The sequence below is a fragment of the Pseudomonas sp. CF161 genome (genome assembly GCF_000416215.1).
Lineage (GTDB): Bacteria > Pseudomonadota > Gammaproteobacteria > Pseudomonadales > Pseudomonadaceae > Aquipseudomonas.
In genome coordinates this window covers 57,672-112,210 of sequence record NZ_ATLP01000097.1, presented here as the reverse complement: position 1 = coordinate 112,210, position 54,539 = coordinate 57,672, and the positions used below count along the sequence as shown (strand labels likewise).

The following is a 54,539-nucleotide window of genomic DNA, read 5'->3' as shown; positions in this document are numbered from 1 at the left end:
TCGTGTGCCTGCTGTTCCACCGTGGCCGCGCGCTTGTTGAAGCGTGCGATGCCCTCGGGCAGGCGGCTGGCCAGGGCGTCGAGAAAGTCGGCGCGGTGCACCGAGGACTGGCCGACCCCCGGCGCCACACTCGCGCCGAAGTAGTGGGCGTCGTGGCTGCGGCGCCATTCGAACCACACGTCCTGCCAGGGTGCGGGGGTGCGGTCGGCGATCTGCCGATAGGGTTCGCCCAGGCCCAGGTTGGCGATGGCCCGCACCGCGTTGGCGCCGAACGACACGCCGGCACCGACTTCGCCAAAGGCCGGTGCGGACTCGAACAACTGCACCTCGAGCTGAGGGTGGCGGCAAAGATCCAGGGCCAGGGCGACCCCGGAAATACCGCCGCCGATGATTCCGATACGCAAGGTCGGGCTGTTGCTGTGGTTCATGCTGATACCTGTGGTTGCTTTGTTTTTATGCCACCGATCATCAGTGCTCGAGTACTATTAATAAATGCGCCGAAAGCCATACACTCTATTACCACTGTGAATAATGCTCGGTGCCCCTTTACCGTCCCTGCGTCTGGCCAAGCCGCCTGTGGAGGCCCATGGAACTGCGTGACCTGGATCTGAATCTGCTGGTGGTGTTCAATCAGTTGCTGCGCGACCGCAAGGTGTCCACCGCGGCCCACAGCCTGGGCCTGACCCAGCCTGCGGTGAGCAACGCCTTGAAACGCCTGCGCCTGGCGTTGCAGGACGAGTTGTTCGTGCGCACCTATCAGGGCATGGCGCCGACTCCCTATGCCGAGCAGTTGGCCGAGCCGGTGGCCCTGGCCCTGCACACCCTGCGCGATGCCCTGAATCGCCAGGACGGATTCGACCCCGCCACCTGCGAACGCACCTTCACCCTGGCCATGACCGACATTGGCGAGATCTACTTCATGCCGCGGCTGATGGATGCCCTGGCCCGGCTGGCACCCAGGTGCTCGATCAGCACCGTGCGCGAAAACCCCATGAGCCTGAGTGAGGACCTGCAGAGCGGCACCGTCGACCTGGCCGTGGGCCTGTTGCCGCACTTGCAGGCCGGGTTCTTCCAGCGCCGGCTGTTCCACCATCGCTATGTGTGCATGTGCCGCGCGGGCCACCCGGCAACCCTCGAACCCCTGACCCTGGAGCGTTTTTGCGAGTACGGGCATGTGCGGGTGGTGTCGGCCAACACCGGCCATGGCGAAGTGGACGCGTTGATGGCGCGCGAGGGCATCCAGCGCTCGGTGCGCCTGGAGGTGCCGCATTTTGTGGCGGTGGGGCACATTCTGCAGCGTACCGACTTGTTGGCCACCGTCCCCGAGCGGTTTGCCGCCTGCTGCGAAGTTCCGTTTGGCCTGACCTCGCTGCCGCACCCGGTGGCGCTGCCGGAAATCGCCATCAATCTGTTCTGGCACGCCAAGTACCACAAGGACCCGGCCAATCGCTGGCTGCGGCAATTGATGTTCGAGGTGTTTTCGGACTGAGGGCGAGGTGTGCTGGAACACAAGGCGATTGACGGCAATTTGGTTGCGCGATACAACTATATTTCCGTGTATTGCGAGGGCCTGGCCATGAGCTCATCTTCCGTTGCGCTGATTCAGCAGATTCGTTCGGCCTCGCGCCTGATGGTGCGTGAGCTTGGCTTTATGAATGCGACCCTGGCGGCCACCGACTATCCGCCCTCGGCGGTGCACAGCCTGGTGGAACTGGGCCAGCACGGAGCCCTGACCGGTGCGGAGCTGGCGCAATTGCTGGGGCTGGAAAAATCCAGCGTCAGCCGCATGGTGCGCAAGCTGATCGACGCCGGAGAGATCGAGGAATTGACCAGCACCCAGGATGGGCGCGCCAAGCCCTTGCAGCTCACCGCGCAAGGGCGCAAGACCGTGCGTGCCATCGATCGCTTTGCCGCCGGGCAGGTGGGCAACGCCATTGCTCACCTGGACCCGGAGCAGCAACAGACCGTCGGAGCAGGGCTGGCCCACTATGCCGGCGCCCTGCAAACCCAGCGCCTCGGCGCCTCGGCCGCGGTGCTGGCGCCCCTGAGGATTGTTGCGGGCTATCAGCCCGGCATCATCGGTCGCATCGTTGAAATGCACGCCCGCTATTACGCCGACCATGCTCAGTTCGGTCAGCCATTTGAAAGCCTGGTGGCCACCGATATGGCCGAGTTGATGGGGCGTCTGCACAACCCGCGCAACCAGGTCTGGGCGGCAATGGACGGCGATAGGATTGTCGGCTCGATCGCCATCGACGGTGAAGGCGAAGACAACCAGGCGACGTTGCGCTGTTTTATTCTCGATGAGGCGGCGCGAGGGCGGGGCGCCGGCAAACGCCTGCTGGCAGAGGCCGTGGATTTTTGTGACGGCTGGGGGTTCGCCCGGACTCGGCTGTGGACCTTCAAGGGCCTGGATGTGGCACGCAAACTCTATGAAGACTGCGGGTTTACCCTGGCCCGTGAAGAGGCGGGCCAGCAGTGGGGCGGGCCGGTGATCGAGCAGTATTTTGTTCGCGAAGCGCGGGCTGGCGCAGAAGGGTGAACCTGGCGGGGCGAGTCGGCCAGGGGCCAATAACGCCCCGGCCGATTGGGCCCTGGTGGTTACATGGCGACCCGGGTCAGCCGTTGCAACGCGTCGATGACGCTGGGATTCCTGGCTTCGAGTACGTCGGCCTGGATCTGCGAGATCACCGATTTGAGCAACTCGGTCTGGCTCATGCGGGTGGCCTGCAACAGCCGGGTAAAGTCCTCGGCCACATGGGGATTGACCTTCATCGACAAGCGCTTCATCGACGCCGAAGGCGGTAGTTGGCGTGCGCCGAGCTGTTCGGCGAGGGCTTGGCTGAAGGCTTCGTGCACCCGCTTCAGGTTCGCGGCAGCGGTGGCCACGTGCCCTGCCAGTTCGTGGAAGTAGTAGCTGAAGAACAGCTTGCGAAGATGCACGCCGGCCTCTGCGGTGACCGAATGCATCGCGGCATCCAGGGCGTCTAGGTAGACCGCCGGCAGGCGCGCCTCGATCGAGGTCTGCGGCAGTTTGCGTGACTCCTTGATCGCCGGCGTGGACTGAGCAGGGATGGCCACCACCGTGTCACACACCTGGCACACCCCGACCAGAATATCCTTGGCCTCGCCGTGGCCGTCACTGAATGGCACGTCACGACGGACATAGGTCGTGGCGACCAGTTGTTGGCATGGTTCGCACAGCGCCTGGCCGTGATCGCCTTCGAAGAGAAGTTTCATGGGCTGCCCTCACTGGTGGACGCTGATAAACCAGGCATCCGGTTCGATGAAATAGAACTTGATGTACCACGGCCTTCTGGCCAGCACATGGACCTCGATCTGCGGCGCTGCATGGTGCGGGCTGCTGCTGTGATGCCGGCCCGTGCATTGCTCGATGATCTCGATCAGCTCCGGCACCGAGACTTCGGCGGTGGCCAGCAGGTTCTTGACCTCGATCGAACCACGCACCGCGTGCAGATAGTTGCCGGTTTGCAATGCCGCGATCAGGTCGCGCTTTGCTTGTCTGAAGCCTCTTTCCATGTTGGCCTCCAGTTGTACGAAAGTAATCGTACGTTGTCAAGGCGACGTTCAGTCGCGGTTTTTAACCAGGTACTTGACCCGGACCGCAGATGATCGCCGATCTGTCCTTGCAGGCCTTCAAGGCATAGGTTTCAGGGTTTTTCGGTTCGTGATCGGCGAAGATTTTTCACTGCTTACGCGGCCTTCAGGCGCAAAAAAGCCGCCCGGCGCGCAAGCGACGGGCGGCTTGAGGCCAGCGACTCAGGCTTCGGCAGGGGCCGCCAGGGACGCCATGTCGATCACGAAGCGGTAGCGCACATCGGCGCGCTCCATACGTTCGAAGGCGTGGTTGATGTCCTGCATGGCGATCATCTCGCAGTCCGGCAGGATGTTTTTGCGGGCGCAGAAATCGAGCATTTCCTGGGTCTGGGCGATCCCGCCGATGGGCGACCCGGCCAGCCGCCGCCGACCCAGCAGCATGGGCAGGGTCAGTTGTTCATCGATCGGGCCGACCTGGCCGACGATTACCAGGGTGCAGTCCACGTCCAGCAGCGGCATGTACGGCGACACGTCGTGGCGTACCGGGATGGTGTCGATGATCAGGTCGAAGCTCGACTGGGCTTTGGCCATGGCCGCCGGGTCGCTGGACACGATCAACCGGTCGGCGCCCAGGGCCAGGGCGTCGGCGGTCTTGTCGGCACTGCGGCTGAGCACGCTGACAATCGCCCCCAGGCCCACGGCCAGCTTGACCGCCATATGCCCCAGGCCGCCGAGGCCGATGACCCCAACCCGGCTGCCGGGGCCGACATTCCAGGTGCGCAGCGGCGAGTAGGTGGTGATCCCGGCGCACAACAGCGGCGCGGCCTTGGCCAGATCCAGGCCATCCGGCACCCGCAGCACAAACTCTTCGCGGACCACCAGGTGCTTGGAGTAGCCGCCCTGGGTCGCTTCCTTGCTGATGCGGTCAACGCCGTTGTAGGTCTGGGTGTTGTGCTCGCGGCACATTTGCTCTTCGCCCTTGCGGCATTGGTCGCACTCCCGGCACGAGTCGACCATGCAGCCTACGGCGACCGCATCGCCGACCTTGTAGCGCGTGACTTCGGCCCCGACCGCCGTCACCCGACCGACAATCTCGTGCCCCGGGACCATGGGGTAGCGGCTGGCGCCCCAATCGTTGCGGGCCTGGTGCAGGTCGGAGTGGCAGACGCCGCAATACAGGATCTGCATCGCCACATCGTTGGGCCGCAGTGCGCGGCGCTGGAAGTTGAAGGGCGCAAGCGGCGCCCCGGCGTTTTGTGCGGCATAACCCAAGGTTTTCATCGGTGGCGATCCTGTAGGGAGGGAGACAGCGATCCATAAGTTCGAGCACACAGCATAGAAGGCCTTCGCACGCCATGACGGCGGATGTGGGCATCGCGCCCAGCCTTCGATCGACCGGGCCGGAGGGGTGAGTACCCGGCCCAGCCCCTTGAGGGGGCGTGGAAAAAGCTGCTGGGTCATTGGGTTAATTCGCATAAGATCGCCCGCCACAGGTTTGGATTTGGGGCATGTAGAACAGTGAACTGGGATGATCTGAAGTGTTTCATTGCCGTTGCACACTCCGGCAGCCTCACCGACGCGGGAGCGACGCTCAAGCTCTCGGCCTCGACCGTTGCGCGCAGGATTGCCGCCCTCGAACAGGCCCTGGGCCGCACCCTGTTCGTGAAGAAAACCAATGGTTACTTCCTCAGCGAAGCCGGGGCCGCGCTGGTGCCCCTGGCCCTGGAGACCGAGGAGCGTTTTCGCCTGATCGAACGCCAGCTGGCGCAGCCCGGCGCGGGCCTGGCCGGGCAGGTGCGTATCGATTGCCCGGAGTTGATGGGCACCCACCTGATCATTCCGGGGCTCGATGCGTTTCGTCAGCAATACCCGCAGATCAGTTTCGACTTCAGCAACAGCGCGTCCTCGGCAAAACTCACGCAAAGCCACAGCGATGTCATCGTGCGCCTGCACCGGCCGGAGCAGGGCAACTTCACCCTGCGCCGGGTGGGGTGGCTGGCCCAGGGGCTGTTCTGTTCCCCGGCCTATGCCGCGCGGCACGGGGTGCCGGGTTCGGCGGCCGAGTTGGCGCAGCACCCGCTGATCGGCTGGAGCACGACCATGGCCCATATGCCGCTGGCGCAATGGCTGGAGCAGCTCAGCGGCGGGCAGACACCGTGGATGCGCACCGCCAACCTCACGGCCCAGCTCAAGGCGGTGCAGGCCAACCTCGGCATCGCGGCGTTGCCGGCCTATGTCGGGCAGGGCGAGGGCTTGCACCCGGTATTGGATGACCTGCCGCCCCAGGGCGCCGATATCTGGTTGCTGCGCAACCTGGCAACCCAGGGCCTGGAGCGTGTGGATCGGGTGGTGGAGCACCTGGTGGCGCAGTTCCAGCGCAGCCTGGCGCCGCGGCCTTGACCGCGGCCCTCAGTGGGCCCCGCTGCGCATAAAGATCCAGACCGCCACGGCCATCAGCATCAGGCCGAATAGCCTGTTCTGGGCCACCAGCAATCTCGGCCGGGTGCGCAGCAGGCGTTGCACGCTCGAACCCATGGAGACCCAAATCAGGTGCGCGCAGAAGTTGAGGCTGATCAGCGCCGCGCTGAGGGCCAGCACCAGGGCGATGCTGCGGCTGTCACCGCTGGGCATGAAGGTCGAGAACATCACCAGCAGCATGACCATGCCCTGCACATTGCCCAACTGCACCATGACCCCGTCGCGCCAGCGCAGTTGCCGGGGTTCGGCCCCTGGCGCGGGCAGTGCACGCCACAACAGGCGCAGCCCGAGCCAGAGGATGTACAGGCTGCCCGCGACCCGCAGCAGCCACAGCAGCTGCGGCTGGTTCATCAGGCTATGGGACAGCCCCAGCCCCACCAGCAGCGCCAGCAGGAAATAACACAGGTCGAGCCCGGCGATAAAACCCAGGGAACGGCGTGCGCCACTCTGCGCGCCGGAGGTCGCGACCATCAGGTTGCCGGGGCCGGCGCTGAGGGTCAGTGGGGCCATGGTCGAAAGCCAAAGGGCCCAGTTGATGTCGAAAATGTGCTGCACCTGTCGCTCCCGGGAGACGGTGCGAATTGCACCGGCGGCCAGTCTAAGACGCCGTCGCGGCCGAGGTTATCGCCAGGAATGCAAAGCGCTTTTGCACAAATGCCTGCAAGCGGCGAACCGATTGCCGCGGCATGCCTTGGGCCTTGCTCGGGTTATGATGGGCCGGCCCGGCGCCGCCCCTTGTGGCGGCGGGCACGCCTCAACCCCCGGAGTCAGACGTTCGATGTGCACTATCAGCCTTTTCCAAGCCCCGCCTCCCGAGTCGGTCAACAGCCAGATCCTGCAAATGGTGGTGGATTACCTGAGCGATATCAGCCTGCTCGCCATCACCCCCAGCAACCCCCTGTACAACCTGTATCAATACGGCGTCGGCTACGAGGTGCACCTGTACCTGGCGGCCATGGACGGCTCGCGCGGCATGGCCGTCGAGCTGATCGTGGCCCTGGACCCGGAACAGCCGGAGACGGTGCTGGGCTTCCTCCTGTGCCTGCCGGTCAAGGACGATCCCCAGGCTTGTGCAGTGCCCTACATGGCCGTGCACGCCCGCCATCGGCGCCAGGGCATTGCTCGGGCCATGCTGGCGCAGATGCTCGCGCGCTACCCCCACGCGGAGCTGGCCTGCAGCGTCGCCAAGGTTCCCTATTTCGAGGCGCTGGGGTTTCAGGTGCTGGGCGCCCGCGGCCCGCAGGTGTTGATGAATACCCGCGACCACAGCACTCAAGGCTTGCTGCCGGTGCTGGACGTGGCGCCGATCTACACCTCGCTGGAGGTGCGGCAGATTCACAGTTACCTGCTGGCGCAGCACGGCAGGAAGGCCATGCTCGAGGCCGAGAAAAAACGCGACCGGCAACTGGATCAGATGACCCGCCAGGCTGCCCGTTTTGTCCAGGAGCACCTGGGCCTCGCCGCCGAGCCAAACCCGGGGCAGGGGCCGCGCCTGCAGTAGGGCAGGGCCGGTGACCCGGTTCGCCAGCCCTCGGGTCGCGCTTGCAACAGCCTGCAAAACACTTTCACGTTTTTTTCACGCCTGGCTGGTATTCTCCGCAACCTCTTTGGGGAGTAGCCGGCCGTCACGTGAGTGATGGCGCTGTTGGTCAACATTCTCGGCAACCTGCCGTGGCCACAGCATCCGTCGGGATTGGCGAGACCAACGACATACCTGTGCTGAAGTCGGGCGCGCAGGGCTATGTCGTTGACTCAGGCCCGACTGGTACGTAACCGTGAATGCAGTAGCCCTTATCTTCCTGGCGTTTGCCATGTCCACCGACGCGTTTGCGGCGGCCATCGGCAAAGGCTCCAGCCTCAACAAACCCCGTTTCAGCGAAGCCCTGCGCACCGGCCTGATCTTCGGTGTGATCGAAGCCATCACCCCCGTGATCGGCTGGGCCATCGGCCAGGCCGCCAGCAGCTATGTCACCGAGTGGGATCACTGGATCGCCTTCGTCCTGCTGCTGGGCCTGGGCCTGCACATGATCTATGCCGGCCTCAAACCCGACGACGAACAGGAAGGCGAGAAGTCGACCCAGCACTCGTTCTGGGTACTGGCCGTCACCGCCGTGGCCACCAGCATCGACGCATTGGCGGTAGGCGTGGGCCTGGCCTTTGTCGAGGTCAATATCCTGGTCGCGGCTGCCGCCATCGGCCTGGCAACCATGGTCATGGTGACCCTGGGCACCATGCTCGGGCGTGTGCTGGGCAGCCTGGTGGGCAAGCGCGCCGAGATCCTCGGCGGGGTTGTGTTGATGATCGTCGGCGGCACCATTCTCTATGAGCACTTGAGCGCGGTCTGACCCACCGGCTCAGGGTTGATGCCCCGGCGCTGTCAAAGGCGCCGGGGCTCGACTCGAACACGGGCCTTCAAACGATATACAGCGGCTGGCCTTGCGCCTTCCAGGCCGCGAAGCGCGCATCCATCAGCTGTGCCAGGCGCTCATAGTTTTCCCAACTGTCTTCGACGCCATAGAGCGACGCCTCGTTGACCTCGAACACCTGGAAGTAGTCATCGATGTAGCGGCTGTCGTTATCCAGGCCCTTGTAATAGGCCAGGGTAAAGGCGTTGCCTTGCTCGCTGAATTCCTGATCGGTGAGCTTCTCGTCCAATACCCGCCGCACAAAGGTCGGCCCGCTGATGCGCCGCGCCTGCACGTCATCGATTTCACTGTCGGCATCCTCCAGCAATTCCTCGCTGGCCAAACCGTTGAGCAGCATCCAGGCCAGGAACATACCGATATGGGTTGCCGCTGCGGCGTCCGGCAGGCCCTTGGGATAATCGCCTTCGTAGTGCCAGGCGGCGTCGTCATATTTCATGCTTCAGGTCCTGAGGTGAGAGCGGGGCGCGCAGGGCGCTACAGAATGCTCGATTGCCATTTCTCGGTGCCGGCCAGGCGGCGTTTCACGCTGTCGATGCGCCATTGCCCGGCCGCGCGCTTGAGCAGGAAGCGGTGCTCGTAGCACAGGCTGCGTTCGGCCGGATCGCGGATGATGACCGCGGTCTGGTTGGCCGACAGTGGGTCACACGCTAGCAACTGATCTTCGGGCGCGTAGGTGGTGGGCCAGCCGTGGGAATGATGCTTGTAGACACGCTGGCGCTGGGTGCAAAAACGCTCGACGATCTGCTCCTGTTCGGCCCAGAAACTGTCATCGCGGCCGTGCCCGGGGTCGGCTGCGCTCAGGGCGTTGCCCCGTTGTTCCCAGGCGTGCATGGCCAGGGTGTAGCCGCGCACGACACTGATTGGGTCGCTGCTGTCATCGACCGGGTCCGGCCACGGCAGGACCGGGGTGGGCGCAGGTGCAGGCGGTGCGCCAAGCCCGGCTTGCTCCAGGCGTTGCAGCACCGCCTGGTGGCCTTTGTCCTGGGCCAGGGACCAGGCGCTTTGCTGCTTGAAATCCAGCAACTGCGGGTTGGCGCCGGCCTCCAGCAGCAGCGCGACCAGTGCGGGGTGACCGGCCTGTGCGGCGCACATCAGCGCCGTGCGTTTGAGTTCCGGGGACGCCAGGTCGAGGGCGGCGCCGCGTTCGATCAGCAGCGTGGCCAGGGAGGCGTTGCCGGCGTGGCTGGCCCAGGCCAGGGCGCTGTAGCCCAGGACTTTACATTGATGGTCGATACGGGCGCCGCGATCGAGCAGGGCCACGGTGGCTTCCCATTGCTCGGCGATGACGGCGCTGAGCAAGGCCGTGCGGCCGGTGCCCTTGTGGGTCCATTCAAGGTCCGCGCCGCCCTCGAGCAGGCGCAGCAGGGCAGGAAGGTTGCCGCTCTCGGCGGCTTTTGCCAATAGGTGGGACAAGGTCGGGGCGCTCGTGCAGTTCAATCAATAAATCGCCTGCCGCACAAGCTGCATCCGTGCGTGGCGCTGTCAGGGCGCCCATGGTAACTGCGCAGCACCTTGATTCGCCACGCCGGGTTTTCAACGGTCCTTGTGTGCGCCATTGACCACCAAGTACAGCAACGGGCCGATGGACACGAACAGCGCCGTCAGCGCCAGGTAGGGCAGCACGCTGGTCATTGAGCGGCCCCGGGCCTTCGCATCGCGCAGCATCCAGATGCCGGCCAGCAGCGCCATCAGGTACAGGTCGATCACCACCTGGGCGGTGTCGGGGCGTGACATCAGTTGCAGGCCGAATTGCAGCAGCGACTGCTCGGCGGTTGCCAGGGTGAAGAGGGTGTAGGCGCTGAAGGCCAGCAGGGCGACGAGGGCGAGGGTGGGGCGGCGCATATCACTTTCCTTGTGCGGTCAGGGGTGGGCGGTGGGGCGAGTGGCGGTCCATGAGGGTCAGCAGCAGGTACAGCGCTGCCAGGGCCGCGCAGCCGAAAATCAGCAGTTGCGACAGCACTGAATCGAAGCTGTAGAGCGGGTCCAGGCGCAGGTTGAAGTGCAGCCCGGCGTGCACCACGGCAAAACCGGCCAGCAGCCTGCGGCTGGGTTCGCGCCAGCGCCTTGCCGGGTGCCAGCCCAGCCACAGCAGCAGGCCCAGCAAGGGCACATGCAGCGCCACGAACAGGGCCCGGGCGCTGTCTGCCTGCAGCTCGCGCAAGCCATACAACAGTCGCCATTCGGCCTGGCTGACAGCGTCCAGTTCATGGCCGAAGAACAGGCTCAGGCAGGCGATGAATACGAGGTTCTTCATGGTTCAAGGCTGGCATGGCGAAGGGTGAGCACAGGCTAGCCGGGGTGTGCGTCGCTACTCAATGACCTCCCAGGTCATAGACACGTCCGCAGTCAGCTGCCAGAGTCGCGCCATGCTAAAACTCCTTGATCCTCAGCAACCGGTCGGTGCGCAACTGCGCCGCCTGCGTCAGCGGGCGCGGCTCAGCCAGTTGGACCTGGCCCTGCAATCGGGAATTTCCCAGCGGCATTTGAGCTGCGTCGAGACCGGCCGCGCCAAGCCCAGCCCGGCGATGCTGCATGCCCTGCTGACCGCCCTCGACACGCCCCTGGAGGAATGCAATGCGGCCTTTCTCGCCGCCGGCTACGCGCCACGCTACGAGGCGCTACCCCTGGCCGATCCGAGTATGCAGGCGGTGCACAGCGCGCTGATGCACTTGCTGCACGCCAACAACCCGGCCCCGGCCATTGTGCTCGACAGCGCCTGGCAGGTGCTGGCGGCGAATGCCGCGACCGGGGTGCTGTTCGGGTTGGTGGGGTTGCCCGCGAGTGCGGCCCCGGGTGAGTTCAATCTGCTGCGCACGTTGCTTGAGCCCGGTGGCCTGGGTGATCACTTGCTCAATGCCGATGAAATCCGTCAGGTCGCCTGGCAGCGCGCATCCCGCGAGGCGCTCAATTGTCCGGCCCTGGCCGCGCTGTTGACCAGCCTGCCTTCGGCTGCCGAGGTCGATCCGGCTTCGAGCGCCAGCCCGTCGGCCCCGCTGTTGCTGACCCGAGTGGCGTCGACAGTGGGCGAGTTGCGCTTTCTGTCGACCTTCACCACCTTCGGCATGCCGCTGGATATTACCGTGGCCTCTTTACGTATCGAGCACCTGATTCCTGCCGACCCGGCGACCTGGCGCATCATGGGCGAAGCCTACGAGCGTGCCGGTGCCGGCCAGGTCGCTGCCGAGGCCTAAGCTGCTCTGTGCAGCTGCCATTGGCGGGCCAGGCGCAGGTAGACCAGCAGGTTGATCAGCAGCACCACGCTGCCCATCACCAACTGCATGCCATTGGTCAGCCCGGACGGGTAAATCAGCGGGATCAGGTAGTGCTCGATAAACCCATCGGCATACCCTTCCTGCCCGGCGTAATGGCGCAGCAGGTTTTCCCAGCGGGTCAGGGGGCAGGTCAGGTGAAACACCTCCACCGCCACCCCCCAGGCCGCCGCCGGCAGATGCAGCCACATCACGCCGCGCCACTTGAGCACCAGCAGCCCGCCGAACAGCACGAACAGAATGAACAGCAGGTGAAACAGCACCAGCCCATCGGCGGCAAATCGGAAGAACATCGTGACTCCTTTTTTTCTGATCCGGGTCCCTGGCGTCAGCGCCGCGGCGAATATACAGGTTGGGCCGGCGCATGCGAGGGGTTGCAGGTGAAAGAGGGGTAGTCTGGCGCGGTGACCGGATCAGCACTGCCCCTCGCCACAAGGTAAAAAACGCCATGCCCCGCTTAAGGGGCATGGCGTCTCTGGTGATTCGCTGGCCCGGTCAGGGGCAGCGCGCAGTCAGTCTCAGCTCACCACTCGATAGCACGGCACATACGCCGCGCCGCCCGGCAGTTTCATCCGGTGCTGCTCGACGAAGGCTTTAAGCAGCTTGTCCAGCGGCTGCATGATCGCAGGGTCGCCGTGGATGCTGTACGGGCCTTGTTCTTCGATCAGGCGGATGCCTTTGTCCTTGACGTTGCCGGCGACAATCCCGGAGAACGCGCGGCGCAGGTTGGCTGCCAGTTCATGGGGTGGCAGGTCGAGGCTCAGTTGCAGTTCGGCCATGTTGGCGTGGGTCGGGTCGAAGGGACGTTGCAGGCTTTCGTCGATCTTCAGCAGCCAGTTGAAGTGGAACGCATCGTTGCGCTCGCGACGGAACTGTTTGACCTGCTTGAGCCCCTCGGTCATCTGCCGGGCCACTTCGGCCGGGTTGTCGATGATGATTTCATAGTGGCGCTGGGCGGCATCGCCCAGGGTCGCGCCGACGAAGGCGTGCAGTTGTTCGAGGTAGGCCGCGGCGCTTTTCGGGCCGGTGAGGATCACCGGGAATGGCAGGTCGCGGTTGTCCGGGTGCATCAGGATGCCCAGCAGGTACAGGAATTCTTCAGCGGTGCCGGCGCCACCGGGGAAGATGATGATGCCGTGGCCGACGCGGACGAAGGCTTCCAGGCGCTTCTCGATATCCGGCAGGATCACCAATTCATTGACGATCGGGTTCGGGGCCTCGGCGGCGATGATGCCCGGCTCGGTCAGGCCCAGGTAGCGGCCGCCGCTCATGCGCTGCTTGGCGTGGGCGATGGTGGCGCCCTTCATCGGGCCCTTCATCACCCCCGGGCCGCAGCCGGTGCAGATGTCCAGTTTGCGCAGGCCCAGTTCGTGGCCGACCTTCTTGGTGTACTTGTATTCGTCGGTATTGATCGAGTGCCCGCCCCAGCACACCACCATCTTCGGCTCGACGCCGGGACGCAGGGTGCGCGCGTTGCGCAGCAGGTGGAACACGTAGTCGGTGATGCCCTGGGAGTCGCTCAGGTCGATGCGCTGGCTGTCCAGTTCGTTCTCGGTGTAGACGATGTCGCGCAGGGCGCTGAACAGCATTTCCCGGGTGCTGGCAATCATTTCGCCGTCGACGAATGCGTCGGCTGGCGCGTTCAGCAGCTCCAGGCGCACGCCGCGATCCTGCTGGTGAATACGCACTTCAAAGTCGTGGTAGGCGTCGAGGATGGTCTTGGCGTTGTCGACGTGGGCGCCGGTATTGAGGATGGCCAGGGCGCACTGGCGAAAGAGGGTGTAGATACTGCCTGAACCCGCTGCGCTCAATTGCTGGACTTCGCGTTGGGAGAGTGTTTCCAGGCTGCCTTTGGGGCTGACCGAGGCGTTGATGACTTGTCTTGGGGGCATTCTAAAATTCCCTGAAAGCGGAGCCACCGGGCCGGCTGGGGCCGATGGCGAAAAAAGTTGCACATCCAATCTGACCGCGTGCGCCGGTGATTTTCTCCGGTGGCGGTGCGCGAAAGCAAACTTCGGCGCGGGATCTGTCGCGCGGTGGATCTCTCTTCGGTATAGCGTTTTTCGCCGGGAAGGGAAATGTGCCGCGGCACGCAGTGTGCCAGAAGAGAGGGCGGCGAAGGGCGGGTGCTGAAGCCTTTGCTGGCTAAATGGCACAATGGCATCATTGGGCGCTGCTCAGTGCCGTATCATTCCAGGCAATCAAGAATGAATTTCTGCGCCGGTCGTGGCTCATAAGAGCAGATAGCGTCGTTCATCCGCTCAGTCGTCCATGCAGTCAGGGAGCAACAACCTCATGAATCCAGCCTCGTCCACCCGCGCCGATACCGCCCGCCGATTGATCCTGATCGTGGAGGATGAGCCGACGGTGCTGGAGTTCCTGTGCGAGATTCTGCAGGACGAAGGGTTTGCAACCCAGGCGTGCGCCAGTGCCGACCTGGCGTGGGAGTTTCTTCAAGAGCACGCCGCTGAGGTGTGCCTGCTGCTGACGGATATCACCATGCCCGGCCGGCTCAACGGTGCGAGCCTGGCCAACCTGGTGGGGGAGCATTGGCCGGCGATGCCGGTGGTGGTGATGTCCGGCTACGAAACGCCGGAGAGTTCCGGGGTTCGTCAGCCGGTGACGTTTATCCGCAAGCCCTGGACCATTGGCCAGATTGTCGATTGTGTCGAGGGCGCACTCGCCAAGGCCATGGCCCGCTGATCACTCCTTGACGCTCATGTACTCCTTGGCCCAGACGATGTAGTCCTCGGGCTGGGTGTAGGTGTGCGCCAGTTCGGTGGCGCTCAGGTCCGAGGCCTGGGTGAAGATCTGGCGCTGTTCGCGCAGGCAATCGTAGGTGGCCTTGATCGCGGCGAAGTAGGCGGCGTGGCCGTCGACCGCGATGCGCACACCGAGTTCGGCCAGGCGTGCGTCGTCGCGCAGGGCCGGATTGCCGTAGGTCACCAGCATCAGGGGCACAGTCAGGTGTTCGCTGATCTGCTCCAGTTGTTCGAAGTCACGCACGCCGACCATGCAGATGGCATCCGCGCCTGCACGCTGGTAGTGCTGGGTGCGGCTGATGATTTCCTGGATCGGCAGGATCGCCGCGTTGGTCCGGGCGATGATCGACAGCTCCGGGTCGACCCGGGCTTCCAGTGCCGCCCGGATCTTGCCCACGCCCTCGGCGACCGAGATCAGGTCGGTGGACTTGCGGCCGAATTGGGCCGGCAGCAGGGTGTCTTCGATGGTCAGGGCGGCGATGCCGGCACGCTCCAGTTCCACCACGGTGCGCATCACGTTGAGGGCGTTGCCATAGCCGTGGTCGGCGTCGGCGAGTACCGGCAGTTGGGCGACGCGGCCGATGCGGGTGGCCTGTTCGGCAAATTCGCTGAGGGTGATCAGGGCAAAGTCGGGTGCCGCCAGGACCTGCAGCGAGGCGACCGAACCACCGAGAATCCCCACTTCAAAACCCAGGTCGGCGGCGATTCGCGCGGACATCGGGTCGAAGACGGAAGCGGTGTGGTAGCAGGCGTTGGAGGCCATGAGTTCACGGAAGGCGCGGCGCAGATCTTGATGGGAAAGCCTGGACATAACAGCTCCGAATTTGAAACGAAAAGGTGCCGACACTAGGGCCGAGTCAATATTTGCTGTCGGTTTTCCTGAAGGTCTGTAGTGGATAGACCCAGAGTGAAACGCTGAGCTGGGCAGAGAAGATCGAAGCAAGCATGTACAAGGCTTCTTTATCCTGCGCGGGTGTTCGAAGCGAACAGGCAGGTTTGTTGTACGAAGCCACAGAGGAGCGGAAGGCTATCACGCTCTTAAAGTCGGGATGATGACGAGTTTGCATAGCATTATGCCGCAGCGGCATTGGATTTTTTTCTCAGACTGTAGGTCAGTCGGATTTATCCGGGGTGAAAGCGGGCACTTTCCGGCCCGAGAGGGCGACTGTGCTTGCCCCTGCCGGATAAATCGGGGAAGCTCCCGCGCGCCGGCGCCCCAGCCAGAAAAGGGCCCGTCTGAGCCACTGATGCAAGGAAGTCATAGATGACGTTGAAGGTAATGGTGATCGGTGGTTACGGAAATTTCGGCAGCATCGTCTGCCGTCATCTGGGCCAGATGCCGGGCGTGAGCCTGGTGAGTGCGGGGCGCAACCGGCAAAAGCTTGCGCAACAGCTCGACGAGCTGCGCCAGCAAGGTGCCCAGGATTGCAGCAGTTGGTGCGGCGATGCGATGGGGCCCCAGTTCACGGCGGCCCTGGGCAGCCTGGGCATCGAGCTGGTGATCCATACCGGCGGGCCCTTCCAGGGCCAGCCCTACACCGTGGCCCGGGCCTGCATCGAGGCCAGGGTCAATTACTGCGACCTGGCCGACTGCCGGACCTTTGTCGGCGGCATCGGCGTGCTCGATCAGGCGGCGCGCGAGGCCGGGGTCACGCTGCTCAGCGGCTGCAGCTCGGTGCCGACCCTGGCGGCGGCGATCATCGACCAGCATCGGGCGCGCTTTGCCCGTATCGATCGCATCGAGCACGGTATTTCCTCCTCGGCGAAAATGCCCGGCCTGTCGACCATCGAAGGCGTGCTGGCCTATGCCGGCAAGCCGATCCAGCAACTCAAGAACGGCCGGCCGTACCCGGTGATCGCCTGGCAGGGCCTGACCCTGCGCAAGATGCCGTACCTGGGCAGCCGTTTGCTGGCCAACGTCGACGTGCCGGACCTGGACCTGTTCGCCGAGCGCTACGGCGCCCACACCCTGGTGTTCAAGGCCGGCGCCGGGCTGAAGATCGCCGGCCTGGCCAATGCCCTGCTGGCCCAGGCGGTGCGGTTCGGGCTGGTGCGTTCGACCCGAGCCTGGGCGGCCCGGCTCTACCGTTGCGGCCTGTGGTTCGAAAAACTCGGCGACGGTCAGAGCGCGATGTATATCGACGTCCAGGGGCAGGGCGTCGACGGCCAACCCCTGGCCATGACTGCGCAACTGACCGCCGCCAACGACAAGGGGCCGCAGATTCCCAGCTGCGCCGCCGTGGCCCTGACCCGCAAACTGCTCGACGGCCACGTGCCGCAACCCGGGGCTCGGGCCTGTGTCGGTGAAGTGACCCTCGACGAGTATCTGGCCGCCATCAACGACCCGGAAAACCTCAAAATCGAGTCCTGGTTCTCCGCCGGGAACGCCTGAGACGCCGCGCCAGGCGCGCTTGCCAGCTATCTTGGCGGGCGCGCGATATCAGGCTTAGAGTGATGGCACAATGGTATTTTTGTAGGACAAATTGACGGTAAAAAGTATCAACTGAGAATGAGTATTGATAATATTCGGTACCATTCTTGTCGGGCTCCTGTTGTGCCCGGCATCTCTCTAAGGGCAGTCCGTTGATGCGTCGAACTCTGGTTTCTCTGTGTGTGATCCAAGCCATTTCCCAGGCCGCCTGGGCGGAATCGGCAGCCACTGATAGGTCGACAATCGAGTTGCAGGCGATTGATATCAACGGCACCACCGAAGAGCAGGCCCAGGGCCCGGTCCAGGGTTATCGCGCCACCCGTTCCGCCAGCGCCACCCGCACCGACACCTCGATTCATGAAACCCCGCAATCCATCAGCGTGGTCACCCGCGACGCCGTGGAAGACCTCGGCGCCACGCGCCTGCAGGATGCCCTGGACTACGCCGGCGGCGTGGGCCGGGCGAACAATTTCGGCGGCCAGGGCCTAACCACCTTCACCGTGCGCGGCTTTACCACCGGCGAGTTCTACCGCAACGGTTTCCCGATCAACCGCGGCTACCCGAACATGCCTGACGCCAACACCATCGAGCGCCTGGAGGTGCTGCGCGGTCCGGCCACCATGCTCTATGGTCGAGGCGACCCGGGCGGCACCTTCAACGTGGTGTCCAAGCAGCCGCTGAAAGAGTCGGCGGTGACCCTGGGCAGCCAGCTCAGCGACCAGGGCATGCGCCGTGGCACCCTGGACGCCTCGGGGCCGCTGGACCAGGAGGGGCGTTTCGCCTACCGTCTGAATGTCATCGGCGAGGGCGGCGACACCTTCCGCGATCATGTGCAGACCGAGCGCTACGGCGTGACCCCGGTGCTCAGCTGGCAGATCGACGACCGTACCAGGATCACCTTCGAGGGGGACTTCATGCGCAACAATGCGCCCCTGGATCGCGGTGTGACCCGCTATCCGGCGCAGATCGGCGTGGCCTCGCGCGAGACCTTCTTTGGCGAGAAGGACATCGGCAAGCTGCACAACGACAACAACATGGGCCAACTGCGCTTCGAGCATTTCCTCAACGACGACTGGACCCTGGGCGGTGGTGCGCAGATCCTCGACGGCTCGCTGGCCGGCAACGGCATCGAGGCCAATGGCATTGCCGCCGACGGTCGCACCCTGGGGCGCAACTTCAACTACCGCAAGCTGGAGTGGCGTGACCGCGACTACCAGTTGAACCTCACCGGGCATTTCTCCCTGGCGGGTTTCGAGCACACCCTGCTCACCGGCGTCGAGTACGAAGACTACGATTACCAGTCGATCATCCAGCGCTCCGCGGGCGGCATCAGTTACCCCATCGATATCTTCGACCCGGTCTACGGCCAGGCCCGCCCGGCGCTGACCCGCACCACCACCCATGACCAGGAAAACCTCAAGACCTACGCCGCCTTCGTCCAGGACCAAGTGAGCCTGGCCGAGAACCTCAAGGCCCTGGTGGGCGCGCGTTTCGAGCGTTTCGAACATGACTACGACAGCTACCTGGCCGGCACGCCGAGCTGGACCAACAGCGACAACGCGGTGACCCCGCGCGCCGGGCTGCTCTACAACCTGACGCCGACCGTGGCGGTGTATGCCGACGCTGCGCGTTCCTTCAAGCCGAACACCGGCGCGGCGCGCACCGGTGGTGGCTTCAAGCCGGAGGAGGGCAAGTCCTATGAAGTGGGGGTCAAGTGGGAAGCCCTGGAGCGCCAGTTGAGCGTGGACGCGGCGCTCTACCAGATTGAAAAGCGCAACGTGCTGACGGCCGATCCGGTGGATTCGACGTTCAGCGTCGCCGCCGGCGAAGTGCGCAGCCGTGGCCTGGACCTGAACGTGGCCGGCAACCTGACCCCGGAATGGCGGATGATCGGTGGCTACGCCTATGTCGACGCCGAGGTCACCAAGGACAACCGCCTGGCCTCGGGTACGCGCCTGCTGAACATTCCGCGCAACAGCTTCAGCCTGCTCAATGTCTACGAGTTCCAGGACGGCGGGCTCAAGGGTCTGGGCCTGGGGCTGGGGGCCAAGTACGTCGCCGAGCGCGCCGGGCAGACAGCGGCCAACGCCTTCAGCATGGACAGCTACCGGGTGTTCGACCTGCTCAGCTACTACAAGCTCAACCAGCACGTGCGCCTGAACCTGGACGTGAAGAACCTGTTCAACGCCGACTATGACGAAGGTGCCTTCGGCAACGTCTACGCCTACCCGGGCGCGCCGCGCACGGTGCAGATGGGGATTGCCTACACCCTGTAGGGCGTCTGTATTCCGGCACGCGGGCGGCAACCCCCGCGCGCCGGCCGGGGCTTAGCAGACCAGGGGTTTGGCGAAACTCTTCCAGAACATCCAGCGCCGCACTTCGTGGTGATCGCCGGTGCCGATCTGCCATTGCGGGCGCCCGGCGTCCAGCTCGATCTGCACGATGATCCCGGCGCAGGTGGCCGCCACCAGGGTCTTGCCGTCGGGGCTGATGTCCATCGCGCAGAAGGACGAACCGACATAGTGCTGCCAGCGCTCCTCGCCGGTTTCACTGAAGGCCCGCAGGTAGCCGTAGGCGTCGCCGACGATGAACTCGTCGTGGCGGGCCGCGCCGGCATAGACCCGGGCACCTTCCTGCAACACCGGGGTGCGTGGGTCATCGCTGTAGAAGTCGGTGCGCAGGCCCGGCAGATCGGCCACCGCCACCCCCAGGGTGCCGCCGTTGTAGAAGTGGCAGGCATTGAGGATCAGGCGGTCGCCGGTCTGGTTGAACATCGCGAAGTGCGGGTATTCACCGGCCGGGCCGACCTCGGCCACCACCTCCAACTGGGCGTTGAGTACCAGGTGATGGCCGCACTGTTCGCCGATGGCGATCCACTGGCCGTCGGGGGAGATCGCCCCGTGCTCCATGGACAGGCCCACGGCCAGGTCATCGGGGTCGACACCGTCGGCCAGGTCTTTGTCGAACTCTTCCGGGCGCCGCAGGACCCGGGTAGCGCCTTCGGCGTGCAGCACGAAGATCCCGTCCGAACTCACCAGCAGCACCCGCTGGCCATCGGGGAAGGGGATCAGGGCGCTGGGCAGTATTTCTGCGTCTTCTTCCAGTACCAGGCTGTCCGGCAGGCCTTCACGCCCGGTGGGCCAGGGGAACTCGGCCACTTGCGGGCCGTTCCAGCCGTCGGTGACGCGCACGCCGCTGGGCACTGACCAGGCAAAGAAGCGGCGCTGCGGGCAACGTCCGAAGAACTCGCCCTGGCTGACTGTTTCAATGCGCTGCCCATTGATATGCACCACGTGCCCGCCTTCATAGGGGGCGCCGATGCGTGCCAGCAGGCTGCCGTCGTCCAGCAGCGCCAGGGCCGGGATCGAACGCCCTTCCTGCTCCAGGCGCGAATGCAGCGGGAAGTGCGCCGGCGGCCACTGTTCGCGCCAGGCGGCGAACGCGGCGGCGTCCCGGGGTTGCTGGTTGAGGGTTTCGAGGGCGGCTTGCCAGGCATTCAGCAGGTGTTCGGTTTGCGGCAGTGTCGGCTCTTTGAGCCCGTCCCACCCTTGGGCCATGCCGTCTTGCACGTATTGGTTGATGGCGCGGGTGTAGTGCATCACGGCGCTGTGCCACTGCTGTTGAGGGGAGGCTGTTCGAGGATCGGTCATGGCCAGAGGACTCCTTGTTCCGGCAATTCAGGGGAGAGGTCGCGCATTGACGCCGCCAATGTGGACCGCAAGCGGGCGCACTCTATCCGCAGCCCGGGCATTTTTTTCGCCCGGCGCCGCAGCGGGCGCCCGGCGTCAGCCGGTGTAGCTGGACACCCGATTGCGTCCGGCATGCTTCGAGGCGTACAGCGCCTGGTCGGCCCAGCCGATCAGACAGCGGTGGTCCTGGGTCGGGCGGTCGAGGCTGGCGACACCGAGGCTGATGGTGAAGCGGATGCTTTGACCCTGATGGATGACTTCCTGCTGCTCGACCGCCTGGCGCAGGCGTTCGGCCAGTTTGCAGGCGCCGTCATGGTCGGTGTGGGGCAGGAGCAGGGCAAACTCTTCGCCGCCGTAGCGCCCGGCCACATCGCCTGCGCGCACGTGCTGGCGGATCAGGGTCGAGACCTGGCGGATCACCGCGTCGCCGGCGGGGTGGCCGTAGCGATCATTGATCGACTTGAAGTGATCGATATCGAGCATCACCAGGGACATGCCGTGGCTCTGCCGGTGGTAGGCCAACTCCACGCTCTGCTCCCAGTGCCCGCGGTTGTAGAGCTGGGTCAGGTGGTCGGTGCGCGACAGGTGCTGCAACTGGGCATTGGCGCCTTGCAGGGCCTGGCTGTTGATCGCCACATCGGTGACGTCATAGATCACCAGGCACACGTGGTGGATTTCGCTGTTGGACGAGCGTAGCGGCAGCAGGGTGGTGTTCTGGAACATGAACTCGCCCTGGCCGGTGATCGGCTGGTAGTTCTTGAACCGCACCAGGTACGGGCGCTGCTTCCAGATGGTGAAGGCCGGGGTGCCAAGGGCCACCACCCGGCCGAGCTTGCGGCTGAACCATTCCTGGTCGACCTCGGGAAACAGCTCGAAGAACGAGCGATCGATGGCGTCCTTGGATTGCACCCCGGAGCGGTTCTCCATAAAGCTGTTCCACACCTGGACCTGGCATTCGAGGTCCAGCACCACGATGCCGACGTCAATGCTCTGGACGATCGCCAGCAGCCAGTGCAGCTCACTAAAATCCATTCGGTTGCGCATGGGCTCAGCTCATCAGGTAGGAAAGTTTTTGCTCCAACAGCTCCATGGAGCCTTCGGTAAACAGCAGCAACAGGTCGAAGTGAATGTTCTGTTCTTCGAGGCTGTAGCTGATTTCCACGGCCTGGGTCTTGGCCCAGCGTTGCTGGTTGAGGCGGATCAATTCATCGATCGAGGTCTGTTCCCCCAGCACCTGCGGGTGGCCGACGGAAAAGAACACGTCCAGCTGGTCGGCGATGCTGCTCAGGCAGGCGCCGATCAGGACGCTGGAGAGGTCGATCAGCACTTCCATTTCCTGGTACTCGGCAGTGCCGTGCTCCATCAGCTTGGCGATGTCGGCGACCTCCGAGTCATAGAACATCAGCAAGGCCTCGCCGGCGATGCCACTGCCGATGTAGCTCTGGCAAATGGCGGTCAACTGCTGGGCGCGGTTGGCGTCGGCCAGCAGCATCTGCAGCTCGCCGGCTTCGAGCACATTGACGTGGGGAATCGGCAGGTGCACGAACACTTCGAGCACCTTGGCGATCAGCGCCGCGGCGTAGCCCATGGACACGTTGACCGTTTCGCGGAAGGCGTCGCGAAAGGTCACTTGCGGAGCCGGAGAGGGCGCCAGGGCCGGGACCTGGGCCGTGCCGTCGAGCAGGCGCAGTTCGCCGAGCAGCGCGCGCAACTGGTCCGGGTCGAAGGGCTTTTTCAGGAAGGCCCGGGCGCCCAGCTCGCGGGCCCGGCGAATGGCTTCTTCCTGCACATCGCCGGAGATCACAATGATCTGCGCCTCGATGCCTTCGGCCTGGACCGCGCTCAACAGCTGGTAGCCATCCATCACCGGCATGGTCAGGTCCAGCAGCACCACCTGGCCCAGCCCCTGGCGCAATGCCTCAAGCCCCTCCTGACCGTTGCAGGCCTGGGTGACAGAGACTCGCCATTCGCTGGGCAGGGTTCGCAGTACCTGCTTCCTGGCCATGCTCGAATCATCACAGACCAATAAGGGGATCATGGGTAGACAGGGTTCATTGCGAAATATCCAGGCAGCCGCGGACTATTTCAGGAAGTGCGGTGCGGTCCTTGCGCGGCCACTTCTTGAACGGGTTTTTTTATGCAGCGCGCACTATAGAGTGGCCGATGCTGATAGAACAAGCCAGTTTGACGCTGTATCGGGCTTATATAAGGAGTGCCGATCAGCTTGTTTATTCGCGTGGTTTATTCTGCGCCGCAAGTGCCGGCCCGGGCTGGTGAAAGGTGCGTGTTATCTGGCGCCAGACGATTGGCGGCAGGCTTCGCGGGTGGAACTTCGATTAACAAAAGTTTGAAATCAAGCTATTGAGCTGAGTCAGTCTTTATTGATTGAACAGCAACTTTTCCTGGTGATTGTTGGTCATTACCGTTCATGAGTTGTTTATGGGCGTTGCACAGTTCTGTTGCACTCTTGTGGTGCTCGGTTAGTGCAATTGTTGATTGTGTGAGTGGCCGGGTTCGGGTCGATCTGCGCGAGCTATTGGGGCACGCCCGTGCTCGATCCCGGGGCTGCAGGTTAAGATTGCCGGCACTTTTTACCGGCGACGCCGTCAATAGGCGGACCCGTACGATCGACCCCAAGGAGCGACATGATGTCCGACACCCCCCTCGAGCAAGACGAGCTGCCATCGACCGTGGGCTGGGACGGGATTTCCCAGCGCCTGGAAGCGCTGTATCCCGGCCAGGAACCCCAGCATTTCGGCACCATCATTTCCTACAGCCTGGGCGGCAACGATCCGTTGGACGGCATCAGCGTCTACAAGAACCTGGAGCCGCTGCCCCATTGGCACTTCGTCACCTACGGCTTTTCCGAGCTGTACGCCAAGGAAAACGACAACGCGCAGACCAGCGGCTTTGGTTTCGAGCTGACCTTCCGCCTGGCCTGCGCCGCGGATGAAGCCCATCCGCCCACCTGGGCGATGAACTTTTTGCAGAACCTGGCGCGCTATGTATTCGGCAGCGGCAATGTGTTCCGTGATGGCGACTGGATGCCGGCCAACGGCCCGATTGCCCGCGACCAGCCGACGCAGATCTGCTCCATGGCCTTTATCAGCGACCCGCAATTGCCCGAGTTGGACACCGCCAACGGCAGCCTGACGTTCCTGCAGGTGGTGGGCCTGACCGATGACGAAGAACAGGCCGCCAAGCGCTGGCGCACCCACAAGCTGCTGGATGTGCTGCTGCCTTATATGCCGCTCTGGATCACCGATCTAGAGCGTGAGTCGTTGCTCGACCGGGGCCAGGTTCGCCAGCAGATTGCCGAAGGCCTGAGCCGCGACGGATCCGCCAGCGGCTACCTGTACACCGACCTGCTGCAGGTGAGTCAGCAGGAGCGCCTGCTGCGCTCGACCCTGACCCGCATCACCCTGGCGGCGCGCCAGGCCGATGAACTGCTGGCCCTGTTGCCATTGCGCCTGCCATTCGGCAAGCCGTTCCTGGTGGCGGGGGCCGACTGGCAACTGCGTTTCGTGGCCGGGGAACAGGACCAGTTGCAGGTCGAAGACCAACTGCTGACCCTGACCCTGACGCCGGCGAGCCTCGACGAGTTGCTACGCACCCTCAAGCCGCAGGCCGGTGAATACCGGTTGGCCGGCTTCAAAGGGCTGGAGTGGCAGTTGCAGTAACGGGCGCTCAGCGCATCATCAGCCCGCCATCCACCGGGTACTGGCTGCCGGTGACGAACGAGGCGGCATCGGACAGCAGGAACAGCGCCACGGCTGCCGCTTCATCGGCGCTGCCCAGGCGTCCGAGCGGCACCTGGCGGGTGATGTGTCGATCAAAGTCCTGCTGCGCCTGGGGACCCAGAAAATCACGAAAGCCGGTGGCAATCGGCCCCGGCAGCAGCACGTTCACTCGAATCTGCCGTGCGCTCAAGGCACTGGCCCAGCAGCGTGCCATGGACACCAGCGCGCCTTTGCTGGCGGCGTACAGGCTGGCCATGGCGGCGGCTTCGTAGGCAGAGCTGGAGGCACTCACCAGGACCGACGCCCCCGGCTTGAGCAGCGGCGACAGCGCCGCCAGCTGCAAGGCCGGGCCGCGCACATTGGTTGCCAGCATGCGGTCGAACGCCTGGGCGTCGACCTGTTCCAGCGGGCCCAGCTCGGCGTAACCGGCATTCAGCCACAGGCCGTCGAGCAAGCCGGCGCCGGCCACCCAGTTCGCCAGTGCCTGGCCGGTGTCGGCGGTTGCGGCGTCGTTGCGCAGGGCCCGGCCATTGGCGCCCAAGGTTGCGGCAGCGGCTTCCACCCGCTGTGGATCGACCCCGGTGACCCAGGCCTCTCCGCCTTCGGCAATGATGCTTTTGGCCGCGGCATGGCCCATGCCGCGGGTGCCGCCGGTAATCAGAATGCGTTTCCCTTCAAACCTGCCCATGGTCCTGGAGCTCCTCGATAGATAGCGGAAGCGCCAGGATTTCACCCTCGGATTGATTAGAGAATGCCGTAGTATCGCCATGGCTTATTAAGTTGGAGATACATAATGCGTGGCAGTGAACATGCCGAGCTGCGGGCCTTCGTCGCAGTCGCCGAGCAGGGCAACTTCGCCCGTGCGGCGGCCCATCTGGGCGTCTCGGCCTCGGCGCTGAGCCAGACCATCCGTCATCTGGAGGAGCGCCTCGGCGCTCGTCTGTTGAACCGGACCACGCGCAGCGTGAGCCTGACCGAGATCGGCAGCGGCCTGCTGGATCGGCTGCGGCCGGCCCTGGCCGATATCGATGCGGCGGTGGCGACGGCCATGGGCGCAGCCCACGCAGTGCCGGCCGGCAGGGTGCGAATCAACAGCACCCGGGATGCCGCGCTGCATTACCTGGCGCCGCTGCTGGCCGGGTTTATGCGGGCTCATCCGCTGATCAGCCTGGATGTGGTGGTCGACGACCGCCTGGTGGACATTGTCGCCGGCGGCTTTGATATCGGCATCCGCCTGGGCGAGCGCCTGGAGCAGGACATGCACGCCCTGAGCCTGAGCGGTGAGCTGCGGATGATGGTGGTGGCCGCCCCCGAGTATCTGCAGCGCCATGGCACACCGCGCACGCCCCAGGACCTGCGCGGGCATCAGTGCCTGTCCTACCGCTGGCCGACGGATAACAGCGTCTATCGCTGGGAGTTCGAAAAGCGTGGTCGCGCGCTGCAAGTGGCGGTGGAGGGCGCCCTGGTGGTCAGTGATCCGCAACTGCTGACCCCGATCGTGCTGGCGGGGGCCGGTATCGCCTACGTATTCGCCCATCAGGTCCAGGCCCTGGTGGAGCAGGGGCGGCTGGTGCACCTGCTGGCCGACTGGACGCCGGCGTTTCCCGGGTTCTATCTGTATTACTTCAGCCAACGGCAGATGGCCCCGGCAGTGCGCGCGTTTATCGACTTCGTGGGTCAGGGGCTGCCGTCGATTCAGGCCGGGAAGGCGCTTTTGACCGATTAAAATGTCAGATTTTGAGTCGCGGCCTGGACCTTTTCCCGCAATGCGCAATCATTAGAACGTGGAAAATCAACAGGAGAGACGCATGTTCATTCGGTCATTGACCCTCGCAACCCTGCTCGCTGTCGCCGGTCCCCTGCTGGCCGCCGACAATGACGGCCCGCTGGCCCAGGAGCTGGGCAAGGCGCGCCCGCTGATAGTCATCGCCCCCAGCAGCGTCGATCCGACACTGATGAGCCTGAAGAAGTCGCTGGACGAGCCGGCCAATCGCCAGGCCTTTACCGAACGCAACATGGTGCTCTACACGGTGATCAACACCATGGGCCAGCGCGACGGCAAGGACCTCGATCCGCAATCCACCATGGCCCTGATCCGCAGCCTCAAGCTCGGGGCGGGGGCCCAGACCAAGGTGATCCTGGTGGGCAAGGACGGCGAGAAGAAGCTCGAACACTCCGGCGCCATTGAACTCAAGGAAGTCTTCGCCACCATCGACCAGATGCCCATGGCGGAAAAAGAAGCCACCGCCCCCGCGCCAGCCCCGGAACCCGAAGCCAAACCGGCCCACGCCGGCAAGGCGGGCAAGGCCGCGAAACCGGCGGGCCCGGCCAAGCCCCTGGATGACTGAACACCAAACGCGGGCAGGGGCGAGGCCGTGCGCCCCTTGACCGGCAACCAACCCCATCGGGTACCTTAGGCCACTCGTTTTTCTGGCCGGGTACCGCTTCCCATGTCTTCACGCCGCTCGACCCTGATCGCCCTGCTGGTGGCGGTGACCTTTTTCATGGAAAACCTCGACGCCACGGTGATCGCCACCGCGCTGCCGGACATGGCCCGCACCTTTGGCGTGGCCGCCGTGGACCTGAACATCGGCATGAGCGCCTACATGCTGGCGCTCGCGGTGTTTATCCCCATCAGCGGCTGGCTCGCCGACCGCTTCGGTTCGCGCTGGGTATTCGGTTCGGCCATCGTCCTGTTCAGTGTCTCGTCCCTGCTGTGCGGCTTGAGCGATAGCTTGCAGACCTTTGTCGCGGCCCGGGTGCTGCAAGGCATCAGCGGCGCGATGATGGTCCCGGTGGGGCGCCTGGCGGTGTTGCGGGTCACTGAAAAGAAGGACCTGGTGCGGGCGATTTCCTTCATTACCTGGCCGGGCCTGGTGGCACCGATCCTGGGGCCGCCGCTGGGCGGGTTTATCGTCACTCATGCCTCCTGGCCCTGGATCTTCTACCTCAATCTGCCCCTCGGTCTGCTGGCCCTGATCGCCGCGCTGGTGCTGCTGCCCAGGCGCGACGAGCTTCGTTCGCGCCGCTTCGACCTGGCTGGCTTCGTGCTGGTGGGCGGCGCCTGTGCGGCGCTTCTGTATGGGGTCGAGCTGCTCGGCCTGGGGCGCGCCCAGTGGTGGCCGGGGCTGATTCTGGCCGGTGCCGGGCTGCTGCTGGCGGCCCTGGCCTGGGCCCATATGCGCCGCCGTGCAGAACCGCTGTTGCGCCTGACGGTGATCGGGGTACGCACCTTTGGCGTCAGCCTGTTCAGCGGTTCGCTGTTTCGCATCGCCATCAGCACCTTGCCGTTTCTGTTGCCGCTGATGTTCCAGCTCGGGTTCGGGCTGTCGGCGCTGGATGCCGGGTTGCTGGTGCTGGCGGTGTTTGCCGGCAACCTGGCGATGAAACCCTTCACCACGGCGCTGATGCAGCGCTGGGGATTTCGTCCGGTGCTGCTGGTCAATGGCATTCTCGGCGCCCTAGCGATTGCCGCCTGCGCCTGGCTGGAACCACGCATGGGGTGGCCGCTGATTATGGTGATCCTGTTTGTCGGCGGCTTGTCCCGTTCGATGCAGTTCACCGCGTTCAACACCCTGGGATTTGCCGACGTGCCCAAGGAGCAAATGAGCGATGCCTCGACCCTGTTCAGTATGTTTTTCCAGCTGAGCATGGGCCTGGGAGTGGCCATCGGCGCCTTGCTGCTGCGCCTGGCGATGGCTGCCCATGGCAATGATGGGCAGGCCGCCACGGCGGATTTTCAGCTGAGCTTTCTGTGGGTTGCGCTGATCGCCCTGCTGGCCTTGCTGGGCACCTTGCGCCTGCCGGCCAAGGCCGGGGAGGCGGTGCTGCAATCCAGGTAAGGCGCCGTGCTCAGGCGCGGCCCAGGGCCCGGCACAGGCCCTGGACGATCAACTCCACCTCGTCGGCATCGATCACCAGGGGCGGCAGCAAACGGATAGTCTGGCCCCGGGTGACATTGATCAGCAGGCCCTGTTCGCGGGCCGCGAGCCCCACCAGGTCGGGCTGCGGGCGCTTGAGTTCGATGCCGATCATCAGCCCCAGGCCGCGCACCTGAAGCACCTCGGGGTGGGTCCTGAGTTCGTTGCGCAGGCGTTGCAGCAGTTGCTCGCCCTGGCACCGGGCGTTGGCCAGCAGATCCTGTTCCTCGATGATCTGCAGCACGGTGCAGGCCACCCGGCACGCCAGGGGGTTGCCGCCAAAGGTGCTGCCGTGGCTGCCGGGGGTGAACAGTTGCGCGGCCTTGCCCCGGGCCAGGCAGGCGCCGATGGGAATGCCGTTGCCCAGGCCCTTGGCCAGGGTCATCACATCCGGCACCACCTGTTCATGCTGGCAGGCGAACCAGTGGCCGGTGCGCCCGATACCGGTCTGGATCTCATCCAGCATCAGCAACCAGTCGCGCCGATGGCACAAGGCGCGGACCGCCTTGAGGTAACCCGGCGGCGGCAGTTGCACACCGCTTTCGCCCTGGATCGGCTCCATCAGCACGGCGCTGATGCGTTGCCCGTATTCGCTGGCAATGTGCTCCAGGGCGACGATGTCGCCAAACGCCACCTTGATGAAATCCCCCGGCAGGCAGCCGAACCCGAGGCGCACCGCAGGCCCGTCGCTGGCTGACAGGGTGCCCAGGGTGCGCCCGTGGAAGGCGTTTTCCATGACCACCACCAGGGGCTGCTGGATGCCTTTGTTCCAGGCGTGCAGGCGGGCCAGCTTGAGCGCGGTTTCATTGGCCTCGGCCCCGGAATTGTTGAAGAACGCACGCTCCATCCCGGCCAGGGCGGTGAGCTTTTGCGCCAGTTGTTGCTGCCAGTCGATGGTGTAGAGGTTGGAGGTGTGCAGCAGCAAACCGGCCTGTTCGCTGATGGCCTGGACCAGCTTGGGGTGGGAGTGGCCGACACCGGTCACCGCGACGCCGGCCACCGCATCCAGGTATTCGCGGCCGGCCTGATCCCAGAGACGGGTGCCCAGCCCTCTGATGAAGCTCAGAGGCTGGGGTTGGTAGGTGTGCATCAGGCTGGTGGCGGGCATGGGGTGAAACTCCATCTCGGGTGGGGGTTTTCCAGTATCTTTGGCCACCGGTGCTGGATAAACGCGCTAAGTCTTTAATGATCTTCAATCAGGGCTTGATAATGGATGTGTTCCTGGCGATGTCGGTGTACGTCAAGGTGGTGGAGAGCGGCAGCATGACGGCTGCGGCGAATGAGTGCGGGCTGTCGACCACCATGGTCGGCAACCACGTGCGGGCACTGGAAGAGCGCCTGGGCGTCAGCCTGCTCAACCGCACCACACGCCGCCAGCGCCTCACCGAGTTCGGCGCCGATTACTACCAGCGCTGCCTCGCGGTGCTGGGGCTGGTGGCCGACTCCGAACGCCTGGCCGAGCAGGCCCAGGGCGAGCCAGCGGGGATCCTGCGCATTACCGCGCCACTGACCTTCGGCACCGAGCGCCTGGCGCCGGCCCTCAGCGAGTTCTTGCAGCGCTGCCCGCAGGTCAAGGTCGACGTGGTGCTGGCCAACCAGCGCCACGATCTGATCGACAGCGGTTTCGACGTGGCGATTCGCCTGGGCAATCTCGAGCCATCGGCGCTGATCGCCCGGCCGCTGCAGGACTACACCCTGACCATTTGCGCCGCTCCGGACTACCTGCGGCGCTGTGGTACGCCGCAGACGCCTGGCGATCTGCAGCAGCACAATTGCCTGGCATTCGCCTATCCGGCCGGGGATGAGTGGAGTTCCACCGCCCGCCAGTGGCCGCTGAGCGGGCCCGAGGGCGAGGTGCTGGTGCCGGTGTCCGGTTCGCTGGTGATCAACTCGTCGGCCGGCTTGTATCAGGCGGCCCGCGCCGGGCTGGGGGTGGTGATGCTGCCCGACGCCCTGGTCCAGGACGATCTGGAGCAGGGGCGGCTGGTGGCGGTGCTGCAGGGCTACCAACTGCCCCGGCGCGCGACCCACCTGCTGTACGCCCAGGACCGCTACCGGCTGCCCAAGCTGCGCAGTTTCGTCGAGTTTGCCCTGGAGAAGTGGGGCCGGGCGCCTTAGCACCGGTTCACGATCGGCAGCAGAGGGCTCATGGGGCGTTCAAGATGGCGTCCCCAAACATCCCTTGCTCGATCGTGAACAGGTTCCTAGGCCGACTCGCTGGCGAGCAGCAGCATGGCCGCCGACAGGGTATGGCCGTCGGTGATCTTGCCGCCGGCAATCAGGCGCATCAGCTCCTGGCGGGTCACCCACAGCAACTCATCCACTTCGCCGTCGGTGTCGCCGGCCGTCTGGTCGTCGATCAACACCTGGCACACCGCGACCGCACTGGCGATCAGCGAGGTGTTGCTGTGCAGCAGGCCCAGGTCCTTGACCTCTCGGGCCTGCCAGCCGGTTTCTTCCAGCAGTTCGCGGACGGCGGCGTCACGCGGGCTTTCACCCGCGTCGATGGCGCCCCGGGGAAACTCCAGGGACATGCCGCCGATGGCCCGGCGCTTGAGGTGGGCCAGCATCAGGCGGCCATCGGCCAGGGTCGGTACGGTGACCACGCCATTTACCGCCTGGGGCTCCTTGATGATGAAGTAGCCGTTCTCACGCACGACCTTGAAATACGGGGTTTGCAGCAGGGTTTCGTCAGCGGGCTTCATGCGCGGTATTACTCCAGAAAGCAGCGATCAAAAAGGTACAGCTGGGCAGGCTTGAGGTTGGCCAGGGTGGCTTGCGGGCGGCCACCGTCGCCGCTTTTCTTGCGTCCGGTTTCTGCCAGGTGGCCGGCTTCGCCCATCTTCAGCAAGCGTTGGCGGATGCTGGTTTTCAGCACCGGGCGGGCCAGCACCAGGGAAAAGATGCTCACCGCTTCCGGGGCGCTGAACTCGTTGCCGAGAAACATCAGCGGCAGGCTGCTGTAGAGCGACTTCGACAGCAGGCGTTCGTGCACCGCGGCCACCAGGCGGTTGTGGTCGAATGGCAGTTTGAAGCTGGCGCTGGCGACCTCGTTCAGGGGCTGGAATACCTGATGCTCGGCCAGCGGCACCGGGTCGCTGACGATGGCCAGGTAAAAGGTCGAGGACGACCAGCAGCGGGGGTCGCGAAAGGCGTCCCCCACAGTGCCGACCTGTTCGATCCAGGCCAGGGGCATGTCGACTTTGCTCGAGGCGCGCAGGCGTTCCACGGCGTCCTCCAGACTCAGGTCGACGACGTCGCCGTTGACCACGATCCCGGGCAGGGCCCAGTGCCCGGCGAAGGGTTCGCCGTCACGTTTGTTGAGGAGGATTTCCAGCGCCTGGGTGTCCCGGCAGTAGCGCAGTACACACAGGTCGATGGTGTGCAGGTAGGCGCTTTGTTTGGCGGTGCGGTCTTGCATGTCAGTTCCCGTGGGCGGCGTAGAGGCCGTAGTTTAGCGGATCCATGCCCGGTGCCATCCAGTGGCTGGGCAGGCTTTCACCCTGGGCCAGGCGTTCACGCATGGCGGTGCTGCGCACGCCGATCTGTTCCTCGACGCAGAGCACGGAAAACCGCTGCAGCAATTCGGCGCCGCGATAGAAGCTGGGCAGCAGGGCCTGCACGTCTTCGCCCACCACCAGCGCGATCTGCTGGTCGGGAATGTCGAGGCCGGCGGCCAGGCGATCGAGCAGGGTGTAGCTGTAGATCGCGCCTTCAACCTCGCGCGCCAGCTGTTGCTCGATGCGGCTCACCCTGACCTCGGCGGCACAACGGTCTTGCACATGGGCCACGATGGTTTGCAGCCAATTCATGCGCAGCTCGAAATCGGCCATGCGCTTGCCATAAGGGTGGCGGAAGCTGGGCGCCACCAGCACCCGGCGTGCCTGGCGCGAGGCTTGGATCATGACTTGGGCGTGGCCGGCATGGGGTGGATTGAACGCACCGCCATAAAGGGCTATCTCATACATCGTGGGCTCTCCCTGTTGGTACATGACGTGTACCTTAGCATCGAATTCTGCAAAGGGATATGCCTCAGGTTGTCGCACGTATTGTCTAGATAGTGCTTGGTAAAGGTCGGCATGAAAAATAGTTGCCGTGAGTTGTTGATATGAAAGTACATGACGTGTACCTTATGTTCCATGCAGAGGAGAGACCCGCCATGAACGCTTCAACCCTGAAAACCGCTTCCTTCGATGTCGATGCGCAAAAGAGCTTCACCCCGTTGTGCCCTGACGAGCTGCCGGTAGCCGGTGGCGATCGCATCGGCGGCGAGCTGAACTTCATGGCGAGCCTGGCCAGCCTGCGGGTCGGCAGCAAGGATGCCCACAGCCCGCAAGCACCGTGGGTCGTGGCCGAGCACTCGCAGATGCTGCAGCCCACCGGCCTGGAACATGCCGACATCACCTGGGTCAGCCACTGCGTACCCGGCACCGAAGGATTCACCCTGCTGGACGAGCTGCCGACGCCCTACGACTACGACTACTTCGTGTGGAAGGGCGTGGAACCGGACCTGCACCCTTACGGCGCCTGCTACCACGACCTGCACGGCAAGCTGTCCACCGGGGTCATCGAGTACCTGCGCAGCCAGGGGGTGGCCCAGGTGATAGTCGGCGGCCTGGCCCTGGACTTCTGCGTCAAGACCACCGCCCTGCAACTGGCCGCCGCCGGGTTCAAGGTGATCATCCACTTGCCGGCCTGCCGCGCCATCAGCGAGCCGGGCGCCGAACAGGCCATCCGTGACATGCAGCAAGCGGGGATCTCGATGGGCGAGACCCGTGAACAGACCGCCGAATTGGCAAGCGCATAAGGAACCACCATGGAAAGTGCATTCGATCGCAGCAACGGTGTCATCCAGAGTCTGCTGGACACTGATTACTACACCTTCACCATGATGCAGGCGGTGTTGCACCAGCACCCCAATGTTGAAGTCGAGTACCTGTTTATCGTGCGCTCCAAGGAGCGGCTCGGGCACTTGATCCCAGAGATTCGCGAAGAGCTGGAAAAGCTCGCCGGCCTGCAGATGCGCGAAGGTGAGCAACGCTTTCTGTTCAACAAGCGTTTTCGCGAGTACCTGACGCCGGACTTCGAACAGTTCCTCGGCCTGTTTCGCTTCAACCTGCGCTACATCCATGTCTCGGAGGTCGACGGCCAGCTGAATATCCGGGTTCGCGGGCCGATGCTGCACTGCATCATGTTCGAACAGCCGGTGCTGGCGATGGTCAGCGAGCTGCGCAACCGGGACAAATACCCGGACGTGGAGCTGGCCGATGTCACCCGCAAGCTGTATCAGAAATTCGAATGGCTGGAAAAAAACGCCAGCCGCGAAGAGCTCGCCGAATTGCGGGTTTCGGATTTCTCGACCCGTCGGCGCCTGTCGTTCCGGGCCCAGCGCGAAGTGGTCAATGTGATGCGCAGCGACTTCCCCGGGGTGTTCGTCGGCACCAGCAACGCGCACCTGGCCTATGAGTTCGACCTGCCGCTGATTGGCACCATGGCTCACCAATGGCTGATGGTGCACCAGCAACTGGGCCGCTTGCGCGAAAGCCAGAATGCGGCGCTGGAGAACTGGGTGCACGAGTACCGCGGTCGCCTGGGGATTGCCTTGACCGACTGCATCAGCACCGACTTTTTCCTCAAGGATTTCGACCTGTACTTCGCCAAGCTGTACGACGGTTTGCGCCAGGATTCGGGCGACCCCATCGTCTGGGCCGACAAGGTGCTGGGGCGCTATGCAGAGCTGGGTATCGACGCCCGGACCAAGGACCTGATGTTCTCCGACGGCCTGAACTTCGAGAAATGCCTGCCGATCCTGCGTCACGTGCGGGGCAAGGCCAGGTTCGGTTTCGGCATGGGCACCAGCCTGGCCTGCGACGTCGATGGCGTCGAGCCTTTGAGCATCGTGATGAAGCTGGTAAGGGTACACGGCGAGCCGGTGGTGAAGTTCTCCGATGACCCGATCAAGAACGTCTGTGAGGACGTGTCGTTCCTGCGCTATGCGGCGCAGGTGTTCAATGTTGACCTGAACAATCAGTAACGGGAGCTGGATATGAGCACGCAATTGCAAGACAGGATTGCCCTGGAACTGGGCATCGATCGGCAACTGGTGGCGGGCGGCGAGCAGGGAGAAATCAGCCGCCGAGTGGCGTTTATCAAGTCGGTGTTGCGCGGCTCCGGCTGCAAGGCGCTGGTGCTGGGCATCAGCGGCGGGGTGGACTCGCTGACCGCCGGGCGCCTGTGCCAACTGGCGGTGGAACAGCTGCGTGAGGAGGGCGCAGAGGCTCGGTTCATCGCGGTGCGCCTGCCGTACAAGACCCAGGCCGATGAGCGCGATGCCCAGGCGTCCCTGGACTTTATCCAGCCGGACCTGATCACCACCAGCAACATTGCGGCTTGCGTCGATGGGCTGATGGCAAGCATTCAGATCGAGGGCTTGCGCCCCAGTGCCGAGCTGACGGATTTCGCCAAGGGCAACGTCAAGGCCCGGGCACGGATGCTGGCGCAGTACGCCATCGCCAACTTCAGCCAGGGCCTGGTGGTGGGGACTGACCATGGGGCCGAGGCGTTGATGGGGTTCTTCACCAAGTTCGGCGACGGTGCCTGTGACCTGGCGCCGCTGTCCGGCCTGACCAAGACCCAGGTCCGGTTGCTGGCCGATGCCCTCGGCGCGCCTGCGCAACTGGTGTGCAAGGCGCCGACCGCCGACCTCGAGGAACTGGCCCCCGGCAAACTCGATGAGCAGGCCTACGGCTGCACTTACGAGGAGATCGATGCCTACCTGATGGGGCGCCCGGTGACCGAGCCCAGCCGCAACCTTATCGAGACCGCCTACCGCAACACCGCCCACAAACGCGAACTACCCCGCACGCCGAACAGCGGTTTGTAGCGGCTGCCGCAGGCTAATACCGCCTCATGCATCTGACACCCCACGGCGTCCTCGAGGGCCAGCGCAGCCTGGCGGCAGCGGTTACGCAGCGGTTACGGGGTGTCGGTTTTTTGGGCGGCGAGGTCGGCGCGGATCTGCTCGGCCAGTTGGCGGCAGTCGCGGGTGCCGAGGAGGCGGTCGATGCCTTCGATTCTTGCCAGCGCCTGTTCGATATCGAAGGCCCGGCCTTCGAGTACATCCAGCGCGTTGTTGTGCAGGGCGTACGCCAGGTTGGCGGCGAGGCTGACCCCCAGGTCGCCGTCGGTGCAGGCGCCGAACTTGTGCGACAGCTGCTGGCGCATGTGGTACAGGGCCAGGGCGAAGAGGCGTTCTTGGGGTGTGCTCATGTCAGGCTCCGGCGATCAAAAGGTGCGTTTCAGTCCGGCCATTTGCGCAGGGCGGCGCGGCAGTCGTCGGTCAGGGCGGGCAGGTGTTCGGCCAGCTCCGGCCAGCCCATCTGCTCGAGCGCTTCGCTGGCCATTTCGCGCAAGGGCGCCCATTGCGGGTCTTCGAAGCCATTGCTCTCGAGGGTGCCGTAGGCGGCCGGGCTCAAGGCTTCGCAGGCGCTCAATAACCTGCGCAGCAGCCGGCACAACTGCGGCTGCAGGTGCTCGGGAAAGCGTTGCACAAAGGTGTCGAGGTATTCGAGGAAGTGCGACCACAGGTTGCATTCGGCGCAACAGCCGATGTCTTGCTGCTGGGCGTCGGCATCGCTGCTCAAAAACACCAGGGTCGGCGCCAGTTCGCCCACCAGAATGATTGTTCGCCACTCGTCCTGGCCGTACCAGGTCCAGATCAGCGAGGCGATTTTTTCTGTGGGTTCCAGGCCGGTTTCGCTCATGGCCTGTCCCCGAGGTGCCACCAGGTGGGCCGCTCATCGCTGTAGGAATGAGCCGTCGGCATCAGCGCCGGGTGCTGGTTGTCATCGAAGCAGCCCAGCAGCAGGGCGATGGTCGGTGCATCGTCGATCGCCCCCAGGGAACTGCCGCAGTTCGCGCAGAAAGCCCGGCTCGAATAGTCCGATGACCTGAAGGCGGAGGGCGCGCCGCCCGGTCCGGTCCAGCTTACACGCTCACGGGGGAACTCGACCCAGGACGCGGTCAGCGAACCGGTGTGCCGCTGGCAGTATTTGCAGGAGCAGGTGTGCGGGTTTTCGGCAGGCCCCTGGGCCTGGAACCGGATGTGCCCACACAGGCAACCGCCGTGGTAAGTCGATACGGTCATGGCGAATTTCCTTCAGGGTTGTGGACGGGCGTGTGCCACTGGGCCTCTTCGATCTTGCGCTTGTAGGCGACCTTGGCCTCATCCGGGTCGCAGGAGACGATGCTGTCGACTTCGACAAACCCTTTGCGCCGTACCTGGATTTTTCGGCACAGGTTGCCACACGCGCCAAAGATGACGGCGATGCCGAGCACCCCGAAGGCAAACCAGTGGCTGTCAGGGGCAGCTATCACCGCGAACAGGGCCACGCCCAGCACCAGCAGGGCAATGCAGGCGAGGCCGTAGAGACCGACGAAAAACAACCAGAACACGCCAAACAGGCCCGCCGCGAAGTTGACGCCGTCGCCAATCGCCTCCAGTTCGCCCTGGGGGTTTTGATAGATACGGTGGAGGCGCTTGTATTGAGCCTCGAGCATGCTGTCGAGGCGTTTTTCACGCGCGGCGACCAGCCCTTTCTCCTTGGCTGAAAGATCGCTGTCGTCGGTGATTTCCTGGAAGGTTTCCCGCAGCAGGTAGTAGCCGGTGTCGAACCAGTTCGGGCCGGTGATAAACACCGCATCGACCCGATACCGGCGGTTGAGTTTCAACTGCTCGTCGCCATGGAAGAAACTCCCGGCCGAGGTCTCTGTATGCAGGCGATGGGGCCCGAAGTTGTATTTGAAAATGGGCTTGCCGCCGAGACGTGCGAGCTGCCAGTCAAAATAACCCTCCAATTGCTGCACCTCGAGGCCACTGACATCAGGCACCGGCCGCTCCTCGGCTTGCGCCCGCTTGACCAGGTACCAGGCGCCGGCCAGGGCGCAGAGAAATGCCATGAGGATGACCTTGGCAAACAGTGGCCCGTCCATCAGCGATAAAAGGATCAGGCAGGGGATCAGGACGATGGTCGACACCACCCAGACGCTCCCCACATCACTGTAATTGCTGCGCAGCAGTTGCTTATTGATGCGCTCGATGGTTGCCGGGTCCAGGGTTCGGGGCGCGGGGCTGCTCATGGGGTGCACGCCTCGGGCTTTTGTGGGCTCTCTTCGGGAAGGTGCCACTGGGCCTCTTCGATCTTGCGTTTATAAGCGACCTTGGCCTGATCCGGGTTGCAGGACAGCACGCTGTCGACCTCGACACACCCTTTGTCCCGGGCCTGTTTTTCTCGCCACAGGTTGCCGCACGCGCCAAAGACGGCGGCGATGATAAACAGGCAGAGGGTTAACCAGTGGTAGTTGTCGTCAGCCCACGCGGCAAACAGGGCCAGGCCCAGTGCCGCCAGGCCAATCCAGGTGGCTCTGTCGAGGCGTGCGGAGAACGACCACAACACGCCGAGAAAAAACGCCGCAAAGTTGAAACCTTCGCCTATGGCTTCCAATTCGCCCTGAGGGTTCTGGTAGATGCGGTACAGGCGCTTGTATTGGGCGTCGAGTTGTTGGTTGATGCGCGTTTCACGCTCGGCGACCTGGGCTTTCTGTTCGGCTGAAAGGTCGCTGTCGTCGGTGATTTCCTGAAAGGTTTCCCGCAGCAGGTAGTAGCCGCTTTCGTAGGCGATCGGTTCGGTGAGATACAGCGCATCGACCCGGTAGCGGCGGTTGAGTTTCAACTGCTCGTCGCCGCTGAAAAAACTCCCGGCCAAGCTCAGCACGTGCAGGGTGTAGTTGCCGAAGCTGTACTTGTAACCGAGCCCTGTGCTGGTACGGACCCTCTGGCAGTCAAAGTAACCCTCTAGTTGCTGCACCTCGATGCCGCTGACATCACTGGCTGGCCGCTGTTGATTGTTCGTGCGTTTGACCAGGCACCAGGCGACGGCCAGGAAACAGATAAAACCACCCAGGATTACCTTGGCAAACAGCGGTCCGTCGATCAGGTAAATACCGAACAGGCAGGGCGGCAGGTAAACGATCAAGTTGAACCAGGCGCCCAGCGCGTCACCCCTTCTGGTCCGCATCAGGTGTTGATTGATGCGCTCGATGGTTGCCGGGTCCAGGGTTCGGGTCACGGGGAAACTCGATTGGCACCGGCCAGTGGCGGGTGCGGGTTGAAGGGGGCGCCTGAACCTCCCGTCAGTGGGGGCGATCCATGCCTTTGACGGGGCGCAGCCTACTGAAAAACAGGGCGAGTCATCAAGCAGCGTCTGAGATCCCGGCTTGCTGACTCCGGCCCTGGGTGTCGCGCGCCGTCAGCGCAGGCGTTCGAGCATCTGGTAGTACCACATGCCGGCGGCCAGCATCGGGTTGCCCAACTGGTCGCCGAAGGGCACGCGGATGTGGCGGCAGGCGGCGAAGGTGTCGTAGTGCTCCAGGTGCCCGGTGATCGCCTGGGCCATGATCTCGCCCATGATGTGGCTGGTGGCGATGCCGTGCCCGGAGTAGCCCTGGCAGTACCAGACGTTGTCCGAGAGCTTGCCCAGCTGCGGGATGCGGTTGATCACGATGCCCATGGCGCAGCTCCACTGGAAATCGATGGCCACGCCCTTGAGCGCCGGGAAGGTGCGCTCGATGCAGGGGCGCAGTTCGCCGGCGATGTCCCGCGAGTCCTTGCCGCTGTAGTTGGCGCCGCCGCCGAACAGCAGGCGCCCGTCGGCGGTCATGCGGTAGTAGTCGAGGACGAAGCGGCAGTCGTACACCGCCAGGTCTTCGGGATTCAGGCGTCGCGCCAGGTCGCCCAGGGGCTCGGTGGTGACGATGCCGCCCATGGCGGGGAAGATCTTGCCCTTGAGCTGGCCCGGCTCCAGCCTGTGGTAGACGTCGCCGGCCAGCAGCACCTGCTTGGCGTTGATCCGACCCTGGGCGGTGACCACCGCCGACTGGGCGCCGTGGATGATTTCCAGCACCGGGCTGTGTTCGAAAATCAGCGCCCCCAGGCTGTGGGCCGCGCGCGCCTCGCCCAGGCACAGGTTCAGCGGGTGCAGGTGCATGTTGCGGGTGTTCTTCAATGCGCCGTGGTACAGCTCGCTGCCAAGCAGGCTGCGCACTTGCTCGCGGTCCAGCAGGCTGACCTGGTCACCCAGCCCGCGGCGCACGGCTTCCTCGTGATCGGCCCGCAGTTCGGGCAGGTGGCTGGGCTTGTAGGCGGCGTGCAGGTGACCGTGCTTGAGGTCGCAGGCGATGACGTATTTGTCCACCCGCTGCTGGATGATCTGGTGCCCGCGCCAGCGCAGGTGCCAGATGAAATCGTCGACCTCGGCGCCGAGTCTGGCGCGCATCTGTTTGCGCATTGCCTGGTCGCCCGAAAGGCTGCCGGTGACCTGGCCGCCGTTGCGTCCGCTGGCGCCCCAGCCGATCCGGTGGCTTTCGACGATGGCGACCTTCAGGCCTCTTTCCGCTAGCTCCACGGCGCTGGCCACACCGGTGAAACCGCCGCCGATGATGACCACATCCACCGCGACCTGGCCTTGCAGGGTGGGGTAGGCGGTAGGGTCATTCAGGGTGGCGCTGTAGTAGGACGGGCAACGCTGGCTGGCGGCCAGCGGGTTCTGGATAGCAGTCATGGGTGATCCTCGGCAATACAGGGAATCGACCGGTGCCCAAGGGGGACCGGCCGCCGAATCAGGCCTGAGGCGCTGTCCGCGACAATCGGCGTCGGCCGTGACCAATGGGTCACGGGAACTGCCGGGCAGGAGGCGCGGGAGGGCGATCAGGCGTGTTGCGGACGATCCGGAGGGCGCGAGGAATGACGCAGGCGGGAGCGGCACAGGGCCATGGGCAGGTTGATCAGCAGGCGACTCTTGATGCCGAGCCCGACGCCCACGCTGCGACCACTGGGCGGGGCCAGTTGCACGAAGGTTTGCGGTGCGTCTCGCAGGGGGCAGGGCTGCATCAGCCGGGGCGTCTCGTGGTCGGTTCAGGTCGGGGAATGCTGAACACAGGCACACCGTTTTACCGGGGCCGGGCCGCGCTGCCAAGGGGGCGCGGGTGAAATATCCGGCTTGCCGGTGCGCCGGGGGCGTTCAATAGACCCAGGGAATCAGGCGCCAGGTGTGGGCGCAATAAGCGCTGTAGCGCTTGCCGAATGTCTGGCGTAGCAGCGCCTCTTCGGCATGGATGCGGGCCACCAGGGGCACCAGCATCAGCGCGGTCAGCAGCAGGCCGAGGCTGGAGCGAAACGCCAGGGCCCAGCCGATGGAGTTGATCAGCAGCCCGAGGTAACTGGGGTTGCGCAGGGTGGCGTACAGGCCGGTGGTCACCAACTGATGCCCGGGCTGGATCGCCACCAGGCCGCTGAAGCGCTTGCCCAGCACAAACACCGGCCACAGCCGCAGGACGCCGCCGGCGACGAACAGCACCACGCCCACCCAGCGCACATCGCCTTCATTGAATGTCCACAGGTGCAGCCGGTCGCTGTAGGCGGGAACGAACGCCTGCAGCAGGCCGATCACGGCAAAGGCGGGCAGCACCCAGCGGTTGCCGGTGTCTTCGCGTTCGCCGGAGCTGAGGTTGCCCTCGCTGAAAAACGTCGCGCCAGTCATCGCCAGGGTGGCCAGCACCAACACCCACAACGCCGGGTGGGCGAAGAATGCAGCAAACCCGCCCCTGCCGATGATCGCCAACCCCAGGTACACCAGGGTCCCGAGCACAGTGAAAACAGCCAGCCTGGGGGAGATTTTCATCACGGCGCTCCTGTTTCGCGAGGGCTATTTGTTCAGTGTAGGAGGCCGTTCGCTGCCGACAGGAATTTCATTGTCGGTCAGGGCGCCGGCTGTTTTTCCGCGAGTTGCTCCACCAGGAAATCAATAAAGGCCCGGGTCTTTTGCGGCACCCGGCGCGCCGAGGGGTAGACCGCGTTGATGGTGATCGGCGGTGCCTGCCATTCGCACAGCACGGGCACCAGGCGTCCGGCGGCCAGGGCGTCCTCGACGATAAAGTTGGGCAACAGGGCAATGCCCATCCCGGCCTCGGCGGCCTGGGCCAGCAGGTCGCCGTTATTGGCGTGCAACGGGCCGGTCACGGTCACGCGCTGGGTGTCTTTGCCGTTGCTCAGTTGCAGGCTGACGCCGCTTTGCAGGTAGCCATAGTTCAGGCACTGGTGCTGGCTGAGGTCGCGGGGCACCTGGGGGACGCCGGCGCGGGCCAGGTAGGCCGGCGCGGCGACCATGATCCTCGGCGCCGGTGCCAGCAGCCGCGCAACCATCGAAGAGTCCGGCAGGCTGGCGATGCGGATGGTCACATCGAAACCACCACGTACCGGGTCCACCTGTTGGTCGCTGAGCACCAGTTGCAGTTCGATGTTCGGGTGCAATTGATGGAACAGCGGCACCAGGCGCCCGAGCCGGCGCAAGCCAAACGACATCGGCGCGTTGACCCGCAGCACGCCGCGCAATTCGCCGATGCCGTCGCGGGCACGCTGCTCGGCCTCATCCAGCGAGGCCAGGACTTCCCGTGCCGCGTCGTAGTACTCGGCGCCGGCTTCGGTCAGGTGCAGGCTGCGGGTGGTGCGCTGCAACAGCTGCACGCCGATGGCGTCTTCCAGCGCCTGGATCTGCTTGCTGACTTTCGAGCGCGGTACGTCCATCGCCCGGGCGGCAGCGGCGAAGCCGTTTTCACCGACGGTGACGACAAAGGCGCGCATGCATTCGATGCGGTCCATGATTGTCCCTTATTTAGAATCAATGATTCTAGATTTTGTGGGATTGTCCCTTTTTTGTCGAGCGCCTAAATTAGCCACCAAGCCGGCAGCAAACAGTCTTCCACGACGCACGCCGCGGCTCACTCATCGAACCGAACACATCGACATCAAAAGGAACGCGCCATGTCCATTCGTGAATTGCTCAACCCGTCCAACTCCACCCTGATCCTGATCGACCACCAGCCGCAGATGTCCTTCGGCGTGCAATCGATCGATCGCCAGACCCTGAAGAACAACACCGTGGCCCTGGCCAAGGCGGCGAAAATCTTCAACGTGCCGACCATCCTCACCTCGGTGGAAACCCAGAGCTTCAGCGGCTACATCTGGCCGGAACTGCTGGCGGTGTTCCCGGACCAGCAGCCGATCGAGCGTACTTCGATGAACTCCTGGGAAGACAAGGCGCTGGTCGAGGCGGTGAAGGCCACCGGGCGCAAGAAACTGATCATGGCCGCGCTGTGGACCGAGGTCTGCCTGAACTTCCCGGCCCTGGAAGCCCTGGCCGAAGGCTATGAGGTGTACATCGTCACCGACGCTTCCGGCGGTACCACCAAGGAAGCCCACGACATGTCGGTGCAGCGCATGATTCAGGCCGGCGCGGTGCCGGTGACCTGGCAGCAAGTGCTGCTCGAATACCAGCGCGACTGGGCGCACAAGGAAACCTACGACGCGGTCATGGGCCTGGTGCTGGAACACAGCGGTGCCTACGGCATGGGCGTGGACTACGCCTACACCATGGTCCACGGCGCACCGCAGCGTCAGGTCAAGTAAGGCCAGGCCGCAACGGGCGCCCAGGTGGCGCCCGAACGCGTGTGCAGTGTCACCTACCGCTGGAGACTTTCATGGATATCGAACTTGCCGATGGCGTGGTCACGCTGCTGGTGCGGCACCGGATCAAGCAGGGCCGCGACCAGGAGTACGAAACCTGGCTGCGCCAGATCATCGCCAAGGCCCGCAGCTACCCGGGCCACCTGGGCATTGATGTGGTGCGCGGACACCACGCCGGGCTGGCGCTGTTCACCAGTGTGCTGCGCTTTGCCAGTACCGGGCAGTTGCAGCAGTGGCTGGACTCCGACGATCGCCGCGACCTGGTGCAGCAGGCTCAGCCGTTGCTGGCCGATGGTGACCAGACCGAGATCAACGCCGAACGCGAGTTCTGGTTCACCCCGCCTGAATCCAATGCGCCGACTCCGCCACCGCGCTGGAAGCAGGCCTGTGTCACCTTCCTGGTGATCCTGCCGCTGAGCTTCCTTGTGCCGCTGCTGTGGAAGCCGCTGTTCGCCTGGTGGCCGTGGCTGGGTGGTTATGTGCAGGCCAACGTGCTGATCACCCTGAGCATCGTGCTGTTGGTGGTGTATGTGTTCATGCCCCGCGTGACCCGCTTGTTCAGCCACTGGCTGCAAGCGCGGCCCGTGGGCTGAGGGTGAGTCGGCTGCAACGTGTTCACGCCCTGGCAATCCCTGGGGATCAAGGTGCTCTGCAGGGGCTGCGAGGACGTGGCTCGCCTAGCGTCCTTTGAGGATTTTCGGGTTGGAGTTGCCCCAGACCGTGTACAGGTCGGCCAGCAGGGCGCCGTTGATGGTCTCCAATTCGCCCTGGGTGATTTCCGCATCGCCCTGCTTGCCGTACAGCACCACTTCGTCGCCGGGGCGGACGCCCTTGATGGCACTGACATCGACCATCAGGGTATTCATGGTGACCTTGCCGATCACCGGCGCGCGCTGGCCATGGATCAGCACCGAGGCCTTGTTGGAAAAACCTCGGCGATAGCCGTCCGAGTAACCGACCGGGATGTTGGCGATCTGCGAGTCCTTGCTCAGGGTGTAGGTCCGGTCGTAGCTGATGGTGCTGCCGGCCGGATAGGGGTTGAGCGCCGCCACCCGCGACTTGAACTGCATGACCCGCTGGAATTCCTCATGGCCGCCCACCGGGTAGCCATACAGCGCAGCGCCCGGGCGCACCATGTCGAGCCAGCCCTCGGGCACTTCAAGGGTGGTGAAGGTATTGGCGCAATGCAGGGTCAGGCGGCTGCGGTCCAGTTGGGCGTGCTCGATCAACCAGGCCGACTGCTCCTTGAACAGCGCCAGGCCGTGCAGCACGTCCTGCCGCTCCTCGACCGGGAAGTGGGTCATGATGCCCACCACCTGAAGCCGGTCCAGCCGGGTCATGGCCACAGCCTGGCGCTTGCCCTCGATCGTGCTCATTTCCAGGCCGTTGCGGCTCATGCCGGCCGAGTTCAGGGCCAGGTGCACCGACAGTTTTGCCCCGTGCCGATTGGCCAGGGCATTCATTTGCCGCGCCACCTCCAGGTTGCCCACCAGTTCTTCGAGGTTGTAGCTCAGGGCGCCTTCCATCTCTTCCAGGGTGGCGCTGCGCAAGCGCATCAGGCGCCCGGTAAAACCCTGGGCCCGCGCGATCCTGGCCTCTTCGTTGCTGGCGATGCCGATGCAGGACACCCCCATGCGAATCGCCGAGGGGATCAATAACGCGATGCCGGTGCCATAGGCATCGGCTTTCATCACCGCGCACAGCTGGCTACGGCCGGCGAGACGCTGCTGGAGTTCGGCGATATTGCCTTCGAAGGCGGCCTGGTCGATCTCCAGCCAGCTGTTGGCCGGGTTCGCATGGGCGGCGGCTGGCGCGAGCTGTGGGCTGGGGTCCAACAGCGGTGCGGCGTTCAAGGTGCCGCACGCGGTGGCCAGGGTCAGGGCGAGAGTCAGGGTATTGAGGGAAAAACGTTGCATGGCGAGCTTTCCATTCTGTGGGGAAATGAGCCCTATGCGTTGGCAGGCAAGGTCGTGACCAAGTCCAGCAGGCACCGAGCGAACAGCCCGGGAATTTTTCAGCAAAGCCGAGGTGGGTTTATGTGGTGTTGGGCGGTGGATGCAGCGGATAACGCTGTTGATGGCGAGGTGACGACTGCAACTTCAATACGCGCTTGAAAATACAATCAAACCATTAAAAAAGGGGCCACTCATTTACCGAGTGGCCCCTTGTCATATCAGCCTGAAAAGGCTCGATAGTTGTACTTAACAGAAACGATCGATAACCCGAACTTCCGACTTGTTCTGCAGCGATTGCCATTCAGTCTTCAGGGTTTCAAGGACCTGCCCGATGAAGTCTTTGTCTGCTGCAGCTTTCTTGCCGACATAACCCTGGCCGCGACGGTACATCTTCAGGCGGGCCGCCAGGTCCTGTTGGTGCTGGTCGAACTCTTGTTCATGGGTGTGGGGCGACAGGCAGTCGATATGCACCTGACCTGACTTGGCTATCCACAGAATATGGCTGTCCAGGCTGTCTTTCTGCTTAGCAAAGAGGTGAGCCAGTTCATCAATAGTGGGTTGGTTGTTCAGATTCATTTTATAAGCCCCTTGACCATTTATCGATCTATCTAGTTGAGTCGCTAATTCATGTTGCTACGTCGGTAAGTTGAACCCTGATACCGGAAACAGGGCGACAGAGGGTGTCTGTCGGATACAGATAAGGCCCAGAGCCTGATGCGTGTAGTTGCCTTGATTAACTGCTACGCAATAGCGTCACAACGAGGAGAAGCAGCGCAAACCTGGATGAAGCTGCCGATATTTCCGCCATCGGCCACAAGCATCTTGAAGAGTTCTCGCTAGCGTCTCGTCCTTGTACTGGACGTTCATGCCAGGTCAGTTTCATCAATCTGCCTTGTGGGCAGTACACATCCGGGTCACAGCTCGGCGGTCAGACGAGCTTGCTCATAACACCTTTGCCGCGTCTCCCGATCGGGGAGACGTCTGCATCATGCAAGGGCAAATTCCCGTCGTCAACGGTTTTGTAGTGAAAATTTTAGAGCACTACATATTGTCCGACAAAGCTGGAATGCCATCACCGGCGCGGGCTATCGCAGGCGATGACAGGTAGAATCGCGCCCTTGAAAACGTCTTCTCGAGGTTGCAGCGGTGGATTTACAGCAGGGCTTCGTCCTGACCCGGCACTGGCGTGACACGCCGGCAGGCACGCAAGTCGACTTCTGGTTGGCGACCGACAACGGTCCCCGACAGATCCGCCTGCCCGTGCAGAATTCCGTGGCGTTTATTGCCGCGCAGCAGCGTGAGCAGGCCCAGCGCCTGCTGGTCGATGACCCCGATGTCGAGTTGCGCCCCCTGGAGCTGTGCGACTTCCAGCACCGTCCGGTGCTCGGCCTGTATTGCCCGCAGCACAATCAGTTGATTCGTCTCGACAAGACCCTGCGGCGTGCCGGTGTCGATGTGTTCGAGGCTGATATCCGTCCGCCGGAGCGCTACCTGATGGAGCGCTTCATTACGGCGCCGGTCTGGTTCGGCGGCCAGGCGGACGCCAATGGCCTGTTGCTCGAGGCGCAGATGAAACCCGCCCCGCACTACCGGCCGACGCTGAAGCTGGTGTCCCTGGACATCGAGACCAGCGAGCAGGGCGAGCTGTATTCCATCGCCCTCGAAGGCTGTGGCCAGCGCCAGGTGTACATGCTCGGGCGTGCCACGGACAGCGACAGCGCCGTGGATTTCGACCTTGAGTTCTGCGACAACCGCGTGCAATTGCTCGAGCGGCTCAACCAGTGGCTGGCCCGGCACGACCCGGACGCGATCATCGGCTGGAACCTGGTGCAATTCGACCTGCGGGTGCTGCACGAACATGCCCGGCGCCTGGCGGTGCCGCTGCGCCTGGGGCGTGGGGGCGAGGAGATGCAATGGCGCGAGCACGGCACCCGTACCCATTACTTCGCTTCGGCGGCGGGGCGCTTGATCATCGATGGGATCGAGGCCCTGCGCTCGGCCACCTGGAGTTTTCCGTCCTTCAGCCTGGAGAACGTGGCCCAGACCCTGCTCGGCGAGGGCAAGGCGATTTCCACGCCCTACCAGCGCATGGATGAAATCAACCGCATGTTCGCCGAGGACAAACCGGCCCTGGCCCGCTACAACCTCAAGGACTGCGAGTTGGTGACGCGGATTTTCGCCAAGACCGAACTGCTGACCTTTCTCCTGGAGCGCGCCACCGTCACCGGCTTGCCTGCCGACCGCAATGGCGGCTCGGTCGCCGCCTTTACCCATCTGTACATGCCGCTGATGCACCGCCAGGGGTTTGTGGCGCCGAACCTCGGCGAGCGCCCGCCGGAGGCCAGCCCCGGCGGCTTTGTCATGGACTCGCGGCCGGGGCTCTATGAGTCGGTGCTGGTGCTGGACTACAAGAGCCTGTACCCGTCGATCATCCGCAGTTTCCTGATCGACCCGGTGGGCCTGGTGGACGGCTTGCGTCATCCCGGGGGCAGCGAGTCGGTGCCAGGTTTTCGCGGCGCGCGGTTCTCCCGTTCAAGGCATTGCCTGCCGTCCATCGTCACCCGGGTTTCCGAAGGCCGCGAGCAGGCCAAGCGCGAGCACAACCAGCCGTTGTCCCAGGCGCTGAAAATCATCATGAACGCCTTCTACGGTGTGCTCGGCTCCAGCGGTTGCCGGTTTTTCGATCCGCGCCTGGCGTCTTCGATCACCTTGCGCGGCCACGAGATCATGCGCCGCACCCGCGAACTGATCGAAGCCCAGGGCCACACCGTGATCTACGGTGACACCGACTCGACCTTTGTCTGGCTCGGTCACGCCCATGCCGAGGAGGACGCGACGCGCATCGGCCGCGGCCTGGTGCAGCAGGTCAACCAATGGTGGCGCGATCACCTGCGTGACGAGTACGAGCTGGAAAGTGCCCTGGAGTTGCAGTTCGAAACCCACTTCAGTCGCTTTCTGATGCCGACCATCCGCGGGGCCGAGGAGGGCAGCAAGAAGCGCTACGCCGGCCTGGTGCTGCACGCCGATGGGCGCGAGGAGATGGTGTACAAGGGCCTGGAAACCGTGCGCACCGACTGGTCGCCCCTGGCCCAGGAGTTCCAGAAGGAGCTCTACCAGCGGATCTTCCACCGCCAGCCGTATCAGGATTATGTGCGCGACTATGTGCGGCGTACCCTGGCCGGCGAGCTGGATCAGCAACTGATCTATCGCAAGCGCCTGCGTCGCCGTCTCGACGACTACGAACGCAACGTTCCGCCCCATGTGCGGGCCGCACGCCTGGCGGATGAATACAACGACCTGCACGGCCGTCCACGGCAGTACCAGAACGGTGGTTCGATCAGCTACGTGATCACCCTGGCCGGCCCCGAGCCCCTGGAAAATCGCCAGGCCGCCATCGATTACGACCACTACGTGACCCGGCAATTGCAGCCGGTGGCGGATGCGATCCTGCCCTTTGTGCAGGATGATTTCAGCACCCTGATCGGCGGGCAGTTGGGGCTGTTCTAGGCCTCAGTCGACCACGAACAGCTTGGCGCCGAGCGCGGTGAACGAGCGATGGGGTTCGGCGTTGTCGGCCACCTGGTAGCTCATGCCCGGGCCGAGTACGAACTGCCGGCCGTCCTCCAGTTCAGTGTGTAACTCGCCCTCCAGGCAAAACAGGATATGGCCCTTGGAGCACCAGTGATCGGCGAGGTAGCCCGCGCTGTACTCGATCATGCGCACTCGGATCGCGCCAAACTGTCGGGTGCGCCAATAGGCGCAGCCGGTCTCGCCACGGTGTTCGGTAGGCTCGATATCGGACCAGTCGGTGGTGCCAAAAGGGATGCCAGCAATATCCATCGATCACTCATCTGTTCAGGTGTGGAGGGGAAGGGCTCAGTCATCGACCGAGGTGCAGATGCCGTTGGCGCCGTGCTTGCCGGTGTAGCTCACGATCACCGAATCATCGTCGGAGAGGCTGATGGAAATCGTCACGTCCGCCGCCTTGGCTTCAAAAAAGCGCTCGTTGACGGCACGGGTCTTGGCTTCCTTGCCATTGATCAACACCGGCCCGCCCTGGTCGGCGCTGACCGCCAGATTGCCCGGGCAGTCGACGTTGAATGCCGGAACGCCTTCGGCATGGGCGCCACCGGCGACAAGCAACAAGGTGACGAGGGAAAGGATTTTTTTCATCGCAAGATTCCTTGAACGCAGATGGACTCTCAAAGCGTAGCGCGTGCCACGTCGGGTGCTCGTTCATCAAGCTGAAGCGGTCGTTGCTCAATCACCGCCGCCGCCCCCGCAACCGCCCCCGCCGCAACCACCGCTGTCGCCTCCGCCGTCACTGCTGCCGGAGTCGCCGTCGAATCGGGAGTCGTCACTGCCGAAGCTGGAGCCGGAATCGCTGTCGCTGCTGGAGCTGTACAGCTCGCTGCCGCAATGCACAACCGTGGTCTGGGTGCCGCTCTCGGTCACGCGCTGCAGCGACTGGCAATCGACCACGTAGTGAAAGCCGTTGGCGATTTTCAGCTTGGTATCGAGGGCGAACAACAACGGCAGGCGCGTGGCCTTGCTCGGGTTGATGTTCTCGTCGTGGCAGGCGAACCACCAGCAGCGGCGCAAACCGATGTCGCTTTTTTTCTCGGCGCCCTGGCCCAGCGCCGCCGCCGGCGTGTGATGCAGGAACTGGCCGAAAGCCTTGTCGCAGAACTCCTGATAGTCCCGGGTGTGAAGGATGAACTCATGCCACAGATCGTCGACCACCTGGGACGGCATCGACACATAGCGCTGGCCGCTCTTGAGGTAGGCCATGAAGAACTGGCGCAAGCCCTGGGCCACCAGCTGGCAGTGCTTGAGGTCCAGGTGCGGGTGCTGCGCGCGCAGCGGTTCGAACAACCTGGGCGGCAAGGTGAAACTGCGGATATAGGCTTCGCGGCGCAGCGCAGTCAGGGCTTTCTGGCGCCGCCAGAGCATCGCCAGCAGCACCAGTCCAAGGACAGCAGGGAGAATAAACGGCATGCAGGCGATCCATCGGCCAAAAAGTGCGCTGACAGTGGCGCAACTGGCGGGATTGTTCAAGGGGGCGGGCGTGGACAGGCATGCCGCGCCAGGCCGTTACAGCGCCTGGCGCGGGTCGGCTTCAGTTGTTATCGATATCGACATCCCTGGTTTCCCGCAGGCAGATCAGCCCGACCACCAGGCTGACCCCGGTGACCAGCACCGGGTACCACAGGCCGTAGAAAATATCGCCGGTGTAGACCACCAGGGCAAAGGACACGGTGGGCAGGAAGCCGCCGAACCAGCCGTTGCCGATGTGATAGGGCAGGGACATGGAGGTGTAGCGAATGCGGGTCGGGAACAGCTCGACCATCAGCGCCGCCAGCGGTCCGTAGCACATGGCCGCGATCAGGATCAGGGCCACGATCAGCACCACCACCATGGTTTTGTTGACGTTCTGGGCGTCAGCCTGTTGCGGGTAGCCGGCCAGGGTCACCGCGCCGCGCAGGGCCGCTTCGTCGAAACCGTCGAGCTTCAACTCACCGACGCTGACCTGCACCGGGCTCCCGGCCGGGGCGGCGACGCTGCTGTAGGGCAGGCCCTGCTTGACCAGGAAGGTCTTGACCTTGTCGCACGGGCTGTCGAATTTGGCCTTGCCCACCGGGTCGAACTGGAAGGTGCAGGTGGCCGGATCGGCGATCACGCTGATCGGTGCCTGGCGGCTGGCCTGGTCGATGGCCGGGTTGGCGTAGTGCGCCAGGGATTTGAAGATCGGAAAGTACAGCGCAGTGGCCAGCAACAGGCCGACCATCAGCACCGGCTTGCGTCCGACCTTGTCCGACAGCCAGCCGAAAAAGATAAAGAACGGCGCGCCGATCACCACGCTGATGATCAACAGCATATTGGCCAGGGCCGGGTCCATCTTGAGGAACTGGGTGAGGAAGAACAGCACGTAGAACTGCGCGGCGTAGAAGGTCACCGCTTGCCCGGCATTGATGCTGAACAGGGCGATCAGCACCACCTTGAGGTTTTCCCATTTGCCGAAGGATTCGCGGATCGGCGCCTTGCTGGCGCGGCCTTGCTCTTTCATTCTCAGGAAAGCCGGCGACTCGTGCAGGCTCATGCGGATCCAGGTGGAGATCCCCAGCAGCACGATCGACAGCAGGAAGGGCAGGCGCCAGCCCCAGACTTCGAACTGATCGCCGGTGAAGTAGCGGCAACCCAGCACCACCAGCAGCGACAGCAACAGGCCGAGGGTCGCGGTGGACTGAATCCAGCTGGTGTGAAAGCCGCGCTTGCCGGCCGGCGCGTGCTCGGCGACGTAGGTCGCGGCGCCGCCGTACTCACCGCCCAGTGCCAGGCCCTGGAGCATGCGCAGCAGCACCAGGATGATCGGCGCGGCGATGCCGATGCTCGAATAGGTCGGGAGCAGGCCCACGGCAAAGGTCGCCACCCCCATGAGGATGATGGTCACCAGAAAGGTGTATTTGCGCCCGATCATGTCCCCCAGGCGACCGAACACCAGCGCGCCGAACGGGCGCACCACGAAGCCGGCGGCAAACGCCATGAGCGCGAAGATAAAGGCCGTGGTGTCGTTGACCCCGGCGAAGAACTGCTTGCTGATGACCGCCGCCAGGGCGCCATACAGGAAAAAGTCGTACCACTCGAATACCGTCCCCAGGGACGAGGCGAAGATGACTTTGCGGCTGCCTTTGCCGGTGGCGTCGGCCAGGGGCGGGTTCAGGGGCTGAGCGTGGTCTGACATACAGGTGTCCCTCACAGTGATTATTGTTGTTGTTCCACTGCCAATGTCAGGATCGGCGTGGTTAGCGCGTCACAGCTTCTTGGTAGGAGCCGGCGTGCCGGCGATTTGTTCCACGGCCCGGGCTCCATGCTGCGGGTCGTGCGCGCCGGCCAGCCGCTGTCACGGGTCAGGCAAGTTGCGGCTGTTGGCTGATATTGCGGGTGGCCGGGGACAGAATCAGTTCGGCGGCTTTTTCGGCAATCATCAGGGTGGGTGAACAGGTGTTGCCCGAGGTGATGCGCGGCATGATCGAGGCATCGGCGACGCGCAGCCCCGGGATGCCATGCACCCGTAGTTCGGCATCCACCACCGCCTGGCGATCCTGGCCCATGCGGCAGGTGCCCACCGGATGGAAGATGGTGGTGCCGATGCGCGCCGCAGCTTCCTGCAGTTGCTCCTGGCTGTGCAGCTCGGCGCCGGGCAGGTATTCGCTGGGCTTGAACGCTGGCCAGGGCCGGGGCGGCGACGATGCGCCGGGTCAGGCGGATGGCGTCGGCGGCCACTCGCAGGTCGTGCGGATGGCTCAGGTAATTGGGCTGGATCACGGGGGCCGCGCCGGCCTCGAGGGAGCTGATTGCCACCTGGCCGCGACTCTGCGGGCGCAGGTCGCAGACCGAGGCGGTGAACGCCGGGAAGGCATGCAGCGGTTCGCCGAAGCGTTCGAGGGACAGCGGTTGCACGTGGTATTCGAGGTTGGCCGAGGTCTGTTCCGGCCCGGAGCGGGCAAACGCGCCAAGCTGGCTCGGGGCCATGGACAGCGGGCCACTGCGGTCGTACAGGTAGCGCAGGCCCATGCCCAGCTTGCCCCACAGCGTGCCGGCGATTTGGTTCAGGGTGCGGGCGTTTTCCAGTTTGTAGATCAGCCGCAGTTGCAGGTGGTCCTGCAGGTTGGCGCCGACCCCGGGCAACTCGTGGGCCACCCCCAGGCCCAGGCGTTGCAGAAGCGGCGCGGGGCCAATGCCCGAGCGCTGGAGAATGCACGGCGAACCGATTGAACCGGCGCAGAGGATGATCTCGCGGCGCGCCTTGAAGTTGTGCAGCCGGCCTTGGCATCGGGCCCGGACCGCCACTGGCGCGGCCGTCTTCCAGCAGCACCCGTTCCACCTCGATGTCGGTGAGCACGGTGAGGTTGGGGCGCTGGCGGATCGGGGCGCAGAAAGGCCTTGGCGGCGTTCCAGCGCACCCCGGCTTTCTGGTTGACCTGGAAGTAGCCGCAGCCCTGATTGTCGCCGCCGTTGAAATCATCGATGCGAGGAATGCCGCTTTGCTCGGCGGCGTCGCGAAAGGCGTCGAGTATCGGCCACGACAGGCGCTGGCGTTCGACCCGCCACTCACCGCTGGCCCCATGCAAGGGCGCTGTCCCCGGCGAAGTGGTTTTCGCTCTTCTTGAACAGCGGCAGCACCTCCTGCCAGCTCCACCCTGGGTTGCCGTCGGCGGCCCAGCCATCGTAGTCGCCGGCCTGGCCACGCATGTAAATCATGCCGTTGATCGATGAACAGCCGCCCAGCACCTTGCCCCGCGGGTAGCTCAGGGAGCGGCCCTTGCAGGCCGGGTTCGGCCTCGGTCTTGTAGCACCAGTCGGTGCGCGGATTGCCGATGCAAAACAGATAACCGACGGGGATATGGATCCAGGCGTAGTTATCGCGCCCACCGGCTTCCAGCAGCAGGACCCGGTGTTGCGGGTTGGCCGACAGGCGATTGGCCAGCAAGCAGCCGGCAGGGCCGGCACCGACCACGATGTAGTCGTATTGATCAAAGGCAGGCAGCATCCATGACCTCGTGTGGATTCTTGTTGTGGTGAATCGTCCTGATTCGTTGCGTTGCCCTGCAAGGGTAGCTTTCGCTCGGTGGCTGTGTGGTTTAAATCACAGACTTTCTGCTGCCGGTTTTGACCTGGAGGTTGCGCTGAATGGGCCAGCGGCTACGGGGAGGTTGGACGTCGTTCTTGGCGGCGGTGGGTGTGCAGCAGCAAGCCCATGGCGATCAGGCTGCTGATACCGGCGAGCAGCATGGCCAGGCGAAATCCGCTGCTCATGGCGCTGCTGTAGAGCTCGGCAAACAACTTGGAATGGCTGGGGAAATAGTGCTGGTTGACCGCTGCCCGGGCCATCGGCAAGGCGTCGCTAAAGCCGTTGGCCTGGGCCGACTCACTGAGCCGGCGTACCGCCTGGGCGCTCATCAGGCTGCCCAGCAGGGCAATGCCCACGCTCATTCCGGTCTGGCGCAGGGCGTTCATGGTGGCCGAGGCGATCCCCGCGCGTTCCGCTGGCGCCGTGGCCATCACGCTGAGCCCGGTCGCCGGGACCGCCAGGCCCATGCCCAGGCCCAATACCGCAAACAGCGAACCCACCCACCCATAGGGCGTGTGGGCGTCGAAGCAGCTCATGGCACACATCGACAGGCCGATCAGGCCATAGCCGATGATCATCAATTGCGGCACCGGCAGGCGCCCCGCCAGGCGGCCGAAAAGCATCGACACACAACCGGTGACGATAAATTGCGGGAGCATGCGCATCCCGGTTTCCGAGGCCGACCAGCCCTGGATCTGCTGCAGGAAAATCGAAAAGAAAAACAGGCTGCTGTAGCTGGAGAACCCCAGCACGAACGAGGCCAGGTTGGCCACGGCAAACGGGCCCTGGCGCAGCAGTTGCACTGGCACCAGCGGGCGTTTGACCCGGCGCTCCACCCGCACGAACAGCACCAGCATCACACCCGCCAGGAGCAGGGCCGTGAGGGCTGTGGGCCCGCCGAAGCCCTCATCGCCGGCGACGATCAGGCCATAGGTCAACGCCCCCAGCCACAGCACGCTGAGCACCTGGCCGGCCGGGTCGAGCGCTGCGTGCTCGGGGTGTTTGCGTTCGCTGATGCCCCAGGCACCCAGGACGATGGCCAGCAAGCCGAGCGGCAGGTTGATCAGGAAAATGCTCGGCCAGCCCAGCGAGTCCAGCAGC

General features: G+C 64.1%; 57 protein-coding genes and 2 pseudogenes (2 of these 59 cut by a window edge). 20 read left to right on the top strand and 39 right to left on the bottom strand.

Annotation, left to right across the window (positions count from 1 at the left end):
• Window positions 1-428: the beginning of a salicylate 1-monooxygenase gene (gene salA / locus CF161_RS22185; protein ID WP_020298854.1), read on the bottom strand. 868 nt of this gene lie to the left of the window's left edge; the window shows 428 of its 1,296 coding nt (coding positions 1-428); its start codon is at window positions 426-428; its stop codon lies beyond the left edge, outside the window.
• A gap of 158 nt (window positions 429-586) precedes the next feature.
• Here salA and CF161_RS22180 point away from each other — a divergent pair, with 158 nt between their 5' ends.
• Window positions 587-1,489: a LysR family transcriptional regulator gene (locus CF161_RS22180; protein WP_020298853.1), complete on the top strand. Its 903-nt coding sequence runs from the start codon at window positions 587-589 to the stop codon at window positions 1,487-1,489.
• An 87-nt stretch (window positions 1,490-1,576) separates the two neighbouring features.
• The gene (locus CF161_RS22175; RefSeq protein WP_043230112.1) at window positions 1,577-2,542 is read left to right on the top strand and encodes a bifunctional helix-turn-helix transcriptional regulator/GNAT family N-acetyltransferase; all 966 of its coding nucleotides are present in this window, start codon (window positions 1,577-1,579) and stop codon (window positions 2,540-2,542) included.
• 59 nt (window positions 2,543-2,601) lie between these two features.
• On the opposite strand, the gene CF161_RS22170 is transcribed toward CF161_RS22175, so the two are convergent.
• From CF161_RS22170 to CF161_RS22160, 3 genes are all read right to left on the bottom strand, one after another.
• Window positions 2,602-3,240: a hypothetical protein gene (locus CF161_RS22170; RefSeq protein WP_020298851.1), complete on the bottom strand. Its 639-nt coding sequence runs from the start codon at window positions 3,238-3,240 to the stop codon at window positions 2,602-2,604.
• Window positions 3,241-3,249: 9 nt separating this feature from the next.
• Window positions 3,250-3,540, bottom strand: a complete 291-nt coding sequence (locus CF161_RS22165; protein WP_020298850.1) for a hypothetical protein — start codon at window positions 3,538-3,540, stop codon at window positions 3,250-3,252.
• A gap of 240 nt (window positions 3,541-3,780) precedes the next feature.
• Entirely contained in the window at window positions 3,781-4,839 is a 1,059-nt protein-coding gene (locus tag CF161_RS22160; RefSeq protein WP_020298849.1) for an NAD(P)-dependent alcohol dehydrogenase, read from the bottom strand.
• A 237-nt stretch (window positions 4,840-5,076) separates the two neighbouring features.
• Between CF161_RS22160 and CF161_RS22155 the strand changes: the two genes are divergently transcribed.
• Window positions 5,077-5,958: a LysR family transcriptional regulator gene (locus CF161_RS22155; RefSeq protein ID WP_020298848.1), complete on the top strand. Its 882-nt coding sequence runs from the start codon at window positions 5,077-5,079 to the stop codon at window positions 5,956-5,958.
• A gap of 9 nt (window positions 5,959-5,967) precedes the next feature.
• Here the strand turns inward: CF161_RS22155 and CF161_RS22150 are convergent, their stop codons facing one another.
• Window positions 5,968-6,591 (bottom strand): LysE family translocator, encoded by a 624-nt coding sequence (locus CF161_RS22150; protein ID WP_020298847.1) that lies wholly within the window; start codon window positions 6,589-6,591, stop codon window positions 5,968-5,970.
• Window positions 6,592-6,814: 223 nt separating this feature from the next.
• Between CF161_RS22150 and CF161_RS22145 the strand changes: the two genes are divergently transcribed.
• Window positions 6,815-7,537 (top strand): GNAT family N-acetyltransferase, encoded by a 723-nt coding sequence (locus tag CF161_RS22145; protein WP_020298846.1) that lies wholly within the window; start codon window positions 6,815-6,817, stop codon window positions 7,535-7,537.
• Between the two features lie 274 nt (window positions 7,538-7,811).
• Window positions 7,812-8,381, top strand: coding sequence for a manganese efflux pump MntP (gene mntP, locus CF161_RS22140; RefSeq protein ID WP_020298845.1), 570 nt, complete (start codon window positions 7,812-7,814; stop codon window positions 8,379-8,381).
• Between the two features lie 67 nt (window positions 8,382-8,448).
• Here mntP and CF161_RS22135 read toward each other — a convergent pair whose 3' ends face one another.
• The 4 genes from CF161_RS22135 to CF161_RS22120 form a co-directional block, all read right to left on the bottom strand.
• On the bottom strand, window positions 8,449-8,898 hold the full coding sequence (locus CF161_RS22135) for a hypothetical protein (protein WP_020298844.1): 450 nt from the start codon (window positions 8,896-8,898) through the stop codon (window positions 8,449-8,451).
• 38 nt (window positions 8,899-8,936) lie between these two features.
• Window positions 8,937-9,875 carry an ankyrin repeat domain-containing protein gene (locus tag CF161_RS22130; RefSeq protein WP_043230093.1) on the bottom strand — a complete coding sequence of 313 codons (939 nt, stop codon included), beginning with the start codon at window positions 9,873-9,875 and terminating at the stop codon, window positions 8,937-8,939.
• A gap of 120 nt (window positions 9,876-9,995) precedes the next feature.
• The gene (locus CF161_RS22125) at window positions 9,996-10,304 is read right to left on the bottom strand and encodes a DUF2834 domain-containing protein (RefSeq protein WP_020298842.1); all 309 of its coding nucleotides are present in this window, start codon (window positions 10,302-10,304) and stop codon (window positions 9,996-9,998) included.
• 1 nt (window position 10,305) lies between these two features.
• Window positions 10,306-10,716 (bottom strand): DUF6713 family protein, encoded by a 411-nt coding sequence (locus CF161_RS22120; RefSeq protein WP_020298841.1) that lies wholly within the window; start codon window positions 10,714-10,716, stop codon window positions 10,306-10,308.
• 112 nt (window positions 10,717-10,828) lie between these two features.
• Between CF161_RS22120 and CF161_RS22115 the strand changes: the two genes are divergently transcribed.
• Window positions 10,829-11,653, top strand: coding sequence for a helix-turn-helix domain-containing protein (locus CF161_RS22115; RefSeq protein ID WP_020298840.1), 825 nt, complete (start codon window positions 10,829-10,831; stop codon window positions 11,651-11,653).
• On the opposite strand, the gene CF161_RS22110 is transcribed toward CF161_RS22115, so the two are convergent.
• Complete coding sequence (locus CF161_RS22110) at window positions 11,650-12,024, bottom strand: DUF2784 domain-containing protein (RefSeq protein ID WP_020298839.1); 375 nt, start codon at window positions 12,022-12,024, stop codon at window positions 11,650-11,652. The genes CF161_RS22115 and CF161_RS22110 overlap by 4 nt on opposite strands.
• Window positions 12,025-12,249: 225 nt before the next feature.
• Window positions 12,250-13,623, bottom strand: a complete 1,374-nt coding sequence (gene ppnN / locus CF161_RS22105; protein ID WP_020298838.1) for a nucleotide 5'-monophosphate nucleosidase PpnN — start codon at window positions 13,621-13,623, stop codon at window positions 12,250-12,252.
• A 403-nt stretch (window positions 13,624-14,026) separates the two neighbouring features.
• Between ppnN and CF161_RS22100 the strand changes: the two genes are divergently transcribed.
• A complete protein-coding gene (locus CF161_RS22100; protein ID WP_020298837.1) occupies window positions 14,027-14,434 on the top strand; it encodes a response regulator in 408 nt (135 codons plus the stop codon).
• On the opposite strand, the gene CF161_RS22095 is transcribed toward CF161_RS22100, so the two are convergent.
• The gene (locus CF161_RS22095) at window positions 14,435-15,304 is read right to left on the bottom strand and encodes an oxaloacetate decarboxylase (protein ID WP_020298836.1); all 870 of its coding nucleotides are present in this window, start codon (window positions 15,302-15,304) and stop codon (window positions 14,435-14,437) included. It abuts the gene before it with no gap.
• A 453-nt stretch (window positions 15,305-15,757) separates the two neighbouring features.
• On the opposite strand from CF161_RS22095, the gene CF161_RS22090 reads away from it, so the two are divergent.
• Both CF161_RS22090 and CF161_RS22085 read left to right on the top strand, forming a co-directional pair.
• The gene (locus CF161_RS22090; RefSeq protein WP_020298835.1) at window positions 15,758-16,885 is read left to right on the top strand and encodes a saccharopine dehydrogenase family protein; all 1,128 of its coding nucleotides are present in this window, start codon (window positions 15,758-15,760) and stop codon (window positions 16,883-16,885) included.
• Window positions 16,886-17,079: 194 nt separating this feature from the next.
• Window positions 17,080-19,200, top strand: coding sequence for a TonB-dependent siderophore receptor (locus tag CF161_RS22085; protein WP_043230091.1), 2,121 nt, complete (start codon window positions 17,080-17,082; stop codon window positions 19,198-19,200).
• A gap of 51 nt (window positions 19,201-19,251) precedes the next feature.
• On the opposite strand, the gene CF161_RS22080 is transcribed toward CF161_RS22085, so the two are convergent.
• The 3 genes from CF161_RS22080 to CF161_RS22070 form a co-directional block, all read right to left on the bottom strand.
• The gene (locus CF161_RS22080; protein WP_020298833.1) at window positions 19,252-20,574 is read right to left on the bottom strand and encodes a hypothetical protein; all 1,323 of its coding nucleotides are present in this window, start codon (window positions 20,572-20,574) and stop codon (window positions 19,252-19,254) included.
• Window positions 20,575-20,709: 135 nt separating this feature from the next.
• A complete protein-coding gene (locus tag CF161_RS22075) occupies window positions 20,710-21,657 on the bottom strand; it encodes a sensor domain-containing diguanylate cyclase (protein WP_020298832.1) in 948 nt (315 codons plus the stop codon).
• Window positions 21,658-21,661: 4 nt separating this feature from the next.
• On the bottom strand, window positions 21,662-22,651 hold the full coding sequence (locus tag CF161_RS22070) for a response regulator (protein WP_020298831.1): 990 nt from the start codon (window positions 22,649-22,651) through the stop codon (window positions 21,662-21,664).
• A 610-nt stretch (window positions 22,652-23,261) separates the two neighbouring features.
• Between CF161_RS22070 and CF161_RS22065 the strand changes: the two genes are divergently transcribed.
• The gene (locus CF161_RS22065; protein WP_020298830.1) at window positions 23,262-24,293 is read left to right on the top strand and encodes a suppressor of fused domain protein; all 1,032 of its coding nucleotides are present in this window, start codon (window positions 23,262-23,264) and stop codon (window positions 24,291-24,293) included.
• Window positions 24,294-24,300: 7 nt separating this feature from the next.
• Here the strand turns inward: CF161_RS22065 and CF161_RS22060 are convergent, their stop codons facing one another.
• Entirely contained in the window at window positions 24,301-25,041 is a 741-nt protein-coding gene (locus CF161_RS22060; protein ID WP_020298829.1) for an SDR family oxidoreductase, read from the bottom strand.
• A gap of 105 nt (window positions 25,042-25,146) precedes the next feature.
• Here CF161_RS22060 and CF161_RS22055 point away from each other — a divergent pair, with 105 nt between their 5' ends.
• From CF161_RS22055 to CF161_RS22045, 3 genes are all read left to right on the top strand, one after another.
• Window positions 25,147-26,079, top strand: a complete 933-nt coding sequence (locus CF161_RS22055) for a LysR family transcriptional regulator (RefSeq protein ID WP_020298828.1) — start codon at window positions 25,147-25,149, stop codon at window positions 26,077-26,079.
• An 82-nt stretch (window positions 26,080-26,161) separates the two neighbouring features.
• Complete coding sequence (locus CF161_RS22050) at window positions 26,162-26,701, top strand: DUF4174 domain-containing protein (RefSeq protein ID WP_020298827.1); 540 nt, start codon at window positions 26,162-26,164, stop codon at window positions 26,699-26,701.
• Between the two features lie 102 nt (window positions 26,702-26,803).
• Window positions 26,804-28,195, top strand: coding sequence for an MFS transporter (locus CF161_RS22045; RefSeq protein ID WP_020298826.1), 1,392 nt, complete (start codon window positions 26,804-26,806; stop codon window positions 28,193-28,195).
• A gap of 10 nt (window positions 28,196-28,205) precedes the next feature.
• Here the strand turns inward: CF161_RS22045 and CF161_RS22040 are convergent, their stop codons facing one another.
• Window positions 28,206-29,381, bottom strand: a complete 1,176-nt coding sequence (locus CF161_RS22040; protein WP_020298825.1) for an aspartate aminotransferase family protein — start codon at window positions 29,379-29,381, stop codon at window positions 28,206-28,208.
• 101 nt (window positions 29,382-29,482) lie between these two features.
• Here CF161_RS22040 and CF161_RS22035 point away from each other — a divergent pair, with 101 nt between their 5' ends.
• The gene (locus CF161_RS22035) at window positions 29,483-30,391 is read left to right on the top strand and encodes a LysR family transcriptional regulator (RefSeq protein WP_020298824.1); all 909 of its coding nucleotides are present in this window, start codon (window positions 29,483-29,485) and stop codon (window positions 30,389-30,391) included.
• Window positions 30,392-30,477: 86 nt separating this feature from the next.
• On the opposite strand, the gene CF161_RS22030 is transcribed toward CF161_RS22035, so the two are convergent.
• From CF161_RS22030 to CF161_RS22020, 3 genes are read right to left on the bottom strand one after another with little or no spacing between them, the layout of a single operon-like run.
• Window positions 30,478-30,978 carry an NUDIX hydrolase gene (locus CF161_RS22030; protein ID WP_020298823.1) on the bottom strand — a complete coding sequence of 167 codons (501 nt, stop codon included), beginning with the start codon at window positions 30,976-30,978 and terminating at the stop codon, window positions 30,478-30,480.
• A gap of 8 nt (window positions 30,979-30,986) precedes the next feature.
• Window positions 30,987-31,694, bottom strand: coding sequence for an NUDIX hydrolase (locus CF161_RS22025; protein WP_020298822.1), 708 nt, complete (start codon window positions 31,692-31,694; stop codon window positions 30,987-30,989).
• A gap of 1 nt (window position 31,695) precedes the next feature.
• Entirely contained in the window at window positions 31,696-32,241 is a 546-nt protein-coding gene (locus tag CF161_RS22020) for an adenylyltransferase/cytidyltransferase family protein (RefSeq protein ID WP_020298821.1), read from the bottom strand.
• A gap of 191 nt (window positions 32,242-32,432) precedes the next feature.
• Here CF161_RS22020 and CF161_RS22015 point away from each other — a divergent pair, with 191 nt between their 5' ends.
• Genes CF161_RS22015 through nadE form a run of 3 tightly spaced genes read left to right on the top strand, consistent with a single transcriptional unit; the run spans window position 32,433 to window position 35,156 of the window.
• Window positions 32,433-33,080 (top strand): nicotinamidase, encoded by a 648-nt coding sequence (locus tag CF161_RS22015; RefSeq protein WP_020298820.1) that lies wholly within the window; start codon window positions 32,433-32,435, stop codon window positions 33,078-33,080.
• Between the two features lie 9 nt (window positions 33,081-33,089).
• Window positions 33,090-34,307: a nicotinate phosphoribosyltransferase gene (gene pncB, locus CF161_RS22010; RefSeq protein ID WP_020298819.1), complete on the top strand. Its 1,218-nt coding sequence runs from the start codon at window positions 33,090-33,092 to the stop codon at window positions 34,305-34,307.
• 12 nt (window positions 34,308-34,319) lie between these two features.
• Window positions 34,320-35,156 (top strand): ammonia-dependent NAD(+) synthetase, encoded by an 837-nt coding sequence (gene nadE, locus CF161_RS22005; RefSeq protein WP_020298818.1) that lies wholly within the window; start codon window positions 34,320-34,322, stop codon window positions 35,154-35,156.
• Window positions 35,157-35,248: 92 nt separating this feature from the next.
• Here nadE and CF161_RS22000 read toward each other — a convergent pair whose 3' ends face one another.
• From CF161_RS22000 to CF161_RS21960, 9 genes are all read right to left on the bottom strand, one after another.
• A complete protein-coding gene (locus CF161_RS22000) occupies window positions 35,249-35,542 on the bottom strand; it encodes a hypothetical protein (RefSeq protein WP_020298817.1) in 294 nt (97 codons plus the stop codon).
• Window positions 35,543-35,571: 29 nt separating this feature from the next.
• Window positions 35,572-36,036 carry a hypothetical protein gene (locus CF161_RS21995; protein WP_020298816.1) on the bottom strand — a complete coding sequence of 155 codons (465 nt, stop codon included), beginning with the start codon at window positions 36,034-36,036 and terminating at the stop codon, window positions 35,572-35,574.
• Entirely contained in the window at window positions 36,033-36,419 is a 387-nt protein-coding gene (locus CF161_RS21990) for a GFA family protein (RefSeq protein ID WP_020298815.1), read from the bottom strand. Before CF161_RS21990 ends, CF161_RS21995 begins: the two co-directional genes overlap by 4 nt.
• Window positions 36,416-37,411: a DUF2628 domain-containing protein gene (locus CF161_RS21985; protein ID WP_020298814.1), complete on the bottom strand. Its 996-nt coding sequence runs from the start codon at window positions 37,409-37,411 to the stop codon at window positions 36,416-36,418. Before CF161_RS21985 ends, CF161_RS21990 begins: the two co-directional genes overlap by 4 nt.
• Complete coding sequence (locus CF161_RS21980) at window positions 37,408-38,400, bottom strand: hypothetical protein (protein ID WP_020298813.1); 993 nt, start codon at window positions 38,398-38,400, stop codon at window positions 37,408-37,410. Before CF161_RS21980 ends, CF161_RS21985 begins: the two co-directional genes overlap by 4 nt.
• Window positions 38,401-38,580: 180 nt before the next feature.
• Window positions 38,581-39,891 carry an FAD-binding oxidoreductase gene (locus tag CF161_RS21975; RefSeq protein ID WP_020298812.1) on the bottom strand — a complete coding sequence of 437 codons (1,311 nt, stop codon included), beginning with the start codon at window positions 39,889-39,891 and terminating at the stop codon, window positions 38,581-38,583.
• 146 nt (window positions 39,892-40,037) lie between these two features.
• Window positions 40,038-40,220, bottom strand: coding sequence for a hypothetical protein (locus CF161_RS21970; RefSeq protein ID WP_020298811.1), 183 nt, complete (start codon window positions 40,218-40,220; stop codon window positions 40,038-40,040).
• 130 nt (window positions 40,221-40,350) lie between these two features.
• Window positions 40,351-41,010 carry an isoprenylcysteine carboxylmethyltransferase family protein gene (locus CF161_RS21965; protein WP_020298810.1) on the bottom strand — a complete coding sequence of 220 codons (660 nt, stop codon included), beginning with the start codon at window positions 41,008-41,010 and terminating at the stop codon, window positions 40,351-40,353.
• 77 nt (window positions 41,011-41,087) lie between these two features.
• Window positions 41,088-41,987 carry a LysR family transcriptional regulator gene (locus CF161_RS21960; RefSeq protein WP_020298809.1) on the bottom strand — a complete coding sequence of 300 codons (900 nt, stop codon included), beginning with the start codon at window positions 41,985-41,987 and terminating at the stop codon, window positions 41,088-41,090.
• A 162-nt stretch (window positions 41,988-42,149) separates the two neighbouring features.
• Between CF161_RS21960 and CF161_RS21955 the strand changes: the two genes are divergently transcribed.
• Complete coding sequence (locus CF161_RS21955) at window positions 42,150-42,794, top strand: hydrolase (protein ID WP_020298808.1); 645 nt, start codon at window positions 42,150-42,152, stop codon at window positions 42,792-42,794.
• Between the two features lie 71 nt (window positions 42,795-42,865).
• Window positions 42,866-43,444 (top strand): antibiotic biosynthesis monooxygenase, encoded by a 579-nt coding sequence (locus CF161_RS21950; protein WP_020298807.1) that lies wholly within the window; start codon window positions 42,866-42,868, stop codon window positions 43,442-43,444.
• Between the two features lie 84 nt (window positions 43,445-43,528).
• Here the strand turns inward: CF161_RS21950 and alr are convergent, their stop codons facing one another.
• Both alr and CF161_RS21940 read right to left on the bottom strand, forming a co-directional pair.
• A complete protein-coding gene (alr, locus tag CF161_RS21945) occupies window positions 43,529-44,767 on the bottom strand; it encodes an alanine racemase (protein WP_020298806.1) in 1,239 nt (412 codons plus the stop codon).
• Window positions 44,768-45,052: 285 nt separating this feature from the next.
• The gene (locus CF161_RS21940; RefSeq protein WP_020298805.1) at window positions 45,053-45,382 is read right to left on the bottom strand and encodes a hypothetical protein; all 330 of its coding nucleotides are present in this window, start codon (window positions 45,380-45,382) and stop codon (window positions 45,053-45,055) included.
• Window positions 45,383-45,952: 570 nt separating this feature from the next.
• Between CF161_RS21940 and CF161_RS21935 the strand changes: the two genes are divergently transcribed.
• Window positions 45,953-48,313, top strand: a complete 2,361-nt coding sequence (locus CF161_RS21935) for a DNA polymerase II (RefSeq protein ID WP_020298804.1) — start codon at window positions 45,953-45,955, stop codon at window positions 48,311-48,313.
• Window positions 48,314-48,316: 3 nt separating this feature from the next.
• Here CF161_RS21935 and CF161_RS21930 read toward each other — a convergent pair whose 3' ends face one another.
• The 8 genes and pseudogenes from CF161_RS21930 to CF161_RS21905 all read right to left on the bottom strand — a co-directional run.
• Window positions 48,317-48,646: a DHCW motif cupin fold protein gene (locus tag CF161_RS21930; protein WP_020298803.1), complete on the bottom strand. Its 330-nt coding sequence runs from the start codon at window positions 48,644-48,646 to the stop codon at window positions 48,317-48,319.
• A 36-nt stretch (window positions 48,647-48,682) separates the two neighbouring features.
• Window positions 48,683-48,979 (bottom strand): hypothetical protein, encoded by a 297-nt coding sequence (locus CF161_RS21925; protein ID WP_020298802.1) that lies wholly within the window; start codon window positions 48,977-48,979, stop codon window positions 48,683-48,685.
• A gap of 87 nt (window positions 48,980-49,066) precedes the next feature.
• Complete coding sequence (locus CF161_RS21920; RefSeq protein WP_020298801.1) at window positions 49,067-49,804, bottom strand: hypothetical protein; 738 nt, start codon at window positions 49,802-49,804, stop codon at window positions 49,067-49,069.
• A gap of 121 nt (window positions 49,805-49,925) precedes the next feature.
• Entirely contained in the window at window positions 49,926-51,548 is a 1,623-nt protein-coding gene (locus tag CF161_RS21915; RefSeq protein WP_020298800.1) for an MFS transporter, read from the bottom strand.
• A 166-nt stretch (window positions 51,549-51,714) separates the two neighbouring features.
• Window positions 51,715-52,657, bottom strand: a pseudogene (locus CF161_RS33735) (GMC family oxidoreductase).
• Between the two features lie 261 nt (window positions 52,658-52,918).
• Entirely contained in the window at window positions 52,919-53,098 is a 180-nt protein-coding gene (locus CF161_RS33730; protein WP_371106538.1) for a GMC family oxidoreductase N-terminal domain-containing protein, read from the bottom strand.
• Between the two features lie 172 nt (window positions 53,099-53,270).
• A pseudogene (locus tag CF161_RS33725) lies at window positions 53,271-53,357 on the bottom strand (hypothetical protein); the annotation flags it as partial.
• Between the two features lie 152 nt (window positions 53,358-53,509).
• A protein-coding gene (locus tag CF161_RS21905) for an MFS transporter (protein WP_020298799.1) crosses the window boundary here: on the bottom strand, window positions 53,510-54,539 show its 3' portion. It continues 464 nt past the right edge of the window; only the last 1,030 of its 1,494 coding nucleotides appear in the window; its start codon lies beyond the right edge, outside the window — the gene reads right to left on this strand; it ends in the stop codon at window positions 53,510-53,512.

Excerpts from the sequence above, each read along its gene's own strand:
- CF161_RS22180 (WP_020298853.1), top strand. The coding sequence starts at position 587 with ATGGAACTGCGTGACCTGGATCTGAATCTGCTGGTGGTGTTCAATCAG.
- CF161_RS22175 (WP_043230112.1), top strand. The coding sequence starts at position 1,577 with ATGAGCTCATCTTCCGTTGCGCTGATTCAGCAGATTCGTTCGGCCTCG.
- CF161_RS22170 (WP_020298851.1), bottom strand. The coding sequence starts at position 3,240 with ATGAAACTTCTCTTCGAAGGCGATCACGGCCAGGCGCTGTGCGAACCA.
- CF161_RS22165 (WP_020298850.1), bottom strand. The coding sequence starts at position 3,540 with ATGGAAAGAGGCTTCAGACAAGCAAAGCGCGACCTGATCGCGGCATTG.
- CF161_RS22160 (WP_020298849.1), bottom strand. The coding sequence starts at position 4,839 with ATGAAAACCTTGGGTTATGCCGCACAAAACGCCGGGGCGCCGCTTGCG.
- CF161_RS22145 (WP_020298846.1), top strand. The coding sequence starts at position 6,815 with ATGTGCACTATCAGCCTTTTCCAAGCCCCGCCTCCCGAGTCGGTCAAC.
- CF161_RS22135 (WP_020298844.1), bottom strand. The coding sequence starts at position 8,898 with ATGAAATATGACGACGCCGCCTGGCACTACGAAGGCGATTATCCCAAG.
- CF161_RS22125 (WP_020298842.1), bottom strand. The coding sequence starts at position 10,304 with ATGCGCCGCCCCACCCTCGCCCTCGTCGCCCTGCTGGCCTTCAGCGCC.
- CF161_RS22120 (WP_020298841.1), bottom strand. The coding sequence starts at position 10,716 with ATGAAGAACCTCGTATTCATCGCCTGCCTGAGCCTGTTCTTCGGCCAT.
- CF161_RS22115 (WP_020298840.1), top strand. The coding sequence starts at position 10,829 with ATGCTAAAACTCCTTGATCCTCAGCAACCGGTCGGTGCGCAACTGCGC.
- CF161_RS22110 (WP_020298839.1), bottom strand. The coding sequence starts at position 12,024 with ATGTTCTTCCGATTTGCCGCCGATGGGCTGGTGCTGTTTCACCTGCTG.
- ppnN (WP_020298838.1), bottom strand. The coding sequence starts at position 13,623 with ATGCCCCCAAGACAAGTCATCAACGCCTCGGTCAGCCCCAAAGGCAGC.
- CF161_RS22100 (WP_020298837.1), top strand. The coding sequence starts at position 14,027 with ATGAATCCAGCCTCGTCCACCCGCGCCGATACCGCCCGCCGATTGATC.
- CF161_RS22095 (WP_020298836.1), bottom strand. The coding sequence starts at position 15,304 with ATGTCCAGGCTTTCCCATCAAGATCTGCGCCGCGCCTTCCGTGAACTC.
- CF161_RS22090 (WP_020298835.1), top strand. The coding sequence starts at position 15,758 with ATGACGTTGAAGGTAATGGTGATCGGTGGTTACGGAAATTTCGGCAGC.
- CF161_RS22085 (WP_043230091.1), top strand. The coding sequence starts at position 17,080 with ATGCGTCGAACTCTGGTTTCTCTGTGTGTGATCCAAGCCATTTCCCAG.
- CF161_RS22080 (WP_020298833.1), bottom strand. The coding sequence starts at position 20,574 with ATGACCGATCCTCGAACAGCCTCCCCTCAACAGCAGTGGCACAGCGCC.
- CF161_RS22075 (WP_020298832.1), bottom strand. The coding sequence starts at position 21,657 with ATGCGCAACCGAATGGATTTTAGTGAGCTGCACTGGCTGCTGGCGATC.
- CF161_RS22070 (WP_020298831.1), bottom strand. The coding sequence starts at position 22,651 with ATGATCCCCTTATTGGTCTGTGATGATTCGAGCATGGCCAGGAAGCAG.
- CF161_RS22065 (WP_020298830.1), top strand. The coding sequence starts at position 23,262 with ATGTCCGACACCCCCCTCGAGCAAGACGAGCTGCCATCGACCGTGGGC.
- CF161_RS22060 (WP_020298829.1), bottom strand. The coding sequence starts at position 25,041 with ATGGGCAGGTTTGAAGGGAAACGCATTCTGATTACCGGCGGCACCCGC.
- CF161_RS22055 (WP_020298828.1), top strand. The coding sequence starts at position 25,147 with ATGCGTGGCAGTGAACATGCCGAGCTGCGGGCCTTCGTCGCAGTCGCC.
- CF161_RS22050 (WP_020298827.1), top strand. The coding sequence starts at position 26,162 with ATGTTCATTCGGTCATTGACCCTCGCAACCCTGCTCGCTGTCGCCGGT.
- CF161_RS22045 (WP_020298826.1), top strand. The coding sequence starts at position 26,804 with ATGTCTTCACGCCGCTCGACCCTGATCGCCCTGCTGGTGGCGGTGACC.
- CF161_RS22040 (WP_020298825.1), bottom strand. The coding sequence starts at position 29,381 with ATGCCCGCCACCAGCCTGATGCACACCTACCAACCCCAGCCTCTGAGC.
- CF161_RS22035 (WP_020298824.1), top strand. The coding sequence starts at position 29,483 with ATGGATGTGTTCCTGGCGATGTCGGTGTACGTCAAGGTGGTGGAGAGC.
- CF161_RS22030 (WP_020298823.1), bottom strand. The coding sequence starts at position 30,978 with ATGAAGCCCGCTGACGAAACCCTGCTGCAAACCCCGTATTTCAAGGTC.
- CF161_RS22025 (WP_020298822.1), bottom strand. The coding sequence starts at position 31,694 with ATGCAAGACCGCACCGCCAAACAAAGCGCCTACCTGCACACCATCGAC.
- CF161_RS22020 (WP_020298821.1), bottom strand. The coding sequence starts at position 32,241 with ATGTATGAGATAGCCCTTTATGGCGGTGCGTTCAATCCACCCCATGCC.
- CF161_RS22015 (WP_020298820.1), top strand. The coding sequence starts at position 32,433 with ATGAACGCTTCAACCCTGAAAACCGCTTCCTTCGATGTCGATGCGCAA.
- pncB (WP_020298819.1), top strand. The coding sequence starts at position 33,090 with ATGGAAAGTGCATTCGATCGCAGCAACGGTGTCATCCAGAGTCTGCTG.
- nadE (WP_020298818.1), top strand. The coding sequence starts at position 34,320 with ATGAGCACGCAATTGCAAGACAGGATTGCCCTGGAACTGGGCATCGAT.
- CF161_RS22000 (WP_020298817.1), bottom strand. The coding sequence starts at position 35,542 with ATGAGCACACCCCAAGAACGCCTCTTCGCCCTGGCCCTGTACCACATG.
- CF161_RS21995 (WP_020298816.1), bottom strand. The coding sequence starts at position 36,036 with ATGAGCGAAACCGGCCTGGAACCCACAGAAAAAATCGCCTCGCTGATC.
- CF161_RS21990 (WP_020298815.1), bottom strand. The coding sequence starts at position 36,419 with ATGACCGTATCGACTTACCACGGCGGTTGCCTGTGTGGGCACATCCGG.
- CF161_RS21985 (WP_020298814.1), bottom strand. The coding sequence starts at position 37,411 with ATGAGCAGCCCCGCGCCCCGAACCCTGGACCCGGCAACCATCGAGCGC.
- CF161_RS21975 (WP_020298812.1), bottom strand. The coding sequence starts at position 39,891 with ATGACTGCTATCCAGAACCCGCTGGCCGCCAGCCAGCGTTGCCCGTCC.
- CF161_RS21970 (WP_020298811.1), bottom strand. The coding sequence starts at position 40,220 with ATGCAGCCCTGCCCCCTGCGAGACGCACCGCAAACCTTCGTGCAACTG.
- CF161_RS21965 (WP_020298810.1), bottom strand. The coding sequence starts at position 41,010 with ATGAAAATCTCCCCCAGGCTGGCTGTTTTCACTGTGCTCGGGACCCTG.
- CF161_RS21960 (WP_020298809.1), bottom strand. The coding sequence starts at position 41,987 with ATGGACCGCATCGAATGCATGCGCGCCTTTGTCGTCACCGTCGGTGAA.
- CF161_RS21955 (WP_020298808.1), top strand. The coding sequence starts at position 42,150 with ATGTCCATTCGTGAATTGCTCAACCCGTCCAACTCCACCCTGATCCTG.
- CF161_RS21950 (WP_020298807.1), top strand. The coding sequence starts at position 42,866 with ATGGATATCGAACTTGCCGATGGCGTGGTCACGCTGCTGGTGCGGCAC.
- alr (WP_020298806.1), bottom strand. The coding sequence starts at position 44,767 with ATGCAACGTTTTTCCCTCAATACCCTGACTCTCGCCCTGACCCTGGCC.
- CF161_RS21940 (WP_020298805.1), bottom strand. The coding sequence starts at position 45,382 with ATGAATCTGAACAACCAACCCACTATTGATGAACTGGCTCACCTCTTT.
- CF161_RS21930 (WP_020298803.1), bottom strand. The coding sequence starts at position 48,646 with ATGGATATTGCTGGCATCCCTTTTGGCACCACCGACTGGTCCGATATC.
- CF161_RS21925 (WP_020298802.1), bottom strand. The coding sequence starts at position 48,979 with ATGAAAAAAATCCTTTCCCTCGTCACCTTGTTGCTTGTCGCCGGTGGC.
- CF161_RS21920 (WP_020298801.1), bottom strand. The coding sequence starts at position 49,804 with ATGCCGTTTATTCTCCCTGCTGTCCTTGGACTGGTGCTGCTGGCGATG.
- CF161_RS21915 (WP_020298800.1), bottom strand. The coding sequence starts at position 51,548 with ATGTCAGACCACGCTCAGCCCCTGAACCCGCCCCTGGCCGACGCCACC.